This is a genomic window from Kribbella antiqua, assembly GCF_004345665.1.
Classification (GTDB): Bacteria; Actinomycetota; Actinomycetes; order Propionibacteriales; family Kribbellaceae; genus Kribbella; species Kribbella antiqua.
In genome coordinates, this window is sequence record NZ_SLWR01000008.1 from 280,770 (window position 1) to 336,509 (window position 55,740).

The 55,740-nt window shown below is 68.1% G+C and carries 57 protein-coding genes (2 of these 57 running past the window's edge); 31 read left to right on the forward strand and 26 right to left on the reverse strand.

The features are described 5' to 3' along the window. Positions 1-249, forward strand: the 3' portion of a protein-coding gene (gene rsrA, locus EV646_RS23665) for a mycothiol system anti-sigma-R factor (protein ID WP_132152101.1). The gene continues 27 nt to the left of window position 1, outside the view; only the last 249 of its 276 coding nucleotides appear in the window; its start codon lies beyond the left edge, outside the window; the stop codon is at positions 247-249. Between the two features lie 17 nt (positions 250-266). Here rsrA and EV646_RS23670 read toward each other — a convergent pair whose 3' ends face one another. Continuing rightward, complete coding sequence (locus tag EV646_RS23670; RefSeq protein ID WP_132152103.1) at positions 267-2,726, reverse strand: ATP-binding protein; 2,460 nt, start codon at positions 2,724-2,726, stop codon at positions 267-269. A gap of 318 nt (positions 2,727-3,044) precedes the next feature. Then, positions 3,045-3,119 (reverse strand): 50S ribosomal protein bL37, encoded by a 75-nt coding sequence (locus EV646_RS41025; protein ID WP_369759046.1) that lies wholly within the window; start codon positions 3,117-3,119, stop codon positions 3,045-3,047. A 275-nt stretch (positions 3,120-3,394) separates the two neighbouring features. Between EV646_RS41025 and EV646_RS23675 the strand changes: the two genes are divergently transcribed. Continuing rightward, positions 3,395-4,744, forward strand: coding sequence for an HD-GYP domain-containing protein (locus EV646_RS23675; RefSeq protein WP_241996276.1), 1,350 nt, complete (start codon positions 3,395-3,397; stop codon positions 4,742-4,744). Positions 4,745-4,755: 11 nt separating this feature from the next. Continuing rightward, complete coding sequence (locus tag EV646_RS23680; RefSeq protein WP_241996277.1) at positions 4,756-6,024, forward strand: HD-GYP domain-containing protein; 1,269 nt, start codon at positions 4,756-4,758, stop codon at positions 6,022-6,024. On the opposite strand, the gene EV646_RS23685 is transcribed toward EV646_RS23680, so the two are convergent. The 3 genes from EV646_RS23685 to EV646_RS23695 all read right to left on the reverse strand — a co-directional run bounded on the left by EV646_RS23685 (position 5,986) and on the right by EV646_RS23695 (position 8,746). Further along, entirely contained in the window at positions 5,986-6,615 is a 630-nt protein-coding gene (locus EV646_RS23685) for a DUF5317 domain-containing protein (protein WP_241996278.1), read from the reverse strand. The two genes, EV646_RS23680 and EV646_RS23685, sit on opposite strands and share 39 nt — an antisense overlap. A gap of 120 nt (positions 6,616-6,735) precedes the next feature. Next, a complete protein-coding gene (gene mctP, locus EV646_RS23690; RefSeq protein WP_132152105.1) occupies positions 6,736-8,388 on the reverse strand; it encodes a monocarboxylate uptake permease MctP in 1,653 nt (550 codons plus the stop codon). A gap of 76 nt (positions 8,389-8,464) precedes the next feature. Then, a complete protein-coding gene (locus EV646_RS23695) occupies positions 8,465-8,746 on the reverse strand; it encodes a DUF3311 domain-containing protein (RefSeq protein ID WP_132152107.1) in 282 nt (93 codons plus the stop codon). A gap of 268 nt (positions 8,747-9,014) precedes the next feature. On the opposite strand from EV646_RS23695, the gene EV646_RS23700 reads away from it, so the two are divergent. Beyond that, positions 9,015-9,992 carry an endonuclease/exonuclease/phosphatase family protein gene (locus EV646_RS23700; protein WP_132152109.1) on the forward strand — a complete coding sequence of 326 codons (978 nt, stop codon included), beginning with the start codon at positions 9,015-9,017 and terminating at the stop codon, positions 9,990-9,992. On the opposite strand, the gene EV646_RS23705 is transcribed toward EV646_RS23700, so the two are convergent. After that, a complete protein-coding gene (locus EV646_RS23705; protein ID WP_132152111.1) occupies positions 9,979-10,884 on the reverse strand; it encodes a DUF2785 domain-containing protein in 906 nt (301 codons plus the stop codon). The genes EV646_RS23700 and EV646_RS23705 overlap by 14 nt on opposite strands. 91 nt (positions 10,885-10,975) lie before the next feature. Between EV646_RS23705 and EV646_RS23710 the strand changes: the two genes are divergently transcribed. Next, complete coding sequence (locus EV646_RS23710) at positions 10,976-12,454, forward strand: sensor histidine kinase (RefSeq protein ID WP_132152113.1); 1,479 nt, start codon at positions 10,976-10,978, stop codon at positions 12,452-12,454. Between the two features lie 166 nt (positions 12,455-12,620). Here EV646_RS23710 and EV646_RS23715 read toward each other — a convergent pair whose 3' ends face one another. Beyond that, a complete protein-coding gene (locus EV646_RS23715) occupies positions 12,621-12,872 on the reverse strand; it encodes a WhiB family transcriptional regulator (protein WP_012922773.1) in 252 nt (83 codons plus the stop codon). A gap of 455 nt (positions 12,873-13,327) precedes the next feature. Here EV646_RS23715 and EV646_RS23720 point away from each other — a divergent pair, with 455 nt between their 5' ends. Further along, entirely contained in the window at positions 13,328-13,738 is a 411-nt protein-coding gene (locus EV646_RS23720; RefSeq protein ID WP_132152115.1) for a hypothetical protein, read from the forward strand. Positions 13,739-13,801: 63 nt separating this feature from the next. Here the strand turns inward: EV646_RS23720 and EV646_RS23725 are convergent, their stop codons facing one another. The 5 genes from EV646_RS23725 to EV646_RS23745 all read right to left on the reverse strand — a co-directional run bounded on the left by EV646_RS23725 (position 13,802) and on the right by EV646_RS23745 (position 17,548). Beyond that, positions 13,802-14,593, reverse strand: a complete 792-nt coding sequence (locus EV646_RS23725; protein ID WP_132152117.1) for an RNA polymerase sigma factor SigF — start codon at positions 14,591-14,593, stop codon at positions 13,802-13,804. Next, positions 14,590-14,982 (reverse strand): ATP-binding protein, encoded by a 393-nt coding sequence (locus EV646_RS23730; protein WP_132152119.1) that lies wholly within the window; start codon positions 14,980-14,982, stop codon positions 14,590-14,592. Before EV646_RS23730 ends, EV646_RS23725 begins: the two co-directional genes overlap by 4 nt. A gap of 114 nt (positions 14,983-15,096) precedes the next feature. Then, a complete protein-coding gene (locus tag EV646_RS23735; protein WP_132152121.1) occupies positions 15,097-15,879 on the reverse strand; it encodes an amino acid ABC transporter ATP-binding protein in 783 nt (260 codons plus the stop codon). Beyond that, the gene (locus EV646_RS23740; protein WP_132152123.1) at positions 15,876-16,697 is read right to left on the reverse strand and encodes an amino acid ABC transporter permease; all 822 of its coding nucleotides are present in this window, start codon (positions 16,695-16,697) and stop codon (positions 15,876-15,878) included. The genes EV646_RS23735 and EV646_RS23740 overlap by 4 nt, the downstream gene beginning before the upstream one ends. Positions 16,698-16,699: 2 nt before the next feature. Continuing rightward, the gene (locus EV646_RS23745; protein WP_132152125.1) at positions 16,700-17,548 is read right to left on the reverse strand and encodes an ABC transporter substrate-binding protein; all 849 of its coding nucleotides are present in this window, start codon (positions 17,546-17,548) and stop codon (positions 16,700-16,702) included. Positions 17,549-17,866: 318 nt separating this feature from the next. Between EV646_RS23745 and EV646_RS23750 the strand changes: the two genes are divergently transcribed. Further along, positions 17,867-19,066, forward strand: coding sequence for an NAD(P)-dependent malic enzyme (locus tag EV646_RS23750; RefSeq protein WP_132152127.1), 1,200 nt, complete (start codon positions 17,867-17,869; stop codon positions 19,064-19,066). On the opposite strand, the gene EV646_RS23755 is transcribed toward EV646_RS23750, so the two are convergent. Continuing rightward, entirely contained in the window at positions 18,970-19,773 is an 804-nt protein-coding gene (locus EV646_RS23755; RefSeq protein WP_132152129.1) for an alpha/beta fold hydrolase, read from the reverse strand. The genes EV646_RS23750 and EV646_RS23755 overlap by 97 nt on opposite strands. A gap of 64 nt (positions 19,774-19,837) precedes the next feature. Between EV646_RS23755 and EV646_RS23760 the strand changes: the two genes are divergently transcribed. Together EV646_RS23760 and EV646_RS23765 are read left to right on the forward strand one after the other, a co-directional pair. Continuing rightward, complete coding sequence (locus tag EV646_RS23760; RefSeq protein ID WP_241996279.1) at positions 19,838-20,197, forward strand: MerR family transcriptional regulator; 360 nt, start codon at positions 19,838-19,840, stop codon at positions 20,195-20,197. 22 nt (positions 20,198-20,219) lie between these two features. Beyond that, the gene (locus EV646_RS23765) at positions 20,220-21,188 is read left to right on the forward strand and encodes a zinc-binding dehydrogenase (RefSeq protein ID WP_132152133.1); all 969 of its coding nucleotides are present in this window, start codon (positions 20,220-20,222) and stop codon (positions 21,186-21,188) included. 23 nt (positions 21,189-21,211) lie between these two features. Here the strand turns inward: EV646_RS23765 and EV646_RS23770 are convergent, their stop codons facing one another. After that, positions 21,212-21,463 (reverse strand): hypothetical protein, encoded by a 252-nt coding sequence (locus EV646_RS23770; protein WP_132152135.1) that lies wholly within the window; start codon positions 21,461-21,463, stop codon positions 21,212-21,214. A 65-nt stretch (positions 21,464-21,528) separates the two neighbouring features. On the opposite strand from EV646_RS23770, the gene EV646_RS23775 reads away from it, so the two are divergent. Beyond that, a complete protein-coding gene (locus tag EV646_RS23775; protein WP_132152137.1) occupies positions 21,529-22,032 on the forward strand; it encodes a GNAT family N-acetyltransferase in 504 nt (167 codons plus the stop codon). Positions 22,033-22,271: 239 nt separating this feature from the next. After that, positions 22,272-22,574, forward strand: coding sequence for a WhiB family transcriptional regulator (locus EV646_RS23780; protein WP_132152139.1), 303 nt, complete (start codon positions 22,272-22,274; stop codon positions 22,572-22,574). Between the two features lie 102 nt (positions 22,575-22,676). Here EV646_RS23780 and EV646_RS23785 read toward each other — a convergent pair whose 3' ends face one another. Beyond that, positions 22,677-23,912 carry a sodium:proton exchanger gene (locus EV646_RS23785; RefSeq protein WP_132152141.1) on the reverse strand — a complete coding sequence of 412 codons (1,236 nt, stop codon included), beginning with the start codon at positions 23,910-23,912 and terminating at the stop codon, positions 22,677-22,679. A gap of 114 nt (positions 23,913-24,026) precedes the next feature. Between EV646_RS23785 and EV646_RS23790 the strand changes: the two genes are divergently transcribed. Further along, positions 24,027-24,383 (forward strand): ArsR/SmtB family transcription factor, encoded by a 357-nt coding sequence (locus tag EV646_RS23790; protein WP_132152143.1) that lies wholly within the window; start codon positions 24,027-24,029, stop codon positions 24,381-24,383. A gap of 96 nt (positions 24,384-24,479) precedes the next feature. On the opposite strand, the gene EV646_RS23795 is transcribed toward EV646_RS23790, so the two are convergent. The 4 genes from EV646_RS23795 to EV646_RS23805 all read right to left on the reverse strand — a co-directional run bounded on the left by EV646_RS23795 (position 24,480) and on the right by EV646_RS23805 (position 30,237). Next, entirely contained in the window at positions 24,480-25,205 is a 726-nt protein-coding gene (locus EV646_RS23795) for an AAA family ATPase (RefSeq protein ID WP_132152145.1), read from the reverse strand. A gap of 17 nt (positions 25,206-25,222) precedes the next feature. Next, positions 25,223-25,399, reverse strand: a complete 177-nt coding sequence (locus tag EV646_RS39455) for a DUF6104 family protein (RefSeq protein ID WP_199237144.1) — start codon at positions 25,397-25,399, stop codon at positions 25,223-25,225. Position 25,400: 1 nt separating this feature from the next. After that, a complete protein-coding gene (locus EV646_RS23800; protein ID WP_132152147.1) occupies positions 25,401-29,249 on the reverse strand; it encodes a multifunctional oxoglutarate decarboxylase/oxoglutarate dehydrogenase thiamine pyrophosphate-binding subunit/dihydrolipoyllysine-residue succinyltransferase subunit in 3,849 nt (1,282 codons plus the stop codon). Between the two features lie 580 nt (positions 29,250-29,829). Continuing rightward, positions 29,830-30,237 carry a DUF3052 family protein gene (locus EV646_RS23805; RefSeq protein WP_132152149.1) on the reverse strand — a complete coding sequence of 136 codons (408 nt, stop codon included), beginning with the start codon at positions 30,235-30,237 and terminating at the stop codon, positions 29,830-29,832. Between the two features lie 30 nt (positions 30,238-30,267). On the opposite strand from EV646_RS23805, the gene EV646_RS23810 reads away from it, so the two are divergent. The 6 genes from EV646_RS23810 to EV646_RS23835 all read left to right on the forward strand — a co-directional run bounded on the left by EV646_RS23810 (position 30,268) and on the right by EV646_RS23835 (position 36,833). Then, a complete protein-coding gene (locus EV646_RS23810; RefSeq protein ID WP_132152151.1) occupies positions 30,268-30,939 on the forward strand; it encodes a FadR/GntR family transcriptional regulator in 672 nt (223 codons plus the stop codon). Between the two features lie 359 nt (positions 30,940-31,298). Beyond that, the gene (locus EV646_RS23815) at positions 31,299-31,508 is read left to right on the forward strand and encodes a DUF6343 family protein (protein ID WP_132152153.1); all 210 of its coding nucleotides are present in this window, start codon (positions 31,299-31,301) and stop codon (positions 31,506-31,508) included. Between the two features lie 151 nt (positions 31,509-31,659). Next, positions 31,660-33,255, forward strand: coding sequence for an ABC-F family ATP-binding cassette domain-containing protein (locus tag EV646_RS23820; RefSeq protein WP_132152155.1), 1,596 nt, complete (start codon positions 31,660-31,662; stop codon positions 33,253-33,255). Between the two features lie 41 nt (positions 33,256-33,296). Then, complete coding sequence (locus EV646_RS23825) at positions 33,297-34,205, forward strand: VOC family protein (protein WP_132152157.1); 909 nt, start codon at positions 33,297-33,299, stop codon at positions 34,203-34,205. 152 nt (positions 34,206-34,357) lie between these two features. Continuing rightward, a complete protein-coding gene (locus EV646_RS23830; protein ID WP_132152159.1) occupies positions 34,358-36,517 on the forward strand; it encodes a heavy metal translocating P-type ATPase in 2,160 nt (719 codons plus the stop codon). 16 nt (positions 36,518-36,533) lie between these two features. Next, positions 36,534-36,833 carry a DUF2218 domain-containing protein gene (locus EV646_RS23835; protein ID WP_158291008.1) on the forward strand — a complete coding sequence of 100 codons (300 nt, stop codon included), beginning with the start codon at positions 36,534-36,536 and terminating at the stop codon, positions 36,831-36,833. Positions 36,834-36,884: 51 nt separating this feature from the next. Here EV646_RS23835 and EV646_RS23840 read toward each other — a convergent pair whose 3' ends face one another. Together EV646_RS23840 and EV646_RS23845 are read right to left on the reverse strand one after the other, a co-directional pair. Then, positions 36,885-37,487, reverse strand: coding sequence for a DUF305 domain-containing protein (locus tag EV646_RS23840; protein WP_132152163.1), 603 nt, complete (start codon positions 37,485-37,487; stop codon positions 36,885-36,887). Positions 37,488-37,536: 49 nt separating this feature from the next. Continuing rightward, positions 37,537-37,983 (reverse strand): DUF6153 family protein, encoded by a 447-nt coding sequence (locus EV646_RS23845; RefSeq protein ID WP_132152165.1) that lies wholly within the window; start codon positions 37,981-37,983, stop codon positions 37,537-37,539. 123 nt (positions 37,984-38,106) lie between these two features. Between EV646_RS23845 and EV646_RS23850 the strand changes: the two genes are divergently transcribed. The 7 genes from EV646_RS23850 to EV646_RS23875 all read left to right on the forward strand — a co-directional run bounded on the left by EV646_RS23850 (position 38,107) and on the right by EV646_RS23875 (position 45,972). Then, entirely contained in the window at positions 38,107-39,453 is a 1,347-nt protein-coding gene (locus EV646_RS23850) for a purine-cytosine permease family protein (protein WP_132152167.1), read from the forward strand. 55 nt (positions 39,454-39,508) lie between these two features. Then, positions 39,509-41,065, forward strand: coding sequence for a hydantoinase/oxoprolinase N-terminal domain-containing protein (locus EV646_RS23855; protein WP_132152169.1), 1,557 nt, complete (start codon positions 39,509-39,511; stop codon positions 41,063-41,065). Continuing rightward, positions 41,062-42,138, forward strand: coding sequence for a DUF917 domain-containing protein (locus EV646_RS23860; protein ID WP_132152171.1), 1,077 nt, complete (start codon positions 41,062-41,064; stop codon positions 42,136-42,138). Before EV646_RS23855 ends, EV646_RS23860 begins: the two co-directional genes overlap by 4 nt. Beyond that, entirely contained in the window at positions 42,135-43,241 is a 1,107-nt protein-coding gene (locus EV646_RS23865; protein ID WP_132152173.1) for a DUF917 domain-containing protein, read from the forward strand. Before EV646_RS23860 ends, EV646_RS23865 begins: the two co-directional genes overlap by 4 nt. 141 nt (positions 43,242-43,382) lie before the next feature. Continuing rightward, positions 43,383-43,982, forward strand: coding sequence for an S-methyl thiohydantoin desulfurase domain-containing protein (locus EV646_RS40680; protein WP_199237145.1), 600 nt, complete (start codon positions 43,383-43,385; stop codon positions 43,980-43,982). Further along, a complete protein-coding gene (locus EV646_RS40685) occupies positions 43,979-44,440 on the forward strand; it encodes an S-methyl thiohydantoin desulfurase domain-containing protein (RefSeq protein ID WP_199237146.1) in 462 nt (153 codons plus the stop codon). The genes EV646_RS40680 and EV646_RS40685 overlap by 4 nt, the downstream gene beginning before the upstream one ends. Then, positions 44,437-45,972, forward strand: coding sequence for a PucR family transcriptional regulator (locus tag EV646_RS23875; protein ID WP_199237147.1), 1,536 nt, complete (start codon positions 44,437-44,439; stop codon positions 45,970-45,972). The genes EV646_RS40685 and EV646_RS23875 overlap by 4 nt, the downstream gene beginning before the upstream one ends. A gap of 52 nt (positions 45,973-46,024) precedes the next feature. On the opposite strand, the gene EV646_RS23880 is transcribed toward EV646_RS23875, so the two are convergent. From EV646_RS23880 to EV646_RS23890, 3 genes are read right to left on the reverse strand one after another with little or no spacing between them, the layout of a single operon-like run. After that, on the reverse strand, positions 46,025-46,990 hold the full coding sequence (locus tag EV646_RS23880; RefSeq protein WP_132152175.1) for an aldo/keto reductase: 966 nt from the start codon (positions 46,988-46,990) through the stop codon (positions 46,025-46,027). Continuing rightward, positions 46,987-47,739 (reverse strand): SDR family NAD(P)-dependent oxidoreductase, encoded by a 753-nt coding sequence (locus tag EV646_RS23885; protein WP_132152177.1) that lies wholly within the window; start codon positions 47,737-47,739, stop codon positions 46,987-46,989. The genes EV646_RS23880 and EV646_RS23885 overlap by 4 nt, the downstream gene beginning before the upstream one ends. Next, positions 47,736-49,055: an L-fuconate dehydratase gene (locus tag EV646_RS23890; RefSeq protein WP_132152179.1), complete on the reverse strand. Its 1,320-nt coding sequence runs from the start codon at positions 49,053-49,055 to the stop codon at positions 47,736-47,738. The genes EV646_RS23885 and EV646_RS23890 overlap by 4 nt, the downstream gene beginning before the upstream one ends. Before the next feature lie 247 nt (positions 49,056-49,302). On the opposite strand from EV646_RS23890, the gene folP reads away from it, so the two are divergent. The 4 genes from folP to EV646_RS23910 all read left to right on the forward strand — a co-directional run bounded on the left by folP (position 49,303) and on the right by EV646_RS23910 (position 52,119). Then, the gene (gene folP, locus EV646_RS23895) at positions 49,303-50,115 is read left to right on the forward strand and encodes a dihydropteroate synthase (RefSeq protein ID WP_132152415.1); all 813 of its coding nucleotides are present in this window, start codon (positions 49,303-49,305) and stop codon (positions 50,113-50,115) included. Then, positions 50,115-50,840, forward strand: a complete 726-nt coding sequence (locus EV646_RS23900) for a pyrimidine reductase family protein (protein WP_132152181.1) — start codon at positions 50,115-50,117, stop codon at positions 50,838-50,840. The genes folP and EV646_RS23900 overlap by 1 nt, the downstream gene beginning before the upstream one ends. A 2-nt stretch (positions 50,841-50,842) precedes the next feature. Then, a complete protein-coding gene (locus EV646_RS23905; RefSeq protein ID WP_132152183.1) occupies positions 50,843-51,514 on the forward strand; it encodes a class III extradiol dioxygenase subunit B-like domain-containing protein in 672 nt (223 codons plus the stop codon). A gap of 83 nt (positions 51,515-51,597) precedes the next feature. Then, positions 51,598-52,119 carry a nuclear transport factor 2 family protein gene (locus tag EV646_RS23910; protein ID WP_132152185.1) on the forward strand — a complete coding sequence of 174 codons (522 nt, stop codon included), beginning with the start codon at positions 51,598-51,600 and terminating at the stop codon, positions 52,117-52,119. A 281-nt stretch (positions 52,120-52,400) separates the two neighbouring features. Here EV646_RS23910 and EV646_RS23915 read toward each other — a convergent pair whose 3' ends face one another. Together EV646_RS23915 and EV646_RS23920 are read right to left on the reverse strand one after the other, a co-directional pair. Then, positions 52,401-53,039 (reverse strand): hypothetical protein, encoded by a 639-nt coding sequence (locus tag EV646_RS23915; RefSeq protein ID WP_132152186.1) that lies wholly within the window; start codon positions 53,037-53,039, stop codon positions 52,401-52,403. A 14-nt stretch (positions 53,040-53,053) separates the two neighbouring features. Continuing rightward, complete coding sequence (locus EV646_RS23920; protein ID WP_132152188.1) at positions 53,054-54,025, reverse strand: ABC transporter substrate-binding protein; 972 nt, start codon at positions 54,023-54,025, stop codon at positions 53,054-53,056. Positions 54,026-54,100: 75 nt separating this feature from the next. Between EV646_RS23920 and EV646_RS23925 the strand changes: the two genes are divergently transcribed. After that, positions 54,101-55,144: a FecCD family ABC transporter permease gene (locus tag EV646_RS23925; RefSeq protein WP_132152190.1), complete on the forward strand. Its 1,044-nt coding sequence runs from the start codon at positions 54,101-54,103 to the stop codon at positions 55,142-55,144. Further along, on the forward strand, positions 55,141-55,740 hold the 5' portion of the coding sequence (locus EV646_RS23930) for a FecCD family ABC transporter permease (RefSeq protein ID WP_132152192.1). It continues 429 nt past the right edge of the window; the window shows 600 of its 1,029 coding nt (coding positions 1-600); it begins with the start codon at positions 55,141-55,143; its stop codon lies off the right edge, out of view. Before EV646_RS23925 ends, EV646_RS23930 begins: the two co-directional genes overlap by 4 nt.

A 55,740-nucleotide genomic window follows, 5' to 3' on the forward strand; every position in this document is an offset into this window, starting at 1 on the left:
GACTGCAGCGAGATCCTGCAGCGTGTGTACGTCTTCATCGACAACGAACTCGAGGACGCCAGCACCGAGGAGATCCGCCAGCACCTCGAAGAGTGCGCCCCCTGCCTGGACGAGTACGACCTGGAGCGCTGCGTGAAGAAACTGGTCCACCGCTCCTGCGGCTCCGACCAGGCCCCCGACGCCCTCCGCCAGAAAATCCTCCTCCGCCTCACCCAAATCCAGGTAGAAACCACCATCACCACCGACTGATCGGTCCGCGATGGCATTCATCTGACCTGGGAGTCGTCGAAGGTATAGGAATAAGAATCGCCGCGCCGGACCAGCGCCAGCAGGTCCTTCGCCGCCGCCTCGAAGTGGGGCGAGATGTCATGCAGTACGGCGACTGCGGCGGTGAGGTGCTCGATCGCAGCCGCCGAATCGCCCGCGGCCGCGCGAACCTTGCCCAATTCCAGGATGAGGCAGCCTTCCCGCACCCTGTTTCCGAGGTGCCTGACCAGGATCATGGCGCGCTCGATGTATCGCCGCGCTTCGTCATACTCTGCCTGGCTTGCGTAGACGGCCGCGAGACATTGCAATGCCTGCGACTGGAGATCCTCATTACCGGCACGCCTCGCGGTCTCGAGGCTCAGGAACAGTGGCTCGAGCGCATCCTGTAGCCGGCCGACCAGCAGATTCGAGAAGCCGGCGTTGAGATATCTCTTAACCAGCGATCGAAGGTCCCCCGATTCCCGGGCGAGGGCGATTCCGCGCTGAAACGCCTGGTCGGCGAGCTCGTAGTCTCCCTTGCGGTCGTACAAGCCGCCCAGGGCGATATGGGACACGCCCTCGATGGTCCGGTCGCCGAGCTGCTGGCTGAGAACGAGCGCTTCGGCTCCGAGTTCGAGGGCCTCGTCGATGCGGTCGAGCCGGCCGAGCACATGCGTCAGGGAGGTGCAGCACCGGGCCTGTCCCTGACCGTCCGAGAGCTCACGAAACATCGCCAGGGCCCTGAAGAGATGTGTCGTGGCGGCTTCGAGAGTCCCGTTCTCCACTTCTGGGATGGCGCTGTCGTGCTCGAGCCAGGCCGCGGCCATCGGCAGGTCGAGCTTCAGGGCCAGATCAACTGCGCCGAGGCACAGTTCGCGCATCTCCACCCAGCGCGATCGAGATTCGTGGTACCCGAACAGCGCGAGCGTCAGCTCAGGAAACAGAGCGGATCCTGCCAGCGAGGACGCAGCTGCCTGGTGATACCTCTCCATCACGTTGCGTTGCTCGACGTCGAGCCACTGGAGCGCCGACATCGCATCAGCGAGCGCAGGGACCGGCTCGATGAGGGTCGTCGCCAGCGCGAGTCGGGGACTGGCCGGGTGGGTGAGGAACTGACAGGCCCAGGCGAAGCCGGTGTAGAAGCGCAGGATTCGTTCCAGGCCGGCGTCGCGTTCGGCGGTGGTGAGGGAATCTTCGGCGAGTTCGCGGGCGTAGGCGCGGATGAGGTCGTGGAAGCGGTAGCGGTCGGGGGCGATGGACTCGAGCAGGTTGAGGTCGACGAGGCGTTCGAGGATGGCGTCGGCCTGGCGGACACCGATATCGAGCAGGTGAGCAGCGACGATGGTCAGCAGGTCCGAACCGTCGGGAACACTGAGCAGGGGCAGGGCCCGCGCCGCTTCACGGTCGAGGTCGCGGTCGCTCGTCTCCAGGAACCGGATGGAGCTGGCGATGCTCGCGCGTACGCCGGTTTCGTCGGAACCGAGGGTGTCGAGCCGCCGTTCCTCGTCCTGCAAGAGATCCACGAGGTGCTGGATCGGCCAGTTGGGCCGGGCGGCCAGGCGGGCACCGATCAGGCGGACCGCCAATGGCAGCCGTCCGGTGAAGAGGGCCAGGGTCTCGGCAGCGTCCGGCTCGGCGGCAACGCGGGCCTGGCCGATCACACCGGACAGCAGCTCGACCGACTCCGTCTCGGACAGCGCGTCGAGCAGGATCTGGCGCGCACCGTGCAACGTCGCCATCGAACCACGGCTGGTGATGATCGCCGCCGACCCAGGGCTGCCGGGTAGCAACGGCATCACCGTGCGTACGTCGGTCGCGTTGTCGAGCAGCATGAGCACCCGGCGACCGGCGAGCTGGGATCGCAACAGCCCGGCCGCTTCCTCGACGCCTTCCGGAATCAGCTGAAGGTCGAGGCCCAGCGACCGCAGCAACTGCCGCAGCGCATCGCCGGTCGTCATCGGATTGCCCGGACCATAGCCGCGAAGGTTGAGGTAGAGATGGCCGTCAGGGTAGGAATCGACCAATTTGTGGGCGGCCTGGACGGCCAGCGCGGTCTTGCCGATGCCGCCCATCCCGGTCACCGCGACCAGACCGACGGCGCCGTTGGGCAGCCCGTCCGGAGCACGCAGCGCCGACAGGATCGCGTCGATCTGGGCGGTGCGCCCGGTGAAGTCGCGGATCGCCGGCGGGAGCTGCCAGGGCGTCGGCAAGGTGTCGACCGGCGCTGGGGCCTCCGGCTCGGGGGCGCGGGGCTTGCGGCCTTTGCCGCGGGCAACGGCGGTGAACTCCTCGGCATCCTTGGTGTCGAGGCCGAGGGCCGCGGTGAGGGCACGGATGGTGTCGATGCGGGGCCGGCTGCGGATGCCGCGTTCGAGGACGCTGATGGCCTGCTCGCTGAGGCCGGCCTTCTCGGCGAGGGCGGCCTGGGTCAGACCGGCGGCGCTGCGGTGCCGGCGGAGCAACTCGCTCAGGCTCGCCATCCTCACCCCACCTCCCTCACTCGTACGACGTCATCCGGCACGGACGGTGCCGGACGTCGCAGCTAACTCTAGGAGGATCCGCCGACTGCCCGCCGTCGTTATCCACAGCGGTGGCTGGACCGGTTTGGCAGGTGCTTGTGAGCCGGCGGCGGCGGGGCTTCAACGAAAGCCCAACGCTTGTTTGAAAATAGCATTCTGTATTCAGCTGCGGACGCTCCGAATACAAGACCTCTGTTATTGGTGGTCTTCTATGACCTGTGACCAAATTGCAAAGACCCCGGTTTTGGCCGGGGTCCTCGCTGTCTGTAGCCGCCGCAGTCAGGCGTTCGGGCGCTTACCGTGGTTAGCGCCCTTCTTCTTGCGTGCGCGGCGCTTGCGGCCGGTCTTGCCCATTCCTAAGCCTCCTTGAAACAACTGCAAAGAGTCACAGTCTCTCATACCATGCCCGATCGCTCATATCGTGCGGCGGGTCACGGTCTGGCCTTACAGTGTTTCGGCGTCAGCGATATGAGCAAAATCTTGAGCAGTCAGCGACTGCTGTCTGCCCCCCTGTGCCCTGCTCATCTCGGCAGGGCGCAAGACTGCGACGCTGAAACGGAGGTGCCGACATGCTCGACAGCGGCTGGGACTGGTAGTCCACTGACGTCTCTCCAGGTAGCGTTGCGCGCGTGAACCGGCGGGTGCTGCTTCGGTTGGTGGTGGTCGTGACGACCGCCCTGGCCGTTGTGGTTCTCGGGTTCGCCGCAGCACACGCGACGATTGACGCGCCCACCGTCTTCCTGGGGCTCTTGATGCTGGCCGGGACAGTGCTCCGGCCCAGAGTGGGACAGGTCTACCGGACCTCTCTCGACTACGTTCTTGTCATCGCGCTGTACCTGCTGTCCGGAGTCGGCTCGGCGATCCTCGTCGGTGCGGTCGGCGCCCTGGGGCAGGACCGCCGCCATCCGTTGGTGAAGAAGGTTTTCAACGGCGCCCAGTCGGTCATCTGTGCCGCGGCCGGCGGGATGGTCTTCCACTACGCAGGCGGCCCGCGTGGCGACGATGTGCTGTCGCATCCGTGGGATGCGATTTGGACCACTACGGCGGCGAATGCGACCTGGCTGGTGGTCAACGCACTGCTGCTGTGCGTGGTCCTGTCGCTCGAGCCTGGCGATCCGTCGCCGTCCACCTTCCTGCGCAAGGTCGCGTTGCCGACCTCGCCGTCACTGCTCGGATACGGGCTGCTCGGATTGCTGCTCGCGGTCGCCTGGCTGTCCGGCCTGGGCTTCCTGTCGATCCTCCTCATCTTCGTCCCGTTGTACGTCAGTCGCTGGGCGCTCTCGCAGTACGAAGTGGAGCGGCGGGCGCAAGCCGCGACCATGCGTGCCTTCATCCAGGTGATCGAGACCAAGGACCTCTACACCCGCGGTCACTCCGAACGCGTCAGCGAGGGCGTCGGGATGCTCGGCCGGCAGCTGGGGCTTCCGGCCGATCGGCAGACCGCGCTCGAACACGCCGGCCTGCTGCACGACGTCGGGAAGGTCGGTGTGCCGACGAGCATCATCCAGAAGCCGGGGCGCCTCGACGATACGGAGATGGACGCGATCAGGCTCCATCCGGCCCGCGGAGTGGAGCTGATCGGCAACATTCCGTTTCTCGAAGAGGTCAAGTCCGCTGTCCTGCACCACCACGAGAAGTACGACGGCACCGGCTATCCCGCCGGGCTGAGCGGCGAGAACATCCCGTACTTCGCCCGCATCATCGGCATCGTGGACGCCTTCGACTCGCTCACCTCCACGCGTTCCTATCGGCCGGCCCGGGGCGTCGAGGAGACGCTGGCGATCCTGACCCAGGATCGCCACACCCACTTCGATCCCGGGTTGGTGGACGCGTTCGTCGAGGTCATCCGGCGCCACGGCTGGAAGACCGCGGTGAACCAGCCGGCGCCGGACGGCTCGGTCGTGGCGGCGATCGACCACGACGACCTCAGCCTCGGCAGCGGCGGGGGAGCAACCGGAACAGCGGCAGGGCCGGACTGATGGCGACCGGGATGACAGAGGGACTCGAACTGCGCCGAATGGGCAGCGGCGTCGTGATCGTGGTGGCAGGCGCCGCGCTGGCGTTCGTCGCGATCATCATGACGGCCAGGCGGGGGATGACCGAGTGGTCCTTCGCCCTCACCTTCGGAGCGTTGATCGCGATCGGCGAGATGGTGCAGTTCAGGGTCGACCGAAGCCGCAACAGGGCGCCGATCGCAACCAGTGCTGCGCTCGGATACGCAATGCTGCGTGGGCCTTCGGTTGCGATACCCCCGGACGTCGCGCAGATCGTGGCGGTCACCGCGGTCGCGACCGTGGCCGGGATCTTGCCCAGGGCAATCGCAGGGCTCTGGTGGGATGTCGTCGTCTCGTGCCGCCGAGGTGTCTCGGTGGCCTGCGCTGCGGCGGTGTTCGCGGCACTGGCGCCCAGGGATCTCGCCTGGACCGGTCGCTGGCAGGATGCGCTCTGGCTCGCCGGCGCCATGATGGCCGCGGTGTTGAGCGCCGGAATCAGCGATGCGCTCATCGGTGCGGGGCAGGCGACCGAGCGCTACAACAGGCCGTTCCCAGCCGCATTACGCGACGAGCTCGCGGTGATGGGCAGGATCGGGATCGCGATGGGCATCAGCGGCATCCTGCTTGCCAGCGGTACGGCGTTGCTCGGCTTGTGGGCACCGCCTTTGGTCGTGGTGCCGTTGTTCCTGACGCAGTTTGCGTTTCGGCGGTTTGCTTCGGCGCAGCGGACTTATCGGACGACAGTTCGGTCGATGGCGCGCAGTACCGAGATCGCGGGGTTCAGTAGTCCTGGACAGAACGCGCGTACGGCGCAGTTGGCGGTGGCGCTGGGGCATGACCTCGGCCTGACGCCGCCGCGGATGGAGGCGCTGGAGTATGCGGCCTTGCTGTCGGGGGTGGGGCAGTTGGCGCTGGCGGATCCGAGTCCCGGTGGGGCGTCGTTGCTGCGGACCCGCGCGGAGCGGCAGCGGGCGGCGGAGATCGGGGCTTCGGTGATCGAGCGGTCGGGCGTGCTGGATCACGTGGCCGAGATCGTGCGGCACTCGAACGATCCTTACCGGCAGGGGCGCGCCAACAATGCCTCGATCCCGTTGGAGAGCGGAATCGTCAACGTCGCACTGGCCTACGAGCAGCTGGTCGGCGAGGGCACTGGGCAGTCGCCGGGCAAGGCGATGGAGTCCATCGGGCTGGGCATCGGCGCGGAGTACGACCCTGTTGTGGTCGAGTCACTCAGAAGGGTCATCGGCCGCGGGTTCCGGTTCTAGCGATCGGGGGAGCACCCGCAGCGCCGGAAAGGCGTCGTACGGCTCGAGGTCGTCCCAGACGGGGGCGGAGTCGGTGGGGATGCGTCCAGAGCCGCCCATGCCGGAGTAGAGCAGCAGACCGGCGCCGGCGGCGATCAGGACGTCACCAGGGCTGACGGCCTGGCCGAGTCCGGGAAGCGCCACTGGTACGACGTCGCCCAGCCACGGCAACGTGGTCGACGCGTCCAGCAACTCATGGCGTGGGTCGCTGACGAACGAACCAATGCCGACGCGGACCAGTGCCTCGGATGAGACCGGCATGGCGCCGTTCAGCGCGACCACCAGGGCGTTGCAGAAGAAGCCGATGGCAAGCAAGGCAACACCGGGGTGGCGCAGGTTGAGGCGGAGGAACACGGCGATGCAGACTGCGGAGCCGACCAGTCCGAGCGGGTACGCCGTACCTCCGGAGAGCGAGCCGAGGAGCTGGCCGAGTGCGGCCGCGGCCAGCCAACGCACGCCGGACAAGGAGTTGCCGGCCAGCCGGGTGAAGCGTCCACCGGTCAGCAGCGCGACGACCGCGGCGAGCAGTATGACGAGGAGGACCAGCAACACCCTCGCGATTCTGCCGCGCCCGCGCCGGAATCCGGGGCAATCTGACCCCGCAGCGTGTCGACATAGCAGCAATACGTGACGATGGCCCCCTCGGAAGGGGGCCATCGGCAACTGAACTGACTACGGCTTCGCGGTAGCGGGGCCGCCCTCGTCGAGGATCTCCGGGAGGTCCCTCACACCCGGGTCGCCCTGGTCGGCGGTGTAGTCCGTGCTGTGGGTGGTGTCCTGGCCGTCCGGCACCTTGAGGGCCCGGAACACCAGCGTCAGCACGATCACGATGATCAGGTTGAGGCAGAACGCCGTCAGCGCGATGTAGGCCTGCTTGTCGGTGAACGGGATGTTCGCCAGCGAACCACCGAAGTGCTTCTTCGTCGCCGGGTTGATCACGTTGTAGGCCTCGATCGTGCCGAACACCATCGCGACCGCCCAGCCGGCCAGCAGCGCCCAGCGGTGGAACCACCGGGTGTACAGGCCGACCACGATGGCCGGGAAGGTCTGCAGGATCCAGATCCCGCCCAGCAGCTGGAAGTTCAGCGCCAGCGTCTTGTCCAGGGTGAGGACGAAGACCAGGGCGCCCAGCTTCACCAGCAGCGACGCCAGTTTGGAGACCTTGGCCTCCTGCGCCGGCGTGGCCGACGGCCTGATGAAGTCGCGGTAGATGTTGCGGGTGAACAGGTTCGCCGCCGCGATCGACATGATCGCCGCCGGCACCAGCGCGCCGACCGCGATCGCCGCGAACGCGATCCCGGCGAACCAGGACGGGAACTCCTGGTCGAACAGCCGCGGGATCGCCAGCTGCGGGTTCGCGATGCCGTCCAGGCCCTTCACGTTCACTTGAGCCTTGATCGCCATGAACCCGAGCAGCGCGAGCAACCCGAGCAGCAGCGAATACGCCGGCAGGATGGCCGCGTTCCGCCGTACGACGTTGCGGTTCTTCGTCGACAGGACGGCGGTGATCGAGTGCGGGTACATGAACAGCGCCATCGCCGACCCCAGGGCCAGGGTCCAGTACGCCGAATAGCCCTGCTCACCGGGGATGAACGCGCCGACCGGCTTGCCGGTGGCCGGGTTGGTCGCGGTGAGCTTGGTCTCCGCGGCGTCGAAGATCGAGCCCCAGCCGCCCAGCACGTGCGGCAGGTAGAAGATCGCGACCGCGATCACCAGGTAGATCAGGCCGTCCTTGACGAACGCGATCATCGCCGGCGCCCGCAGACCCGAGGAGTACGTGTATGCCGCGAGTACGGCGAACGCGATCAGCAGCGGGATGTCCTTGGCCCACACGTTGTGGCCGCCGAGGCCCATCGTCTCGAAGACGGCCTGCATACCGACCAGCTGCAAGGCGATGTACGGCATCGTCGCCAGGATGCCGGTCAGTGCGACCGCCAAGGACAAGGCCTTGCTGCCGTACCGCCCGCCGACGAAGTCCGCCGGGGTGACGTAGCCGTTGCGGTGCGAGACCGACCACAGCCGGGACATGAAGATGAAGATGATCGGGTAGACCACGATCGTGTACGGCACCGCGAAGAACCCGCTGATCGCGCCGGTGGCGTACATCGCGGCCGGTACGGCGATGAACGTGTACGCCGTGTAGAGGTCGCCGCCGAGCAGGAACCAGGTGATGAAGGTTCCGAAGCCACGGCCGCCGAGACCCCATTCGTCCAGGCTCTCCAGGGGGCCGCCTCTGCGCCACCGGGCCGCCATGAAGCCCATCGCGGTGACGGCACCGAAGATCACGATGACGATGGACAGCTGCACCCAGTTGACCCCGCTCATCGGCGTCCTCGCTTCGCTCCGGGCGCCGATGAGACACGAGGCGCGCTGTACTTGATGGTGACCTCGCTTCGCTCGCTCACTGGTCCGCCTCCTTGGCCTGAGCCGGACGATCAGGGTCACCAAGCCCCTGAGCGGCCCGCCGCTTGCGCTCCTCGGCACTCACCAGCCGGTAGCAGATGCTGATCAGCACCGCGGAGATGAAGACCCACATGAGCTGATACCAGTAGAAGAACGGGAATCCCCACAGCCGGGGCCCATCTTTGGCGTAGGTGGACACGAGCAGCGGGACGACGATCGAGATCGCCAGCAGGACGCCGGAGATCCAGTACGCGGGTTTGACCGCGGACAATCGGGACACTGCAAACCTCCTCGGGACACAGCAGGCGCAACGGAGCACGCTACCGTCCGTCCGCAGACCGGACTAGATCTTCAGCGTGGTTCATGGATAACGAACGCGCATGGTTCGTCCGGCGGGTCGTGTCTTTCCGTTGATCGTTGCCATCTCGCCGTATCCGCCTACCCGGGCGCGGCGCCGTCGACCTCGCCCGCCGAGGCCACCGTGCGCAGGAGTCCCTGGATGATCAGGCTACCGTTCAGGTCCGTCACAATGGACTCGAGGGTGGTTCATGGATAGCGAGCGCGCGTGGCTGATCCGGCGGATCGTACTGTCCGTGCTGTTCCTGCTTGTCGTCGCCGTCCCGCTGTATCCCGAGCTGGTCGGGCTGGACGAGGTCACCCCTTTCGCTCAGCTGGTCGCCTTCCGTCCACAGGGCCTGGTCGTCGTACTCGCGTTGGCGCTCGTCATGCTGGTACGGCGGGGATGGCGGATCGCGGCGGCGCTGGTCGGGCTGCTGGCGCTGACCGGGGCGGCGTTGACGGCGCCGCGGGAGTTGTCCGACGCGGATCCGCCACCGGCTGGCTCACGGGTGCTGACGATCATGGTCGCGAACGTACTCGGCGGCGGTGCCGACGCGGGTGAGGTGGCCAAGATGATCCGGGAGCAGAAGCCCGATCTGGTTTCGCTGCCGGAGGCACAGGCCGACGTACGGGAGGACATCCGGGCGCACCTGCAAGGCCTTGATTACCACGGCTACACGCAGCAGCCGAGTGCGGCGCCGGAGAGTGCGACGAGTGTGCTGGTCTCGTCGTCACTCGGCGCGGTGCGGTTCGCGACGGACGATGAGGCGACGACCTTCGGCCATATCGTCATCACTGGGGGGAATCTGGGCGAGGTGCGGCTGATCGCGTACCACGGGTTCCCGCCGCTGCCGGCCGAGGTGACCACCTGGAAACGGGATCTCGGGGTGTTGCGGCAGTGGTGTGCGCAGGATCCGCCGACGATCGTCGCGGGTGACTTCAACTCGACCACGGACCATGCGGACTTCCGGCATGCGCTCGGCATGAACTGCCGCAGTGTCGCGTCGACGGTCGGCGCCGGGCTGGAGGGCACGTGGCCGTCGGACCGGCCGGCGCTCGCGCGTACTCAGATCGATCATGTGCTGTTCACCCGGCAGCTCGAGCCGGGCAGCTTCAAGACCTACGGGATCGAAGGCAGCGATCACCGGGCGGTTGTGGCGACAGTCGTCGTACCTAAGACTGAGTAGCGGCGGGACGGTAGATGTAGGGCTGCGAAGCCTGGACTGCCTCGGTGAGCATCAGCAGCATGTCTGCGCGAGCCTCGATCGGCCGGCCGAACAGCTCGTCGTCGCCCGGGATCGGAAAGCCCTTCACACCGATCGCCAGCTGGCTCAACAGCACATGAAGTACGCCGCGAGCATTGAACACCGAAGGAGTCGGCCACTCCGGCAGCGTCTCGTGCATCAACGGCTGCTGCGCCGCGGTCGCCGCGATCGGCTTCAGCCAGCGCTCCAGCTCGTCGCTGGTCAGCATGTTCCGGTGCAGGATCGTCATCACCGCATGGGCGACCCGGTCGTGCTCCTCGTGCACCCAGCGGTACTGCGTGTCTTTGACGATCCGGTCCGCCAGTACGTCGAGCAGCGCGCGCAGCACTCCGGCGTCGCAGTGCCGGGACCGTGCCAGAGCGCCGATCGCGTCCGCGCCGTGAGCAACGGCGTGCGCCCAGCCGCAGTCGGGGACATAGCCGCGCAGGTCGCGCTCCCGCAGCAGCCAGGTGGCCAGCCGGTCGCCCCAGCGCATCACCACCTCGTCATGCACCAGGAACTCGGCGTTGTCGCGGTGGATCACCTCAGCCAGCGTCAGCGCGGTGAACGACCTGCGGAAGACGGTATCCGTGCCGTCCTCACCCAGACCGTAGGCCAGACCGGCGCAGAGACCGTCCCCGAAACCCGGCAGCAGGTCGTCGTACACCCCGCGCTCAAGCCAGGTCGCGAGCGTCGGATAGGCGAGCGCGTCCCGGACCTGCGGGTTCGTACTGGCGAGGCCGCGGACGAGCTCCTCGGTGAGGTCGGTCAGCGCACGGTCGCCCGGTACCGCGTAATCCGCGGCCATCACGTCCTGCCAGTACGTCGACTCCACCCGAGCATCCTTTCATCCGGCCCTGATCAATCAACACCCATCTACACCTACTTGTCGAGCCCGCCAAACGGTGTCTCGATAGCATCGGTCTGTGCCGTCCTTGACCGATGTGGCGCGGAACCACACGACGCTGGACCAGGCCGACCTGGATCGCCTGCAGTTGCTGGTCTCCGACTGGCAGATGCTGGCCGACCTGTCGTTCGCCGACCTGGTGCTCTGGCTGCCCGATACCGAAGGGCTCGGGTTCTGGGCCGGGGCGCAGATGCGGCCGACCACCGGCCCGACGGCGTACCTGGACGACATCGTCGGCAGCTTCATCCCGCGCGGCCGCCGGCACCTGCTGGACCAGGCGTACGACGGGGGCCGGATCTGCCGCGAGGGTGACCCGGAGTGGCGCGACGACGTCCCGGTCCGGGTCGAAACGATCCCGGTACGGCGGGGCACCCGGGTGATCGCGGTGATCGCGCGGAACACCAACCTGCTCGGCGTCCGTACCCCGTCCCGGCTGGAGATCGCCTACCTGCAGAGCGCGACCGACCTGGCCCGGATGATCACCGACGGCGTCTTTCCGTACGGCGGAGAGCGGTTGCTGTCCACCACGCCCAGGGTCGGCGACGGCTGTATCCGGGTCGATCGGCACGGCATGGTGACGTTCGCGAGCCCGAACGCGTTGTCGGCGTACCGGCGGATGGGCCTGGTCACGGACCTGGTCGGGAGCCGGCTGAAGGACATCACCGGCGAGCTGCTGCACACCGGGCACAAGGTGGACGACGTGCTGGCGTCGGTGCTGACCGGCCGGGCCGCCAAGGAGCTCGAGATCGAGAACGCCGACGCGACTCTGTTCCTGCGCGCGATCCCGCTGCGCGCCGACGGGCAGCACGTGGGGGCGCTGATCCTGCTCCGGGACGTGACGGAGCTGCGCAGCCGGGAGCGGGAGCTGGTCACCAAGGAAGCGACCATCCGGGAAATTCATCATCGCGTCAAGAACAACTTGCAGACCGTCGCCGCGTTACTGCGGATGCAGGGACGGCGGATCACCGTACCCGAGGCGCAGGCCGCGCTGGCCGAGGCGGTCCGGAGGGTGGGGTCGATCGCGATCGTGCACGAGACGCTGTCGGAATCCTTCGACGAGCATGTGGATTTCGACGACGTCTCGGACCGGGTCGCGGCGATGGTGGCGGATGTGTCGACGGTCGCCACCTCCGTGGAGACCAAGCGGTCGGGGAATTTCGGCGTACTGGACTCGGAGATCGCGACGCCCTTGGCGATGGTGCTGACCGAACTGATGCAGAACTCGGTCGAGCACGCGTTCCTGTCCCGGGACGGCGGCGTGGCCAGCGGCACGATCGAGCTGACCGCCGGGCGGTCGGTCGGCCGCCTGCACGTCACGGTCCTCGACGACGGCCAGGGCCTGCCGGCGAACTTCGACTCGGAGTTGTCCGGCAACCTCGGCCTGTCCATCGTCCGTACGCTCGTCATCGGCGAACTCGACGGCACCCTGGAGTTCGGCCCTCGCCACGACGGCAAGCCCGGCACCCAGGTCACCCTCGACATCCCGGTCAAGGACTAGCCCCATTTGATGGGTTCACCTACCAACTTGTGGTCCCCCCGCCGTATTCAGGGGGGAGATCCACCATTTGGTAGGTGAACCCATCAAATGGCGGCGGTGGGGCCGGCGTGGGCTGGGGGAAGCGAAAGGCCCCGCGGGATGGTCCGCGGGGCCTCGAAAGGACTGCTCAGGCGGTGCGGATGCGGGCGCGAGCGTTGCGGCGCTTCAGCGCGCGGCGCTCGTCCTCACTCAGGCCGCCCCAGACTCCGTGATCCTGGCCGGCTTCCAGCGCCCAAGCGAGGCACTGCTCACGCACGTCGCAGCGACGGCACACCTGCTTGGCCTCCTCGATCTGCATGATCGCGGGCCCGGTGTTGCCGATGGGGAAGAACAGTTCCGGGTCCTCATCGAGGCAAACGGCCCGGTGGCGCCAATCCATGGCGGATCCCATCTCTCTCAGTAGTCGTAATACGCTGTTGGCCTGGTGTGTGCCCAATCAGCGCGGCTGTACTCGTGGTTCGTCTCGCACGAGGGGTTCAGCGGTGCGAGGTGTTCGATCCAGAACGCGTTGTGAACGTTTTCACGAACGAGACCATGTTCCCAATCCCGAGGGGTCGAAACAAGGGTTCTGGAGTTGTCGATCCGATCACAACACTTCCTTAACACTACGAACCGGTGCGCGACCGTACACCCCATCCGGTTATCGGACAGAGGCGCTGTTCCGCGATCACCCGTTCACTGCAAGTAACCGATCCAACGGCCCTGGGGTTACGCACAACCTCAAATCCCTGTGGGGCTGGGGTTCCTGCGACCCAAAGACGGGCCCGCAGGAAGAAAGGGTGGTCATCCCTTGTGCCCAAAACCGCCAACGGCATGGGGCACTAAGCTGGCGAAGTGCCGACCGACTCCCCAGCTGCCGCCGTACCGAGACCGCTCAAGCTAGCCGCGGCTGTGGTCGCAGCGGAAGGGCTTACGCTCGCGATCCTCGGAATTGCCGAAGCATTTACGATCCAAAGCGCCCGGCTGGTGCTCGGGCTGACCACGACCGCCTTCTTCATCCTGTACGGCGGGGGCCTGGTATTGGTGGCTCGCGGACTCTCGCGCGCATCGACGTGGAGCCGGGGACCGGCCGTGTTCGCGCAGCTGATCCAGCTCCTGGTCGCCTACAGCTTCTGGGGCAGCGCCACCAAGCCGGTCGCGGTCGCGCTGGGCGTGGCGGCGGTCGGCGTACTCATCGGGGTCTTCCAGAAAGCGTCCATGGAGGCGCTCACGGACGACCCCACCAAGGACCATCCGGTCCTGTAGGTGCTCGTCGAGCCGGTCGGCTCGGAGACTGTTTTCAGGAGCAGGGAGTGTGGAGGGCTGTAGCTACTCCTTGAGGAGGCCCGCGCGGAGTTCGGTCAGGGTGCGGGCCAGCAGGCGGGAAACGTGCATCTGGGAGATGCCGATCTCCTCGGCGATCTGGGACTGGGTCATGCCGCGGAAGAAGCGCAGGGTGAGGATGCGCTTCTCGCGGGTGTCGAGCTGGGCCAGCAGCGGCTTCAGGGACTCCCGGTACTCGACGCTCTCCAGCGCCTCGTCCTCGCCGCCCAGCCCGTCCAGCACTGTGGTGGCGTCGGCCTCGTTCTGATCAGGAGCGTCCAAAGAGAGGGTGTTGTAGGCGTTCGCGGACTCCAGGCCCTCGATCACCAGGTCCGGTGACAGCCCCAGCCGGTCCGACAGCTCCGCCACCGTCGGCGCCCGCCCGAGCTCCTGCGTCAGCTCGGCCGTCGCCGAGGTCAGCGAGAGCCGGAGTTCCTGCAGCCGGCGCGGGACCCGGATCGCCCAGCCCTTGTCCCGGAAGTACCGCTTGATCTCGCCCAGGATGGTCGGTGTCGCGTACGTCGAGAACTCCACGCCCCGATCCGAGTCGAACCGGTCGATCGCCTTGATCAGGCCGATGGTCGCCACCTGGACGAGGTCGTCGTACGGCTCGCCACGGTTGCGGAACCGGCGGGCCAGGTGCTCGACCAGCGGCATGTGCAGCGAGACCAGCCCGTCCCGGGCCAGGACGTACGACGGATCGTCGCGGCCGGCCGCCATCGCCCGGAACAGCTCAGCCGTCCGGGTGCGCAGGTCTGGGGATTCCTGGGCTTCTCCCAGGGCGCTGTCGTCAGTCACGCGTTCTCCGTGGCGGTGGCGGTTGCCGTCACGGTGATGGTGAGCCGGCCGTCGATGGTCTCCGCGGCCGCGGACTCGACCAGCGCGGTCAGCACGGTCCAGCCGAACGAGCTGGTGTCCGGGCGCCACCCGTTCGGTACGACGGCGCTCGTCCGCACGGTCAGCTGCGGCGGATCGATCTCGAAGACACACTCCAGCACGCCGTCCGAGGATTGTGGCAGCAGCAGCGCGCAGGCTTCGTCGACGGCGATGCGCAGGTCGTCGATCGCGTCCACGGTGAAGTCGTTGCGAGCGGCCAGGTTGCCGACGACCGATCGCGGTACGGCGATGTACGCGCTGTCCGCCGGGATACTCAGGCGGACCTCGGCTGATCGTCCGGTGCTGCTCACAATGTCTCTCCCTCGTATTGGCCCGCCACGCCGTACATCTTCCACTCTGAAAGCCGCGAATGCACGGCGAGAGGGCCGACCCTGTGGATAAGGACCGGCCCTCTCGACCAGAAGTCAGGCCGTCGGCTCCACATGGGTGGGGTCGAGGACCCGGCGCAGGAACGTACGGGTGCGCTCGTGCGAAGGGTTGCCGATCACGTCGGCCGGCGGGCCCTGCTCGACGATGACGCCGCCGTCCATGAAAACGACCCGGTCCGCGACCTCGCGGGCGAAGGCCATCTCGTGTGTGACGACGAGCATCGTCATCCCGTCCAGCGCCAGCTTGCGCATCACCGTGAGTACGTCGCCGACGAGCTCAGGGTCGAGCGCCGACGTCGGCTCGTCGAACAGCATCAGCGCCGGATCCATCGACAGCGCCCGGGCGATCGCCACCCTTTGCTGCTGACCGCCCGACAATTGTGCCGGGAACGCCGTGATCTTCTCGCTCAGGCCGACCCGCTCGAGGTTGGCCCGCGCGATCCGGTCAGCCTCGGCCGGCTTGCGCTTCAGCACCGTCGTCTGGGCGACTGTGCAGTTGACCAGCGCGGTCAGGTGCGGGAACAGGTTGAACTGCTGGAACACCATCCCGATCTGCTGCCGGGCCGCGTCCAGGTGGCAGTCCGGATCCGTGATGTCCTCGCCGCGGACCAGCACCTGGCCCTGCTGCGGGACCTCCAGCAGATTGACGCAGCGAAGCAGGGTGGATTTGCCCGAGCCGGACGGTCCGATCACGCAAACGACCTCGCCTTGCCGGACAGTGAAGTCGATACCCCGCAGCACGTGGTTGTCGCCGAACGACTTGTGCAGGTTCTTGATCTCCACCACCGGGCGGACAGCGGTCTCTGATTCGGTCGTCATCGGGCCTTCGCCGCCTTCGCCTCGAGTCGCCGGACCAGGATACCGAGCGGCAGGGTGATCAGCAGATAGCAGAAGCCGGCCGTCACCAGCGGGGTCAGGTTCGACACGCTGTTGGCCATGTCCCGGCCGAAGCCGGTGAGCTCGAACGCCGTGGCCGAGGTGCCGATGATGAACACCAGCGACGAATCCTTGACCAGCAGGATCAGGTCGTTGGTCAGCGGCGGCAGCACGATCCGGAAGGCCTGCGGCAGCAGGATCTTGCGCATCGCGGTGCCCGGCGGCATGCCGAGCGACCTGGCCGCCTCCACCTGGCCCTTGGGCACCGCCTGGATACCGGCGCGGATCACCTCGGCCATGTACGCGGCCGCGACGATGCCGAGCGCGAGCCAGACCGTGCCGTAGGGGTCGAACGGTATCCGCAGCCCCTCGAAGGCCAGCGGCAGCAGGCTGAACGCGATGAACACGACGATCGCGGGGAGGCCCCGGAAGAACTCGATGTACGCCATCGAGAACCACCGGTACGGCGCGACCTGGCTGAGCCGCATCAGCGCGAGCACCGTGCCGGCCACCAGACCGAGCACAAACGCACCGGCGGTGTACACCAGCGTCCGGACCAGGGCGGACAGGAGGCCCTCCTCGAAGGCCTCCTTCATCAGGTCCGGCTTGAAGAACACGTCGACGATCTGGCGCCAGTCCGCCGTGAACGCGGCGACGACGACGATGACGACGAGGATCGTGTACTGGATCGCGCGAGAGCGCCGAGCCCGCTGCCGCGGGCTCAGCCCTGGTCGCACGACCGGTTCGGAGGCGGCGGTCACGGTCACTTCTTCGGCTCGACGCCGAACCACTTCTTGTAGATCTCGTTGTACGTGCCGTCGGACTTCGCCTTGGCCAGCAGTTCGTTGAACTTGGCCACCAGTTTGTCGCCGCTCGGGTCGTTCTTGCGGGCGCAGAAGCCGTACTGCTCACCGGTGTTGAACTCGGCCACCACGGCCGTGTCCGGGTTGGCCTTGACGAAGTCGTACAGCACGCCGTTGTCGTTGATCGCGGCATCGACCCGGCCGGACTTCACGTTGTTGGTCTGCAGCGCGAGGTCGTTGAAGACGACGACCTGGAAGCCCTTCGTCTTGGCCTGCTCGTCGGCGTAGTCCTTACCGGTGGTGTCGGCCTGCACGCCGACCTTCTTGCCCTTCAGGTCGTCGAGCGTCTTGTACGGCGAGTCCTTCTTGACCAGCAGCACCTGGGTTGCGTCCATGTACGGATCGGTGATGTTGATGGCCTTCTGGCGCTCGGGGGTGATGGTCATCGCGCCCATGCCCATGTCGCACTTCTTGGCCGCGAAGCCGGCGCCGGACGTCACCTGCGACCACTCGATGTTGACGACCTCCTGCTCGACACCGAGATCCTTGGCGACCAGGTCGAGCATGTCCACGTCGAAGCCGACCACCTTGGTGCCTTCCTTGTACTGGAACGGCTTGTACGGCAGGTGGGTGCAGACCGTCAGCTTGCCCGGCTTCACCAGCGTGATCCCCGCGGCCGCGGCCTTGTCCTCACTGCCACCGCTGCCGGGTTCATCACTGCCGCAGGCGGAAAGCGCGAGCCCGAGCACGGCGGCCGTGGCGACGACGACCGTTGCGCGGCTCTGACGGAGGGTGGAGACGATGTTCATCGCTGATACTCCTCGACACTGGAACTGGTACGCCGAACCGGTCGGTACCGGTCCGGATTCCGCATCCTGACACAGCAAGTAGCCACCTGTCGGCTGCTGACTCTGCCCGAGACCTCATCGTCACTCTCTTGCCGCTCCAACGCAGCCCTTCAGGCCGCAATGAGGGCCCTGTGGGGACCCTCACACACCAGACCAGTGCGGTGTGTGGTTTACTCGGTGCGACGGGTGACCCCCTGGCCACGGCGTTGTTCGGCGCACCCATTGACCGAACCGCCCACTCACTGTAACCAACCGCCTGCTCTCCGAAGGGGTCCCCTTATGGTCGCCCAGCCGCTTCCGTCTTCCGTCGTTCCCGAGACCGATCAGTACGCCGGCGACGCCGTCTTCGAGCTCCACCGCGGCGGCAAGATCGAGGTCACGTCGTCGATCCACGTCCGCGACGCCTCCGACCTCTCCAAGGCCTACACGCCCGGGGTCGCCCGGGTCTGTACGGCGATCGCCGAAGAGCCGTCGCTGGTACGGCGCTACACGTGGAAGTCGAACGTCGTTGCCGTCGTCACCGACGGGACCGCCGTACTCGGACTCGGGGACATCGGGCCGGCCGCGTCGCTGCCGGTGATGGAGGGCAAGGCCCTGCTGTTCAAGGAGTTCGGCGGGGTCGACTCGGTGCCGATCGCGCTGGACTGCACCGATGTGGACGAGTTCGTCGAGACCGTCGTACGGATGGCTCCGAGCTTCGGCGGGATCAACCTGGAGGACATCTCCGCGCCGCGCTGCTTCGAGATCGAGCGGCGGCTGAAGGAGCGGCTGGACATCCCGGTGTTCCACGACGACCAGCACGGTACGGCGGTCGTCGTACTGGCGGCGCTTCGGAACGCACTTCGGGTGACGGGGAAGTCGATCGAGGACACCCGGGTGGTGATCTCCGGAGCGGGTGCGGCCGGGGTCGCGTGTGCGCGGATCCTTCTGCAGGCAGGCGTTGGGGACTTGGCCGTTGTCGACAGCAAGGGTGTGCTGTCGGAGGACCGGGCCGACCTGAACCCGGTGAAGCTGTCGCTCGCGCGTGACACGGGTGGTCTTTCGGGTCGGCTGGTGGATGCGCTGGACGGCGCCGATGTGTTCATCGGCGTGTCGGGCGGGACCGTGCCTGAGGAAGCGATCGCGCGGATGGCCGACGGCTCGATGATCTTCGCGCTGGCCAACCCGAACCCGGAGGTGCACCCGGACATCGCGCACCGGCACGCCGCCGTGGTCGCGACCGGCCGCTCGGACTTCCCGAACCAGATCAACAACGTACTCGCGTTCCCCGGCATCTTCCGTGGCGCCTTCGACGCCAACGCCTCCCGCATCACCGAGGGCATGAAGTTGGCTGCCGCAGATGCGCTGGCTGGGCTGATCTCTTCGGACGACCTGCGACCCGACTACATCATCCCGTCGCCCTTCGACGAGCGCGTCGCCCCGGCGGTAGCAGCCGCGGTCACCGCAGCCGCCGAAGCCGACGGCGTCGCCCGCGCCTGATCCTCGAGGAAGCTCCGGATCAACCCGATCCACTCCTGCGGTGTCTCGACGAACGGGAGGTGCCCAGCGGCGAGTTCGGCGTACTGCGCCTGCTTGATGCCCTGGGCAACCTCCCGGTGGTGGTACGGCGTGACCAGGTTGTCCTGCGTGGTCGAGATGACCAACGTGGGTACGGCGATCCTGGCAAGATCCGCGCGTACGTCGATGGTGTCGATGAGATCGAGGTGGTCCGGCGTACCGGGCGGCGGGATCGACGCGGCGAGAGACTCGGTCAGCTCGGCTTCGCCGATGCGATCGAGGCTGTCCGCGCCGAGGCCGATCAGGTGGACGAAGGCAGCTATCTGGTCAGTGCCGAGCAGCTCGCGCCACAGCTTGACCAGGAGGGTGAATCGCGGATTGGGCTTGGCGAACGGGGCCGTCAGGACGAGGGCGTCGACCCGGTCGGGGTGCCGGGTCGCGGCACGGATCGCGAGCGCCGTACCGAGTGAATAGCCGACGATGGTGAAGCGGTCATGGCCGTCCGCGGCTGCGACGAGCTCGTCGGCCAGTCCGTCGAGGGTAAGCGGGTCGGGCCGGCGTGGGGCGCCGCCGGTGCCCGGGAGGTCCAGCCCGAGAATTGTGTAGTCGGGGGAGAGAGCCTCGATGAGCCCGGCGTAGTTGGCCTGGATGCCGCCGCCGGCGCCATGGGCAAGCAGAACTGTGGTCATGTGCCGACGCTAAACTCCGACATTGGTGTCAGAGTCAAGTCGCTGGGGTGATGGCTGAGTGCGGATGCGGGAGATGGTGGCCCGGACCGGGGTGAGTGAGCGGCTGCTGCGGTATTACGAGGAGCAGGGGCTGTTGAGGCCGGTGCGGCTGCCAAGCGGGTATCGCGAGTACGCCGAGAGTGACATCGACCTGGTCGGGCGGATCCGGACCCTGCTGGCGGCTGGGTTGTCGACCTCGACGATCGCTCAGGTGCTGCCCTGCGTGACGGAGAACCTGGAGCCGACCTGCCCGGTGCTCATCGACCAGCTTCAGCAGGAGCGCGATCGCATCACCGCGTCGATCAAGGCACTCGAGGAGTCGCGGCAACTGCTCGACGGTGTGCTGTCGAAGCCCGTGGTGAATTCGGTAACTGACTCCGCGTAGGCCAGCGCCTAGGGTGGTTTGCATGCTTGCTGCTTACGCCGCCAGGTTCGACGCCGAGGATCCGATCGCCGCGCTGGAGGTGGGCGAGCGGCCTGAGCCGACGGTGCCCGAGGGCTGGGTGACGATCGACGTACGGGCGACGGCGCTCAATCACCATGACCTCTGGTCGCTCAAGGGTGTCGGGCTGGCTGAGCAGAATCTGCCGATGATCCTCGGATGCGACGCCGCGGGCGTGGATCAGGACGGGAACGAGGTCGTCGTTCATGCGGTGATCTCGGACCCGGCCTGGAAGGCTGACGAGACGCTGGACCCGAAGCGGTCGCTGCTGAGTGAGCGGTATCAGGGCACGCTGGCGGAGAAGGTCGCCGTACCTGCGCGGAACGTCGTACCGAAGCCGGCTGGGTTGAGTTTCGAGCAGGCGGCGTGTCTGCCGACCGCGTGGCTGACGGCGTACCGGATGCTCTTCACCCAGTCGGGGCTGAAGCCTGGGGACACCGTGCTCGTGCAGGGCGCGGGTGGTGGGGTGGCGACCGCGCTGATCACGTTGGCGCGAGCCGCGGGGATCCGGGTGTGGGCGACGAGCCGGGACGACGCGAAGCGGGCCAAGGCGCTGGAGATCGGGGCGCATGAAGTGTTCGAGTCCGGGGCGCGGTTGCCGGAGCGGGTGGACGCGGTGATGGAGACGGTCGGGCAGGCGACGTGGTCGCACTCGCTGAAGTCGCTCAAGCAGGGCGGCACCCTGGTGATCTCCGGCGCGACCAGCGGGCAGGCGCCGAAGTCGGCCGAGCTGAACCGGATCTTCTTCCTGCAGTTGCGGGTGCAGGGCTCGACGATGGGGACGCGGGCGGAGCTGGCCGAGCTGGTGCAGTTCATGGCGAACGCCGGCATCTCACCGCACATCGACTCGGTGCTGTCCCTCGGCGACGCCCGCAAGGGATTCGCAAAAATGAACGAGGGCGACGTCTTCGGAAAGATCGTCTTTACTGTCTGAGGGGGACGCGTGCCCCGCCCTGCCTACCACTGAGCGCGCTGGAGGATGGCCCGGACGGCGCTGTCGAACGTGGGGAACGCGACCGTGGGGCCGAGTTTCTGGTGGTTGGCGTAGACAAGCCAGCCCATCTCTCCGCGATCGAATGCGTGACCGATTGGGAGACCGTCTATGCGGACATAGATGGGGTCCTCGCGGCCGTTGCCTTCCCGCATGAGTTCCAGTCCCAGCCGGTCGAGTTCCCTCCGTACCTCACCGCTCACCCTGGGTATGCGCATCACGCAAGAATTCCGAACTGCCAAGGACCCGTCAAGCGACCCCTGAGATCGTCTTTACTGTCTGAGTGGAACCGGAGATCCGCCGCGCTGTCGTCGCTGACGCGGAGGCGAGCGCGTGGTGCCACCTGTTGTGCTGGCGGGAGGCGTACGACGGCTTGGTCGAACCCGGGGTGCTGGCCGAGCGCACCAGCGATATCGATCGGCGGATCGAGCGCTGGGCGAGCGCCCTGGCCGACGGGTGGGTCCGGTGGATCGCGGTGAACCCTGATCCGGAGGCCGGCGTGCAGGACCGGGTGATCGGCTTCTCGGCGCCGGGCCCGTCCCGGGACGACGATGCGCCGACCACGCTCGAGCTGTTCGCGATCTACGCCCGGAAGGCCTGGTGGGGGACCGGGCTGGGGACGCGGCTGCTGGAGGTTGCCGTCGGCAAGGAACCCGCCAGCCTGTGGGTGCTGGAGGGCAATCACCGCGCCCGCGCCTTCTACCGCCGCCACGGCTTCCTCGAGGACGGCACCCGCGTCGACGAGCCGTTCTTCGGCGTCCCCGAGATCCGCATGGTCCGCCGCTGATCCGTCTGTGGAGGGTTTCAACTGCTCAGTGGAGGGTTTCTTGCTCTAGTTCACAAAACCCTCCACCGAGCTGGGTTGCTGGTGTCAGCGGCACTTCTGTGACAGTGGGTGCCGGTGATGTTTCACGGCTGAAACATTGGCGTCGTACTTGGGCAACGAGGTTGGCCCAGTCTGTTCCTACCGCGAGACACGCCCGCGGGTTCGATCCGCCCGATCGACGATGAGGAGCAGGAGTGCCCATGAGGCCGACCTTGACGGTGATCGCCGACCCCGCCGACCGCTGGATGATGCGGGCCGCCTGCGTCGGCCAGGCGCCGGCGTACGACGAGACTGCCAGCCAGTGGGAGCAGCGCAAGGCTCAGGCCGTGTGCCTGACGTCCTGCCCGGTGATCGACGAATGCCGTGAGTGGGCCCGCCGGACCAAGTTCACCGGCACCGCCGCCGGCGAGAAGTTCCTCTACGGCCGTCGCCGCGGCCGCCCGGGCCCGCAGGAGCGCCGCCGCCCCGCCATCGTCGAGGTCGGCGAACAGCAGGCCAGCTGACCGCCCGCGTTTGATGGGTTCACCCACCAGCTGGTGGGTTCCCCCACCGCATCCGGGGGGCGAACCCACAATTTGACGGGTGAACCCATCAAACGCGGCGGGTCAGACTCCGATGAGCTCGTCGGCGCGTTCTGCGTCGGCGGGCTTTTCGGTTCGGCGGAACGGTGAGGTGAGGGTCGGCAGGATGTGCTCACGGTTGCGGACGAGCGCGACGACCGCGAGCGCCAGATAGATCCCGCTCAGCACATACCGCCCGGTCTGACCCGGTACGGCGAACTGAACCGCGAACAGCCCCAGCAACGTCCAGGCGGCCCACCGCGGGAAGCGCAGACTCAGCAGCACGGCGATCCCGAGCAGCGTCTGCGTCGCGGTGAGCAGGAACTCCTCGATCTGACGCCCGTCCAGCGACAGCGCGACCGGGCCACCGCCCAACAGGTACGCGACCGGCAGGCTGCCGATCAGCAGGGTCCACTGGTTCACCTTGGCCGAGATGAGCAGGCCGAGCGCGGCGCCGCCCTTACCCCGCCACGCGAACAGCAGCGCCACGATGAACTCCGGCGCCTCCGAGGCCAGCGGCGCCAGCCACTGCACCAGCAGGAACTGGTCGATCCCCAGCGCCCGGCCACCCTCGACGAGCGAGTCCGCGAACGGCTCCGCCGACACCAGGATGACCGCCGCCGCCACCACGAACATCGCGACCACCGACGTACGCCGCTGCGCCTTGGGCAGTGCACCGATCCGCGCGGCCGGTCCGACCAGCTCCGGCTCGTCCTCATGGTCCGAGGAGGCCGCACGCCACAGGTAGTACCCGAAGAAGGCCAGCAGCCCGATCCCCAGCAGCAGATGGATCTGCCCGGTGAGTGGGATGACGAACGCCACGACACTCGCCACACCGAGGAAGCCCAGCTCCCGCTTGTACCCGGAGTCGAGGACCAGAGCTTTCACTGTGCGCCCGCTCCGCCGCGAGGCGACGTACAGGCTGATGAGTACGACGCTCGACCAGCCCAGGCCGAGCAAGAGGCGGTTCGAGCCGGTCATGTTGGCTGCTGCGTATTGCACGTACGCCGGGTCGCTGCCGGCCGTGTGCGCGAAGTAGAGGTCGACGGCGTATTCCGGCAGTACGGCGATGACTGCCAGCAGCGCGATCGCCAGGCCGCCGGAGATGTCGACCTCAGCGGCCTCGGCGGCCCACGCGAGTACGAACGATGCGGCGACGACGCCGAGCCCGAACACCACGATCGCGAGCGGCGCCGACGGATGCACCCCGGAGAACCGGAGGGCAACGGCCGGAAGCGCCGCGAGGAGGCAGAACAGTGCAGGGCGGAGGGCTCTGAACATGTCATCCAGGCTGCCATCGTTTTGATATTTTCGCAATTGCGAAAGTATGAGAGCGTCGTCACCCCGGCCTGCCGCGTGCCGACTGACCGCTCAAGCAGTCACAATGACTCCGCAATGACGACACCGATCCCCGAACCGACGAAGGCGCAGCTCGAATCCGCCGCCGGCACCTTCGCGATGCTCTCCGCCCCGGTCCGGCTCCACCTGGTCTCCCTGGCGGCGCAGGGCGAGTACGACGTCGGCACGCTGGCGGAACGGGTGGGAGTCAGCATCGCCACCGCCAGCCAGCACCTGGGCAAGCTCCGGCTGGCCGGCATCATCACCGCCCGCCGCGAGGGCCGCCGGCACATCTACACCGTCGACGACCCCCACGTGCTCAACCTCGTCGACCAGATCTTCGAACACATCGCCCCCGACGGCTCCCTGGCCCCCGACCCACCACGCCGGCCGCGGCCGCCCCACACCAACTGAACGCGGATCTGCAGGCCATCACAATCGGCGGCGTCGGGAGAGCGGCGCGCTTGAGCGACTGGGCGAGCCGCAATTGTGATGGCCTGGCGGTCCGGGTCAGAGGACGTGCCGGAGGTAGCGGGCTGGGGCGTCGAGGTAGGCACGCCAGTTCTGCACGAGCTCCAGGTCCTCCCAGGTCGTACGACGAATGCCCCAGTCGCCGACCTCGAGGATGGTCGCGCCGGGAAGGGCTGCGATGACGGGGGAGTGGGTCGCGCACAGAACCTGGGAGCCTGACTCGGCCAGCTCATTCAGTACGCCGACGACCGCGAGGCTGCTGGCGAAGGAAAGAGCCGATTCGGGCTCGTCCAGGCAGTAGACGCCGGGCCGGGTGAAACGGTCGCGGATGAGGTTCAGGAAGCTCTCGCCGTGGCTCATCTCATGAAAGGTCAGGTCCGGCGGCCCCGAGGTCCGCGGGTTCTGCTCGAGGTAGGTGTAGAACCCGTGCATCGTCTCGGCGCGCAGGAAGAACCCGGCCCGCTTGGCGCCGACGCCGCGCGTCAGCAGGAGGTCGCCGGCCAGCGGTGACTCGCTTGCCCGCGTGGTCAGCCGTGCGCCGGTGGAGCCGCCTTCAGGTGACATGCCGAAGGCGACCGCGATCGCCTCGACCAGCGTAGATTTCCCGGTGCCGTTTTCGCCGACCAGGAAGGTGACGCCGGGGTTCAGGTCGAGGCCGTCGGTGAGGAGTTGGCGGATGGCTGGGATGGTGTGTGGCCAGTGCCCGGACGGACGAATGCCCTCCGCTGCGGCAACCCGGCGTACGGGATGTGCGGCGAAGGGCATGGCGTCAGGCTAAAGGATCAGTCGTCCTCGTCGTCGAGCCGAGCGAGCCAGGTGGCGAAGCGTTCGATCGGGGTTTCGAACTCGGGGTTCAGGTCGACGAACTCGCGCAGGCGTTCGCCGAGCCAGGCCAGCGTGACCTCCTCCTCGCCACGCCGGCCCTCGAGTTCCTCGATCCCGCGGTCGGTGAAGTACACGTCAGCTGAACGCCTGCTTCAGCAGCGTCGCCTGCTCCGCGACGTGAACGCCGTGCGCGCCGACCGACGGGGCCGACATGGCCGGCCGGGACACCCGGTAGAACGGCTTGCCGCCCAGGTGCTCGGTCAGGTTCAGCGCCATGAACGGCCACGGGCCTTGGTTGGCGGGCTCGTCCTGGACCCAGCGGATCTCGGTCGCGTTCGGGTACTTCGCCAGTTCCGCCTTGATCTCCTCGGCGGCCAGCGGGTACAGCTGCTCGACCCGCAGGACCGCGGTGGTGATCTTGTCCGGCTCCGCCTTCTTCCGCTCCGCGAGCAGGTCGTAGACGATCCGGCCGGAGGCCAGGATGATGCGCTCGACCGCGCCCGTGTTCGCTTCCGCCTCGGCGTCGCCGAGCACCGGCCGGAAGGTGCCGTGGGTCAGCTCCTCCGGCTGCGACACGGCCTCCTTGCGCCGCAGCAGCTGCTTCGGCGTGAAGACGATCATCGGGTTGTGCTCCTCCTGCAGCGTGTGCCGCCGGAGCAGGTGGAAGTACGACGCCGGCGTCGACGGCTGTGCCACCGTCATCGCGTTCTCGGCGCACAGCTGGAGGAACCGCTCGATCCGGGCGGAGGAGTGGTCCGGGCCCTGGCCCTCGTAGCCGTGCGGCAGCAGCAGCACGACGCCGGACTTCTGACCCCACTTCGCCTCACCGGACGAGACGTACTCGTCGATGATCGACTGGGCGCCGTTGACGAAGTCGCCGAACTGCGCCTCCCACAGCACCAGCGCGTCCGGCCGGGCGACGGAGTACCCGTACTCGAAGCCGAGAGCGGCGTACTCGCTCAGGAGTGAGTCGTAGACGTGGAAGTTCGCCTGGTTCTCGTCCAGGTGCTGCAGCGGGACGTAGTCCTGGCCGTTGACCCGGTCGATGATCGCGGCGAACCGCTGCACGAAGGTGCCGCGGCGGCTGTCCTGGCCGGCCAGCCGGACCGGACGCCCGGCGAGCAGCAGCGAACCGAACGCGGTGATCTCCGCGCTGGCCCAGTCGATCGGGCCCTGGGTGATCGCGGTCGCCCGGCGCTGCAGCTGCGGCAGCACCTTCGGGTGCACGGTGAAGCCTTCCGGCAGCGTGGTGTGCGCGTCGGCGATCTTCTTCAGGATCTCCGGCGTCGTCGCGGTCGCGTCCGGGCCTTCCGGCTTGTCCGGGTAGACCGGCACGGTGACGTACGGCGCCGGGGTGTCCGGCTGGCTCTTCGCCTCGCGGACCTCGGTGAACACCCGCTCCAGCCGCTGCTGGAAGTCGCGCATCGCCTGCTCGGCCTCTTCGACCGTGATGTCGCCACGGCCGATCAGGGCCTCGGTGTAGAGCTTGCGGACCGACCGCTTCTGCTCGATCAGGTCGTACATCAGCGGCTGGGTGAAGCTCGGGTCGTCACCCTCGTTGTGACCGCGGCGGCGGTAGCAGACCAGGTCGATGACGACGTCCTTGTTGAACGCCTGGCGGTACTCGAAGGCGAGGTCCGCGACCCGGACACACGCCTCCGGATCGTCGCCGTTCACGTGGAAGATCGGCGCCTGCACCATCCGGGCCACGTCGGTGGAGTACATCGAGGACCGGGACGACGCCGGTGAGGTGGTGAAGCCGACCTGGTTGTTCACGATCACGTGGATGGTGCCGCCGGTGCGGTAGCCGCGCAGCTGGGACAGGTTCAGCGTCTCCGCCACCACGCCCTGGCCGGCGAAGGCCGCGTCGCCGTGCACCAGGACCGGCAGTACCGGGAAGACGGCGCCGCGGTCGAGGATGTCCTGCTTGGCCCGGACGATGCCCTCGAGCACCGGGTCGACCGTCTCCAGGTGGGACGGGTTCGCCGCCACCGAGACCTTGATCTTGTCGCCGAACTCGGAGACGAACTCGCCCTCGGCGCCCAGGTGGTACTTGACGTCACCGGAGCCCTGCACGGTCCGCGGGTCGATGTTGCCGTCGAACTCGCGGAAGATCTGGCCGTAGGACTTGCCGACGATGTTCGCCAGCACGTTCAGCCGGCCGCGGTGCGCCATCCCGATGACGACCTCGTCCAGCCCGGCGCCGGCCGCCTCCTCGCACAGCTCGTCGAGCAGCGGGATGGTGGTCTCGCCACCCTCCAGCGAGAAGCGCTTCTGGCCGACGTACTTGGTCTGCAGGAAGGTCTCGAACGCCTCGGCCTCGTTCAGCTTGGCCAGGATCCGCAACTGCTCCTCGCGCGGCGGCTTGGTGTGCGGCCGCTCGACCCGCTCCTGGATCCACTTGCGCTGTTCGGGGTCCTGGATGTGCATGTACTCGATACCGGTGGTCCGGCAGTACGAGTCGCGCAGGATGCCGAGGATCTCGCGCAGCTTCATGAACCGCCGGTCGCCGCCGCCGAACGAGCCGGTGGCGAACTCGCGGTCCAGGTCCCACAGGGTCAGGCCGTGGGTGGCCACGTCCAGGTCCGGGTGGCTGCGCTGCTTGTACTCCAGCGGGTCGGTGTCGGCCATGATGTGACCGCGCACCCGGAAGGCGTGGATCAGCTCCAGGATCCGGGCCTGCTTGCTGATGTCCTCCTCGTGGCTGTGCGGGAGGTCGGCGGCCCAGCGGATCGGCTCGTACGGGATCCGCAGCGACTGGAAGATCTCGTCGTAGAAGCCCTCCTGGCCGAGCAGCAGCTGGTGCAGCCGGCGCAGGAACTCACCCGACTGGGCGCCCTGGATGATCCGGTGGTCGTACGTCGAGGTCAGCGTCATCACCTTGCTGACCGCGAGCTTGGCCATCGTCTCCTCGGCCGCGCCCTGGTACTCCGGCGGGTACTCCATCGCGCCGACTCCGATGATGCAGCCCTGGCCGGTCATCAGCCGCGGCACCGAGTGCTGGGTGCCGATGGTGCCGGGGTTGGTCAGGCTGATCGTGGTTCCCTGGAAGTCGGGCAGCGCCAGCTTGTTGTCCCGGGCCCGCCGGACGATGTCCTCGTAGGCCATCCAGAACTCGGCGAACGTCATGTCCTCGGCAGCCTTGATCGACGGCACCAGCAGCTGCCGGGTGCCGTCCGGCTTCTGCATGTCGATGGCCAGGCCGAGGTTGATGTGGGCCGGCTGCACATGGGTCGGCTTGCCGTCGGTCTCGGCGTACGACGCGTTCATCTCCGGCAGCGTCTTCAGCGCCTTCACCAGCGCCCAGCCGATCAAGTGGGTGAAGGAGATCTTGCCGCCGCGGGCGCGCTTGAGGTGGTTGTTGATGACGATGCGGTTGTCGATCAGCAGCTTGACCGGGACCTGCCGCACGCTGGTCGCGGTCGGCACCGAGAGGCTGGTCTCCATGTTCTGCGCCGTCCGCGCGGGCGCGCCGCGCAGGATCTGCCGCTCGGCGTCCTGGCTGGTCGCTGGAGCGGGCTTGGGTTGGGCGCTGGGCGGCTGGTTCACCGTGCCTCCGGTCGGGGCGCCGCTCTCGGCGGTCGTCTTGGCTGCTGGCTGGGTCTGCGCCGCAGGCTGGGTCTTCGGTACGGCGGGCTGCGCGGGGGCAGCCGCAGTTGTCGCTGTGGTCGCGACCGGGGCAGCAGCGGGAGCAGCGGCGGCTGCCGCGGCGGCCGGCTTGCTCGAGGCGGGCGCGGACGGCGTCGTACCGCGACTCGGCGCCTCTGGGGTCTTGTTGTCCGACACGGCGTCGGGGCGGGGAGCGTCGGCCGGGTTTTTCGTCACCGGCTTCGCATCACCAGGAGTGTAAGTCTTGAAGAAGTCGAGCCACGCCGGATCCACCGATTTCGGGTCCTGCAGGTACTTCTCGTACAGCTCGTCGACCAGCCATTCGTTCGCACCGAAGGCTGCTAGGGGATTGGTGTCTGATGGCTCGGTGGCCACTTGGCAGTTCGCCTCTTCCGATCGGGTCCGGTACCACGGGTGGTTAATGCTGATGTTATGGGGGCAAGGCTAATAGCAGCGGGACCACTTCCACAGCCCGGGGGGACCGGACCAGTGTGGCAAGTGGTCGGGCGTTCGCGACCCGGGTGATCGAGGCCTGAAACACCGCGCAGGAAGGTGTTTCAGCTCACTGGCACGATCGGTGGGTGTGAGCAACCGGCCGAGGGGTCCGGTGAGCTGCCGGACCCGTTGCAGAGGTGGGAATTCAGGCTCGCGAGCGGTGACAGTGAGTGAAGCGTTTGAGCGCGCCTGGCCACTGTATGCAGTTGCGCACTCGCTGCGGGTGGTGATCAGGCCCGCGCAGAAATGTGGCGAAGCTCACGCTCTGGATCAGTCCAGTTCGTGTCGACCGGCCTTAGAGGGCGTCTGGAAACTCTGCGCCTGCTGCGCGGCACTCGGCGGGCACATCGCCGCGTTGGAGGACAAGGCACGGAGAACCCCACTCCGAGCCTCGCCCTCCGCCTTGCGCTGCACTCCGCCGAGCACCTGCTCGCGACGGCGCAGAGTTCCCAGACGCCCTCTACCGGTTGGCCAGCCGCCGGACCAGCTTGAGGCCGGACCAGGTCGCGTCGATCGCGCAGACCTTCACGTCGACCACGCCGAGCGGGAGGGCCAGCTCCCGGATCCCGTTCTCGTCCAGGTCGGTCGGTACGCCGGACGATCGCTTCGGCCAGGCGATCCAGACCATCCCCGCGGTCGCCGCCTTCTGCAGCAACGCCGGCAGCCGCTTCTCCAGCCGGTCCCGGTCCGGGCAGAACGCCAGCACCACCTCGTACGTCGTACGCCCGGCCCGCCGCACGATCGTCGTACCGTCCGGAAGCCCGTCGATCTCGAACCCCTCCGGCGCGTTGTCCAGCCACACCACCTGCCCGGCCTTGATGCCGAGCTTGGCCGCCAATGGCTTGCCCGAATAACCGGGAGTCGACATGAAGGGATCGTACGGCGGCATACTGACGAAATGGCGCTGACGGACGAGGCGATCGTCAAGATCAAGGGGATGATCACCTCCGGGGAACTGGGGCCGGGGGATCGGCTGCCCAAAGAGGCGGATCTCGCGGCGCGGCTCGGGCTGTCCCGGAACTCGCTGCGGGAGGCAGTCAAGGCGCTCACGCTGGTGAACGTGCTGGATGTCCGGCATGGCGACGGCACATATGTCACCAGCCTGGACTCGGCGCATCTGCTGGACGCGCTGAACTTCATGGTCGACCTGCATCAGGACGACTCGGTGCTGCAGTTCTTCGAGGTACGGCGGCTGCTCGAGCCGGGGGTTGCCGCGCTGGCCGCCGTACGGATCACGGCCGAACAGGTCGCTGAGCTGCGGCTGCTGACGAGTGATCTGGCGCCGGACGCGCCGGTCGAGGAGCTGGTCGCGAACGATCTCAAGTTCCATCGCGGGATCGCCGAGGCGACCGGGAACCAGGTCGTCTGCTCGCTCCTCGACGGCATCTCCGGCGCAACGCAGCGAGCCAGGATCTGGCGCGGCGTCACCCAGGCCGGCGCGGTCGAACGCACCCTGTCCGAGCACGCCGCCATCCTGGACGCCATCGAAATCGGCGACGCCGAGGCAGCTCGCGCCTGGATGACCGCCCACATCGCCGGCGTAGAAACCTGGCTCCGCAAAGCACCCTGACCAGCACCCCGGCTCTGCCTGCCCCCTGCCCGCCCCGCCCGGCTCTGCCCGGCTCAGCTCTGCCCTCGCCCGGCTCTGCCCCGCTCAGCCCTGCCCCCGCCCGGCTCAGCTCTGCCCTCGCCCGGGTTTCGCCATTTGATGGGTTCACCCACCAGATTGTGGGTTTCCCCCCGGAATGAGGGCGGTGAACCCAGCATTTGATGGGTGGACCCACCAAATGCTGGCGGGGCCGGGCGGGGCGGCGCGAGGCGGGGCGGGGCGCGGTGGAAGGGGCAGGGGGCAGGGGGCTGGGGTGACGGGGGTGCCGCGGTCGTCGGCGCGGTTGTGGGTGGGCGGGCGTTTCGGGGTACCAGGCTGGTATGGCGTATGAACCGCCGCCACCCCGGAGTGCGTTGACGCTTCGGCTGGTGCTGGCGTGCTTTGGTGTGGCGCTGTGGATCACCGCCGCGGTTCTGTTCGCCGTGTACGACGTGCCGGGCGGCTGGGTGGTCGCGTGCGTCGTACTCGCGGTTGTCGCCTTCGTGGATCTGGTGATCGTTGCCTGGCGCAAGCGTCGGGAAAATGGTTGAACGTGGCTCGGCGGACCCCGTAGGCTTGCTGACGTCACATTCCCGACGTCAGGGGTCCGCGTTGTAACTCCGAGGTCTTTTCTTCAGCCGCTGATCGCCGCCGCCTGAGGTGTGCGGTCTCGTCCGAGACCTCGTTCTGGAGTGCACGCAGATGAGTAATTCCCTGACCTGTACGGACCTCTACTTCGCCTGGCCGGACGGCGACGTCCTGTTCGACGGGCTCAGCTTCGTCGCCGGCCCGGTGCGGTCCGGTCTCGTCGGCCGCAACGGCGCCGGCAAGTCGACCCTGCTCCGGCTGATCGCCGGCCGGCTGAAGCCGCAGCGCGGCACGATCCGGGTGGCCGGCGAGCTCGGGTATCTCCCGCAGGACCTGACCCTCGACACGACGCTGCGCGTCGACGAGGCGCTCGGCATCGACCGCATCCGGCAGGCGATCACTGCGATCGAGTCCGGCGACGCCTCGGAGGAGAACTTCGCGATCGTCGGCGACGAGTGGGACGTCGACGAACGCGCCGAGGCGTTGCTCGGCAAGCTCGGGCTGGGTTCGAACGGTGTGGGCGCGATCGGCCTGGATCGCAACGTCGGCGAGCTGTCCGGCGGCGAGACGATCCTGCTCGGCTTGGCCGCCGAGTTGCTGCGGCGTCCCGACGTACTGCTGCTCGACGAGCCGACCAACAACCTCGACCTGCGGGCGCGGCGGCATCTGTACGACGCCGTCGACCAGTTCCGCGGGGCGTTGCTGATCGTCAGCCACGACCGGGAGTTGCTGGACCGGGTCGACCAGATCGGCGATCTGCGCAAGGGCGACATCACCTGGTACGGCGGCAACCTGACGGCGTACGAGGAAGCGGTCGCGATCGAGCAGGAGGCGGCTGAGCGGATGATGCGGGCGGCGGAGGCCGACGTACGCAAGCAGAAGCGCGATCTGGTCGAGGCGCGGATGAAGATGGACCAGCGCCGGGCCCGGGGCCAGCGGGCGTTCGAGCAAGGCGGGATCCCGAAGATCATCGCGGGTGGGCTGAAACGGTCCGCTCAGGTGTCGGCGGGTAAGCACATCGGCATGCAGACTGAGCGGCTCGAGTCGGCGCAGGAGGCGCTGGCCGATGCTGAGGCGAAGGTCCACGACGACGACACGATCCGGGTCGACCTGCCGAAGACCGCCGTACCGCCGGGACGGATCGTGCTGCGACTCGAGGATGACGTACTGCGGACCGGTGCGCACGTGGATCTGGAGATCCGCGGGCCGGAGCGGATTGCGTTGACCGGGCCGAACGGCGCGGGCAAGACGACGCTGCTGCAGTCGGTGGTGGCGGGGGAGTTGCCAGTGGTGCCCTTCCGGTATCTGCCGCAGCGGCTCGATCTGCTGCAGGACGACCTGTCGATTGTCGACAACCTCGCGCTCCTCGCGCCGAGCACGGAGAACCAGGAGCGGCGGTCGCGGCTGGCTCGCTTCCTCTTCCGTGGACGGTCCGCGGATCAGCTGGTCAGCACGTTGTCGGGTGGTGAACGCTTCCGGGCGACGTTGGCTGCCCTGCTGCTGGCGGAGCCGCCGCCGCAACTGCTCATGCTCGACGAGCCGACCAACAACCTCGACCTGGCCAGCGTTGCCCAGCTCCGCGACGCCTTGGCGTCGTACAACGGTGCACTGATCGTCGCCAGCCACGATGTCCCGTTCCTTCGGGACATCGGCATCACGCGCTGGCTCGAGCTGACCCCGGAAACACTGACCGACATCGAGCCTTTGTAGGGGCGTAGGCTGCGTACCATCGCCTTGAAGGGAGCGCACCGATGCCCCAGCGCGACGGGTACATCCCCGGTGTCCCCTGCTGGGTGGATGTGAGCCAGCCCGATCCGGAGGCGGCGCTCGCTTTCTACGGTGGTCTGTTCGGGTGGGAGTTCGAGGACGTGATGCCACCGGACTCGGCGGGCAGGTACTTCATTGCGCGGGGCGAGGCGGCAAGTTCGTCGATCTTCGACACCTCGGGCGAACTGCGCAGCGGCGACGTCGCCGCCATCCGATCGATTCCCGAGGCAGCGCCGTCGACGGCGCTGTGGACGACGTACTTCTGGGTCGACAGTGCCGACGCGGCCGTGGCCAAGGTTCGCGCGGCCGGCGGACGCGTGGTGTCCGAGCCCTCCGACTTCCTGAACGTCTGCCGGACGGCTGTCTGCGCTGATCCCGAGGGAGCGGCGTTCTCCGTCTGGGAGGCACGGGAGCACAAGGGTGCGCGGCTGATCAACGACCCGGGCGCGGTGGTCTTCAACAACCTGAACACCCGTGGCGCCGACAGGGCGCGACTGTTCTACGGATCAGTGTTCGGGTGGCGGACTGCCGGAATCGGGGGCAGGGCCGAGGGGTGGACACTGCCTGGGTACGGCGACTGGCTCGAGCGCGAGCACCACCCAGGGTTGCGGCGGCAGATGGCGGCGGCCGGAGCCCCTGAGGGGTTTGAGGATGTGGTCGGGAGCATCGTTCCGATCGCGGATGGCACAGCCCCGCACTGGAGCGTGACCTTCGCAACCGCCGACGCCGATGCCACGGCCGCGACGGCCACCGAGCTCGGCGGGACGGTCATTGTCCCGCCGTTCGACGCACCCTGGTCCACCGAGACGTACACCATCCGGATCGCCGTCATCGCCGACCCGCAGGGCGCGACGTTCACCGCCAGCCAGTTCGTGCCGAAGCAACGCGGCTGATCGCCGTACTGCTTGCTCGTCCCGCAACCCGCCGCCGACCCGGTGGCGGGGTTCTGCTGTGACGCCCGGGAATAGATCACCTGGTGTCAGGGTTGGCCGTCGATACCCCTTGGGGGTATGTTGAGCACTGAGTCGAGAATGGAGGCCGGACGATGGACGGGCATCACGACCACAGCGGGCACGCTGAGCACGGCGGGCACACTGCGCAAAGCGAGCACGCCGGGCATGGTGAGCAGGCCGGGCACGGTGAGCACGGGGCGCACGCTGGGCACGGGGCGCATGGCGGGCATGGGGATCATGCGGCGCAGTTCAAGGACCGGTTCTGGATCAGCTTGGGGCTGGCGGTGCCGGTGGTGTTCTTCAGCGAGATGTTCGCCGACCTGCTCGGCTACCTGCCGCCGGAGTTCCCCGGCTCGAACCTGATCGCGCCCCTACTCGGCACGATCGTCTTCGTGTACGGCGGTCAGCCGTTCCTCACCGGCGGCTGGAGCGAACTGAAGTCGCGCCGTCCCGGGATGATGCTGCTGATCTCGATGGCGATCACGGTCGCGTTCGTCGCGTCCTGGGTGACCACGCTCGAGATCGGCGGCTTCGACCTGGACTTCTGGTGGGAGCTCGCGCTGCTGATCGTCATCATGCTGCTCGGGCATTGGCTGGAGATGCGCGCGCTCGGCGCCGCATCGGGTGCGCTCGACGCGTTGGCCGCGCTGCTGCCGGACTCGGCCGATAAGGTGACCGACGACGGTGTGGTCGAGGTGTCGCTGAGCGAGTTGCAGGAGGGCAACGTCGTACTGGTTCGGTCTGGTGGGCGGGTGCCTGCCGACGGAACCGTGGTCGACGGGCAGGCTGAGGTCGACGAGTCGATGATCACGGGGGAGTCGCGGCCGGTTGCGCGTGGCGTCGGTGACTCGGTCGTCGCCGGAACCGTTGCCACCGACAACGCTCTGCGGGTCGAGATCACCGCCGTCGGCGAGAACACCGCGCTGGCTGGGATTCAGCGGCTCGTCGCTGAGGCCCAGGCGTCCTCATCGAGAGCGCAGGCGCTGGCCGACCGCGCGGCGGCTTTCCTGTTCTACTTCGCCTCCATCGCCGGACTGATCACCTTCCTGGTGTGGACCTTGCTCGGCGAGATCAACGAGGCCGTCACGCGGACGGTGACCGTGCTGGTGATCGCCTGCCCGCACGCGCTCGGGCTCGCCATTCCCCTGGTGATCGCGATCTCCACCGAACGCGCTGCGAAGGCCGGCGTACTGGTGAAGAACCGGTTGGCGCTCGAGCGGATGCGGACGATCGACGTCGTACTGTTCGACAAGACCGGCACGCTGACGAAGGGTCAGCCGGTTGTCACCGGCGTCGCGAGTGTCGGGTCGGTGAGTGAGGATGAGCTGCTCGAGCTGGCGGCCGCGGTCGAGGCGGACAGTGAACATCCGCTGGCGAAGGCGATCGTACGGGCGCACAACGAGCGCGCTACCGCGGCGGTCGGCGGCGCGGGCTCCAGTGCCGTTGCCAGCGGCAACGGACGGGTCGTCGCCACCGAGTTCCGGTCGCTGACCGGGCGGGGTGTTCAGGCTGTGGTCGATGGCGCCGAGGTTGCGATTGGCGGGCCCGCGTTGCTGCGGGAGAACGGCGTACAGGAACCTGCAGAGCTGCAGGCCTATGTCGACTCGTGGAAGGTGCGGGGTGCGGCTGTGCTGCACGTCGTACGGGATGGTGAGGTGCTCGGGGCGGTTGCCTTGGAGGACGAGGTGCGGGAGGAGTCGAAGCAGGCTGTCGACGCGCTGCACAAGCGGGGTGTGAAGGTCGCGATGATCACCGGCGACGCGCATCAGGTGGCCGAGGCGGTCGCGCGGGAGCTCGGGATCGACGAGGTCTTCGCCGAGGTGCTGCCGAAGGACAAGGACGCGAAGGTCGCCGAGTTGCAGGCGCGCGGCCTGAAGGTCGCGATGGTCGGCGACGGCGTGAACGACGCACCGGCCCTGGCTCGCGCCGAGGTCGGCATCGCGATCGGCGCCGGTACGGACGTCGCGATCGAATCCGCCGGCGTCGTCCTGGCCGCCGACGACCCGCGGGCGGTGCTGTCGGTGATCGAACTCTCCCGCGCCAGCTACCGCAAGATGTGGCAGAACCTGGCCTGGGCAACCGGCTACAACATCATCACCGTCCCCCTCGCCGCCGGCGTCCTGGCCTTCGCCGGCGTGGTCGTCTCCCCAGCGGTAGGCGCGATCCTGATGTCCATCTCCACCATCGTCGTAGCCCTGAACGCCCAACTGCTCAGGCGGCTCGAGCTCTCACCTGACCGGCTCGCCTCGTAATCAAAGGATGTGTGGAATGGCTGTTGTCGAAGCGTTGGTCGAAACCGATCGGGCGGCGCGGTACGTGGAGCAGTTGAGTCGGCACTTCGGGCATATGCCGGGTGGGATGCGGTTGCTGGCCGAAACTCCGGAGGAGCTGGTGATCGACCTGGGTGGGGCGACTTGGCGGATCCGCGCGGAGGATGGCGGTCTGGCGCTGCGGGTCGAGGCTGATGCCGAGCGGCTGGACGAGGTGAGCGCCCACGTCGCGGAGCGGATCGAACAGATCGGCCGCCGCGACGGGCTCGCCGTACGTTGGCAGCCGGCCACCGACTAGGGACCGAAGGACAGACACCCCAGGAGCTAGGGGTGTCTGTCCTTACGACCCTCAGCTGACGGGGAGTTGGCCGAGGAGGCGCTTCATGGTGGCGATCTCGGTGGTTTGGGCGGACTGGATCTTCTTGGCCAGGGCGATCGAGGCGGGGTTCTTGCCGTTGGTTTGTTCGGTTTTGGCCATGGTGATCGCGCCCTGGTGATGCTTGATCATCATCTGGGTCCACATCCGGTCGAACATTGCGCCCTTGGCGTTACCGAGTTCGGACATCTCCTCCTCGGTCATCATGCCGTCGCCGGACATGTTGTGACCGCCGTGCTCAGGGCTCGGCACCGGCTTGCCCCAGCTGGTCAGCCAGCCGGACATCAGCTTGATCTCCGGATCCTGCGCGGCCTCGATCGCGGCCGCGAGCTTCTTCACCGCGGGCGTGGTCGCCTGGTAGCCGGCCATGCCCGCCATCTGCACCGCCTGCTGGTGATGCGGAATCATCTGCGTCGTGAATGTGACATCCGCGTCGTTGTACGTCGCTGCCGGCGTACTGGAACTGCTGTGGTTCATCCCCGGCATCGAGCCCGCGTCGTCAGAGCCACATCCGGCCAGGGTCAGAGTGATCAGCGCGGCCGCACAGGCCGCGGTCGTACGGTAAACGTGCTTCATCGCAATCCTTACGAAGAGTGTGTGGGTACGGCGAAAGGCGCGGATCGGCCTAGGTCCGCAGCACACACAACTTCGACAACGATGGAGGCAGCCAAGGCGGCGACCGCTCACTCAACACGACTCGCTCGGGAGCCACCAAGAGCACCGCTCGCCAAGCCAGCAGACTCCGCAACCCCAGCACCAAAGTCAGCAACAGCAAGAGCCCGGTCAGCACAGCCAGACAGGCAGAAGGCATCCCATGCTGCTCACCCGCCGGTGCGATCACCACTCGGTCGAACGCATCGACGAGTGCGATGGGCAGGACAACCTGATGCATGAAGGTATCCGTCGAGTCGCTCGAGTGCTCAGCCGGCATCGCAGCCGACTGAGCGACGGCGGGTCCATGCATACTCGCCATGGCGACCTCGTGGTCGGCGGTGAGGCCGTGCATGACGAAGACGCCGGTGACCACACCGAGCGCGCCCAAGGCGCGGAGGAGCAGGGTCCAGGCGTTCATCGAGCACAAGAGTAGCGATACGTGCTAGGTGCACAGTGGGGGAGTGGTGGGTGTGCACAATGGACGGTGAACCCGCCCGGCTGGCGTCGTACGTTCGATGGAATCCCTGTAATGGAGGTTCCCATGGCCGGTTCTCAGGTCGGTACCGACGACTACGCGCTGGCCCGTGTGCCGGCGAGTGCCCGTTACTCGTGGTGGTCCGTCGCGACGCAGCGGTTCGGGCAGATCTCCGCGCTCAGCCAGTTCCTGCTCGGCGCCACGCTCGGCTTCGGCATGAGCTTCTGGTCCGCGTTCTGGGCGCTCACGCTCGGCGCGGTGATCCTCGAGCTGGTGGCGATCCTGATCGGCGTCATCGGCGCCAAGGAAGGTTTGCAGACCTCGGTGATCGCCCGCTGGACCGGGTTCGGCCAGGCCGGCTCGTCGCTGATCGGTCTCGCGATCGGGATCAGCCTGATCGGCTGGTTCGGCATCCAGTCCGCCGTTTCCGCGGCCGGCCTGCAGTCGCTGATCGGCGTACTCCCGACCTGGGGCTGGTCGCTGCTCTTCGGCCTCGCCGTGACGCTCGTCGTACTGCGCGGCTTCCACTCGATGGCGTGGGTCGCGTATGTGACCGTGCCGGCGTTCCTCATCCTGGTCGGCTGGTCGATCATCAGTGAGCTCTCCGACCACAGCCTCGGGTCGCTCGTCTCCGCCGCGCCGCCCGGCCCGCAGCTGAGCCTGCTCGAAGGTACGACGCTCGTCGCCGGCGGCTTCATCGTCGGAGCCGTCATCACCCCCGACATGACCCGCTACAACCGCACGGTCGGCGACGTGGTGAAGCAGACCGTCCTCGGCATCACCCTCGGCGAGTACGTCATCGGCCTCATCGGCGTCCTGCTCGCCCACGCCATCGGCTCGGCGAACGTGATCACCATCGTCACCTCGTCGGTCGGCTGGGTCGGCACGCTGGTGATCATCCTCGGCACGCTGAAGATCAACGACTGGAACCTCTACAGCTCCGGTCTCGGCGTGGTGAACTTCATCGGCAGCGTCTTCGGCCGGCACGTCAACCGCGCCGCGGTCACCCTCGTCGTCGGCGTCCTCGGCAGCGTGCTCGCGGCCGGCGGCATCCTGGACAAGTTCACCGACTTCCTGATCGTGCTCGGCGTCGCGTTCCCGCCGATCGCCGGGATCATGGTCGCCGAGTACTTCGTGGTGAAGCGCTGGCGGCCCGAACTCGACCAGACCCGCGAGCACGGCACGCTGCCCGCAACCGCACCGACCTGGGTGCCGGCCACCATCGTGATCTGGATCGGCGCCGCCCTGATCGGCAAGTACGTCGCCTGGGGCCTGCCGAGCATCAACTCGCTCGTGGTCGGATTCGCGGCGTACGTCGTGGCCGGCAAGCTCGGGCTGATCCGCGGTGTCGGCACGAGTAAGACCATGGACAGCGAGAAGACCGAGATCACCGCCGTACCGGCGACCAGCTAGCCATCTTCGGTACGGCGGTCAACCGGCCGCCGTACCCGCTATCGGGAGGAACTGCATGCGAATCGGCATCGATGTCGGTGGCACCAACACCGACGCCGTGCTGCTGGACGGAACCACTGTGCTGGCCGCCAACAAGTCGGCCACCAGTGAGGATGTCACGGCCGGGATCATCGACACGCTCGACCGGCTGCAGGCCGAGCGGGCGTTCGATCCGGCGCAGGTACAGGCGGTGATGATCGGCACCACCCACTTCATCAACGCGCTGGTCGAAGCACGGCGGCTCGCACCTACAGCGGCACTGCGGCTCGGACTGCCCGCGACGGCTTCGCTGCCGCCGCTGGTGGACTGGCCGTCGCGGCTCGTGGAGGCGGTCAAAGGCCGGAGCTATCTGGCGCACGGCGGGCACGAGTTCGACGGCCGCCACATTGCCGAGCTGGATGAGGACGAGTTGCGCCGGCACGCCGGGGACATGGTCGCGCACGGCGTACGGTCGGTCGCGATCTCGTCGGTGTTCTCGCCGGTCAGCAACGAGTTCGAGTTGCGTGCGGCGGAGATCCTGCGGTCCGAGCTGGGCGACGACGTGGCGATCTCGCTGTCCCACGAGATCGGCCGGATCGGCCTGCTCGAACGTGAGAACGCGACGATCATCAACGCGGCACTGCGTGAGTTGGCCGCGAGCATTGTGGACGGGCTCGCGGGCGCCGTTGCCGGTCACGGCATCGCAGCACCGCTGTACCTCAGCCAGAACGACGGCACCCTGATGGACGTCGACTTCGCCCGGCGCTACCCGGTCGCGACGTTCGCGTCCGGGCCGACGAACTCGATGCGCGGCGCGGCGTTGCTGTCCGGTCTCGACACCTGTGCGGTGGTCGACGTCGGCGGTACGACGAGCGACGTCGGCGTACTGACGCACGGCTTCCCGCGGGAGGCGACCACCGAGGTGGACGTGGCCGGCGTACGGACGAACTTCCGGATGCCCGATGTGCTCAGCATCGGCATCGGCGGCGGCTCACTTGTTGCTGAGGACAACGACCTGGTGACGGTTGGGCCTCGCTCGGTGGGCTACCGGTTGACCGAGGAGGCCCTGGTCTTCGGCGGTACGACGCTCACCGCGACGGACATCGCGGTCGCGGCCGGCTGGGCGTCGGTGGGCTCGGTTGATGCGGTGGCTGACCTCGATCCGACGCTGGTCAAGGCGGCTCTTGCCCGGGTCGCGGCCGACATCGCGGACGCGGTGGAACGGATGCGGACGTCGCCGGACCCGCTGCCGGTGGTGGCGGTTGGTGGTGGGTCGATCCTGCTTCCCGATGACTTGCCGGGGAGTCTGGCGGTGCATCGGCCGGATCACTTCGCGGTGGCCAACGCGATCGGCGCGGCGATCGCGCAGGTCGGCGGCGAGGTGGACCGCGTGTACGCGATCGATCCCGGTCGCCGCGACGCGGTGGTCGACGAGGCTCGGCAGGAGGCGATTGACCGCGCCATTGCCGCGGGCGCCGATCCGGCGCAGGTGCGGATCGTCGACTTCGACGAGGTGCCGATTCCTTATCTGCCGGGCAATGCCACCCGCATCCGCTGCAAGGCGGTCGGCGACCTCCGCTTGGGACAGTCATGACGACGTTGACTGCTGCGGAGCTGCCGGCGCTTGCGCGTGGGGCCGCCGTACTTGGGACTGGTGGTGGAGGAGACCCGCACATCGGGCGGTTGCTGGCTGAGCAGGCGTTGCGGGTGCATGGTGCGGTCGAGATCGTCAGTGTGGACGACCTGCCGGACGATGCGTGTGTGTTGCCGGTGGCAATGATGGGAGCGCCGACCGTGATGGTCGAGAAGCTGCCGTCGGCCGACCAGATCGCGATCGCGGTGCAGACGCTCGCGAAGTACGTCGGCAAGACGCCGACCCACATCGCCTGCATCGAAGCCGGCGGGGTCAACTCGACGGTGCCAGTGATCGCGGCCGCGCAACTCGGGCTGCCGCTGGTCGACGGCGACGGGATGGGCCGGGCGTTCCCCGAATTGCAGATGGTGCTGCCGACGCTGTCCGGCATCGAGGCGACGCCGATGTCGATTGTCGACGAAAAGGGCAATCGCGGCGTCTTCGACACCATCAGCAACCAGTGGGCCGAGCGGCTGGCCCGGTCCGCGACCGTGGACATGGGGTGCTCGGCGATCGTGTCGCTCTACGCGATGACCGGTGCAGAGGCCCGGGAGTCGTTCGTGCCTGGGACTCTCAGCCAGTGCGTCGCGCTTGGTCAGGCGATCGACGACGCGCGACGCTCGCTGGCGGATCCAGTAGCTGCCGTGGTCGATCGGCTCGGCGGGCGGTTGCTGCATGTGGGAAAGGTCGTCGACGTGCAACGCCGTACGACGACCGGCTTTGCCCGCGGCGACGCGACGGTCGATGGGCTCGACGAATCGCTCGGACGCTTGCTGGTACTGCGTTTCCAGAACGAGCATCTGGTCGCCGAGATCGACGGAGCCGCGGTCGCCACCACGCCTGACCTGATCATCGTTCTGGACTCCGAGTCCGGCGAACCGATCACCACGGAAGCCCTGCGCTACGGGCATCGCGTCAGCGTCCTGGCCGCACCGGCCGACGAACGCTGGCACTCACCAGCCGGCATCGACCTGGTCGGCCCGCGCTACTTCGGCTACGACCTCGACCCGATCCGCGCGCTGGAGGTCGTGTGACCTGGGAACTTGGAATTGAGCATCTGCGCGATCTTGCTCGTGGTGCGGCGATCCTTGGTACCGGCGGCGGTGGGGATCCGTTGATCGGGCGGTTGCTGGTGGAGCAGGCGATTCGTGAGCACGGGCCGGTGACCGTGCTCGACCCGGACGAGCTCGACGACGACGCGTTCGTCATCCCGACCGCGCAGATGGGCGCGCCGACGGTGATCGTGGAGAAGATCCCGCGCGGCAGCGAACCGGTCGCGGCCCTTCGCGCCCTCGAACGCCACCTCGGCCGCACCGCCGACGCGACCATGCCGATCGAGTGCGGCGGCATCAACTCGATGATCCCGCTCCTCGTCGCCGCCCGCACCGGCCTCCCGGTCGTCGACGCCGACGGCATGGGCCGCGCGTTCCCCGAGCTGCAGATGGAGACGTTCTCGGTGTACGGCGTACCGGGCTCGCCGATGGCGATCGCGGGGGAGCACGACGAGACGGTTGTCATCGATACAGGTGTCGACAATCGGCAGATGGAATGGCTGGCTCGCGGGATCACCATCCGGCTCGGCGGCGTCGCGCACATCGCGGAGTACTCGATGACCGGCGCCGAGGTGAAGCGCACCGCCGTACCGCGCACGCTCTCCCTCGGCCTGTCGATCGGCCGGGCTGTGCGTTTGGCGCGCTCGGAGCACCGCGATCCGATCGAAGCAGTTCGTGCTGCACTCGCCCCGACGCTCTACAACCACCTGCGCGTGCTCTTCCGCGGCAAGGTCGTCGACGTCGAACGCCGTACCGTCGAAGGCTTCGCCCGCGGCCGGGCCCGCTTCACGTCGTACGACGGGACGTCCTCGCTGGAGCTGCGGTTCCAGAACGAGAACCTGGTCGCGGAGGTCGACGGCGTCGTCGTCTGCACGGTGCCGGACCTGATCTGCGTGCTGGAGGGGGACACCGCGGAGCCGATCACCACCGAAGGGCTTCGCTACGGCCAGCGCGTCACCGTGGTCGGGATCTCGACACCTGAGCTGATGCGGACAGCGGAAGCGTTGGCGGTCTTCGGCCCGGCGTGCTTCGGACTGGACGTGGATTTTCACCCCGTGGAGCAGCGCGTCCTCACCACCCCCTGACCCCTGGCCCACCGCGCTGACCCCTCCGCGGTGGGCCGGGGTTCCACCTTGAGCACCAGCCAGCCATGAAATCGCTGACTTAATGGTCGAGCGGTGCTCAAGGTCGGAGAAATCGTGCGGTGCGAGTGACATCATCGGCGCATGGCGACGGTGATCCGGGGACAGGATCTGGGGGCGCTGGTTGTTGGTGTCACGCTGCTGGGGTCCGGTGGTGGCGGTGACAGCCGGGCCTTCGGGCGGATCCTGCAGCGGCGGCTCGGGTCGGGTGACCTGGAGTTGCTCGACGCGTCGGACGCTGCTGGCTACCTGAGCCCGGTCGGAGTGGTCGGTGCGACCAGTGTGCTCACCGAGAAGCTGCCGAGCGGCGCCGAGTTCTCCGCGGCCGTGCAGGCTGTCAGCCGGTGGACTGGCCACACAGTGGACGGATTGATGTCGCTGGAGGCCGGTGGCCTAAACGGCCTGAGCGCACTGGTCGCAGCGGTGGATCTGGAGTTGCCGTTCGTCGACGCTGACCTGATGGGCCGAGCGCTGCCGCGACTCGACCAGTTCTCGTGGGCGGTGGCTGGGTGTCCACTGACGCCGTGTGCGTTGAGTGAGCCTGGCGGTCAGGTCGTTGTCGTCGACAACATCGACCCGGCTGGGCTGGAGCGCGCTGTACGGGGTTTCGTCGTACACACGGGTGGTTGGGCCGTTCTCGCGCTCGCACCGACTCCGCACCGGCTGCGACCTCCAACGCGGTGAACGGCAGCCTGGCACGTGCCCTAGCCCTCGGCCGAGCGCACGCGAGTCTGTCGGTGACGGCATCGCCCGCCGACGTGGCTGAGGCTCTAGACGGGCGGCTGCTGGGTTGTGGTCGCGTCGAAGAGGTTGCCCGGTACGGCGTGCAGCAGGCGTTCGGTCGCGGCAACTTGTGTGTCGTCGACGCCGAGAGCCGTGCGGTGATCCGGATCGAGACGGAGAACGAGTACCTGATGGCCATGGTCGACGGCGAACCAGTCGTGAGTACGCCGGACCTGGTCTGCGTGCTGGACCGTCGCACTCTGCAGCCGATCGCCGTAGACACCATCCGCACCGGCGACGAGGTCCTAGTGCTCGCGCTACCAGGACCGGAGTGGTGGCGGCACGACGAGCGGCTGGGACATGTTGGTCCGCGGGCTTTTGGGCTTACCTGCGACCCGCTGTTGCTGGAGGCGTCGTGACTGGGTTGGCGCCGACGCTCGCGGCGATGCTTGCGTCGCCGGGGTGGCGGGACGTCGTCGTACTGGGCGGGGCGCAGGAGCCAGGGCCGGAGCTGGTGGGGTCGCGGGTGCTGATGGACGTTGCCGGGCATCCGTCGGCGATGGCTGGTGAGCTGCTCGTCGTACTGCTGGCTTCGGATCACACCGATTGGCGGATCGATGCGCTGATCAGTCGTGCCTCTGCGGCGGGTGCGGCCGCCGTACTGTTCGCGGGGGTGGAGCCGCTCGGGCGTGGGGCGCAGCTGCTGGCCGATCGGTTGCAGCTGCCGGTGCTGGGTAGCCCGGATCCGTTGGCGGCGCATGAGTACCTCAATAGCGTCACAGCCGAGCCTGACGTCGTCCGGGCGGCTTTGGTGTTGAAGGCTGTGACCGCGTTGCGGCGTACTGAGGCTGGGCTGGAGTCCGTGCTGAGTACGACGTCCGCCGTACTGGATCGGCCGGTGACTCTGGCGGGCTCTGACGGCGGCACGTTGGCGGGGGAGCCGCTGGAAGGTTCTGAGCGAGCTGACTTGGTTGCTGCGTTGCCAGCTGTGCCGGTGGCGTGGGCGGCGCCCTACAGGGTGGATCTGCCGAGTGGTGCGGTGCTGATTGCCGTGTCGGTGCTTGGGGCTGGGCCTGCTTGCTGGCTGGTGGCTCGGCTACCCGGTGTGGTGCCGGCTGAGGTTGCCGCCGTACCTGCTGTGCTGACCGTGGTTGCGCCTGCTGTGGGGCAGCGGTTGGCGCTGAGGCGGCTGGAGTTGGAGCGGGACGCTCGACAGCGTACGTCGCTACTCGGCGAACTGCTGCACGGTGAGCCGTCGGAGGCGACGCGGCGGCGGGCTGTCGACCTCGGCTGGCAGTTGGATGGCTGGCACACCGGCATCCGCATCGGCGCCGATGGGCAGGTGGACGTGGCCGGTCGTCGTACCGACGTGGTGGAGGCATTCGACGCCGAGGGCTTGCAGGCGGTCGTCGTAGAGCAGGGCGACGGCTGGTCGGCCTGGATCACTGCCTTCAGTGAACCGACCGCCAACGAGGTCCAGGAGCAGGCCGCCGCCATCCGCCGGGTACAGCGCCGGCTGGTCCAGACGGTCGACGCGTACGTCGGAGTCGGCCGCGTACAACCCGGTCCTAGCGGCATCGCCACCACGCTCGCCGAAGCAGGCGACGCAGCCGGCCTAGCCCGAGGCCGCCCCGAAACCGGCCGCTTTCTTCACGTAGACCGCCTAGGCCTGGCTCAGCTCCTCCTGGCCTGGACCCGCACCGACACCTTCCAGCCAGCCGCTCGAGCCCTCCTCGCCCCCATCGAAGGCCAACCCGGCGACCTGGTCACCACCCTCACCGTCTACCTCGACACCGAGTCGTCCCTCGCCGAAACCGCCGCCGTCCTGGGCATCCACCGCAACACCGTCTCCGCCCGCATCACCAAAATCCAGCAACTCCTGGCCGTAGACCTCACCAACCCCAACGAACGCCTGGCCCTCCACCTAGCCTGCCGAACCACCCGCGACTAGCTTTCCGGAAACAAATCTGCACCAGGCGCAAACTATGTTCCGGAAACCCGCTTCAAGCGGGAGTGGGGGCGTCTTCGCGGAGGAGGCCGGCGGACTTGAGGTCGGACCAGAGAGCTGGGGGTACGTCGGCGCGGGCGAGGGCTGCGTTGGTGTGCACCTCGTCGGCTGTTCGGCAACCGACCGCGATGCCGGCGACCGCGGGGTGGGCGAGCGGGAAGGCCAAAGCGGCAGCGGGGAGGGTGACGCCGTGGGACTCGCATACGTCGGCAAGCCGGTTTGCTTTGTCCACCAGGGCTTCGGCGGCTGGGGCGTAGTTGAAGGTGGCGCCGGGGGCTGGGCGGGGCTGGGAGAGGAGGCCGGAGTTGAAGATGCCTACGGCAACTACCTGGACGTTGTTCTCGAGGCAGGCCGGGAGTACGTCGTCCAGGCCGTCGGGGTCGATCAGGGAGTAGCGGCCGGCCAGCATGATGACGTCGATGTCGAGTTCGCGGACGAACCGGGTGAGCATCGCGGTCTGGTTCATGCCCGAGCCGATCGCGCCGATGACGCCCTGGTCGCGGAGCTCGATCAGCGTCGGGAACGCGGTCGCGACGGCTTCCTCGTAGTGGTCGTCCGGGTCGTGCACGAAGACGACGTCGAGGCGGTCGGTGCCGATCCGGCGGAGCGAGTCCTCGATGCTCTGCAGTACGCCGTCCCGGCTGAAGTCCCAGCGCCGGCGCCGCGTGGTGTTGACGGCGAATCCCTCGTCATCCACAGCCTCGGTGTCTGCCGAGTAGATGATCCGCCCGACCTTGCTGGACAGCACGAACTCGTCCCGCGGCCGCGACTTCAACGCAGCACCAAGACGTTCCTCCGCCAACCCGAGACCGTAATGCGGCGCAGTGTCGAAGTACCGCCACCCTTCCTCCCACGCGGCATCAATAGCTGCACCAGCGTCGGATGAAGGCACCTCGCCGAACAGGTTCCCCAGCGGCGCACTGCCGAGCCCGACCCGCTGACCCCCCGGAAAGAGCTTCATGACCGAGCCGCCGGAAGCCGCAGGTTCTGCATGCCGCCGTCGACGGCGAGCGCCGTACCGGTGGTTGATCCCGACAACGGACTCGCCAGGTAGGCGATCGCGTGCGCGACCTCGTCAGCCGACACCAGCCGGCCCATCGGCTGCCGAGCCTCCAAAGCAGCACGCTCCGCCGCCGGGTCGTCCGCGACGTCGAGCAACCGCCCGACCCACGGTGTGTCCGCCGTACCCGGGTTCACGCAGTTCACCCGGATGCCTTCGCGGACGTGATCGGCCGCCATCGCCATCGTCAGAGCCAGTACGGCGCCCTTGGTCGCCGAGTACAGCGCCCGATTCGGCAGACCAGCGGTCGCGGCGATCGAGCAGGTGTTGACGATCGCGGCGGCCGAGGACTGTCGCAGGTAAGGCAGCGCGGCTCGGGTCACCCGGGCGATTCCGACCACGTTGACGTCGAAGACCCGGTGCCATTCCTCGTCGTCGTTGGCCGCGACCGTGCCCTGCGCGCCGATGCCGGCGTTGTTCACCACGATGTCGATCCCGCCGAGCTGCTCGGCGGCCGCGGCGATCGCGTCCCGGACCGAGGTGTCGTCAGTGACGTCCGCAGCGATGCCGGTCAGCGGCGACGCGACGTCCGGCTTGAGGTCGAAGACGATCACCTGCGCACCCCGGGAAGCCAGCAGCGAGGCGGCGGCGAGCCCGATGCCCGATGCCCCTCCGGTCACCACGGCCCGCAGGCCGGCGAAGTCGGTCACTCGTTTTCCTCCTTGGTCAGATCCGTCCAGATCTTGCCGTTCGGGTACCGGTAGTCGTGCAGCGTCTCGGCGTCCATCTCGGCCCCGAACCCAGGCTTCAGCGGCGCGACGTAATGCCCGTCCTTGATCACCACCGGGTCCAGGAAGTGCTCGTGCAGGTGGTCGACGTACTCGATCACCCGGTTCTCCGACGTACCGCTCACCGCGACGAAGTCGAACATCGACAGATGCTGGACGAGCTCGCACAGCCCGACCCCGCCGGCATGCGGGCACACCGGTACGCCGAACTTCGCGGCCAGCAGCAGGATCGCGATGTTCTCGTTCACCCCGGCCACGCGAGCGGAGTCGAGTTGCAGCACCGACAGCGCCTCGGCTTGCAGCAGCTGCTTGAAGACGACCCGGTTCTGCACGTGTTCACCGGTCGCGACCCGGATCGGCGCGATCCCGCGCGCGATGGCCGCGTGTCCGAGGATGTCGTCCGGGCTCGTCGGCTCCTCCACCCACCAGACGTCGTACGGCGCCAGCGCCTTGACCCAGGTGATCGCGTCGGCGACGTCCCAGCGCTGGTTGGCGTCGATGGCGATCCGGATGTCCGGGCCGACCGCCTCCCGGGCGAGCCGCATCCGGCGGACGTCGTCGTCCAGGTTCGCGCCGACCTTCAGCTTGATCTGGGTGAAACCCTCGGCGACCGCCTCGTGGCAGAGCCGCACCAGCTTCGCGTCGTCGTACCCGAGCCAGCCGGGCGTCGTCGTGTACGCCGGGTAACCGCCCTCCCGCAGCACGGCCTCCCGATCAGCCCGGCCGTTCGAAGCCGCGCGGAGGATCTCCAAAGCTTCGTCAGGGGTGAGCGCATCCGTGAGGTAGCGGAAGTCGACCAGGGCGACGATCTGCTCCGGCGTCAGGTCGGACAGCAGCTTCCACAGCGGTACGCCGGCCCGCTTGGCGGCAAGGTCCCACACCGCGTTCACGACCGCGCCGATCGCCATGTGCATGACGCCCTTCTCCGGGCCCAGCCAGCGCAGCTGCGAGTCGTGCACGAGCGACTTCCAGAAGCCGCCCAGGTCGGCGAGCGTGGCGTCGACGTCGAGCCCGATGACGTGGTCGCGGACCGCCTCGATCGCCGCGGTCTGCACGTCGTTGCCGCGGCCGATGGTGAACGCGAACCCGTGGCCCTCCAGCCCGTCGCCCGCGTCGGTGCGCAGGATCAGGTACGCCGCGGAGTAGTCCGGGTCGGCGTTCATCGCGTCGGAGCCGTCGAGGTCCAGCGACGTGGGGAAGCGGACGTCGTACGTCTCTAACTCGGTGAAGCGCGGCATGAGGACCCGATCTGCAGCTGTGGGCGGTCTGACGACGGGAATCCTATAGGATATGTGCCGCCAGCGACACTGCTGGGCCGGATCTCCAGGCCATCACAACCTCGGCCGCCGGGGCCGGAGCGCGCTCGGGCCGCTCGCCGGGCGCCGATTGTGATGGCCTGGCGGTCCGCCCCGTACAGTCGGTGCCGTGGACGAGCACGTACTCCGCCTCGGCAGCCGGTCGTTCGGCGTGGACGAGTTCGCGCTGATGGCGATCGTCAACCGGACCCCGGACTCGTTCTTCGACCGGGGCGCCACCTACGCGACCGAGGCGGCGTACGACGCGATCGACAAGGCTGTCGCGGACGGTGCCGACCTGGTCGACATTGGCGGGGTCAAGGCCGGGTACGGCGAACCGGTCAGCGAGGAGGAGGAGCTCCGCCGCACGGTGGACTTCGTTGCCGGCATCCGCGCCCGCCACCCCGACCTGGTGATCAGCGTCGACACCTACCGCAGCGGCGTCGCCAAGCGCGTCGCCGACGCCGGCGCCGACCTCATCAACGACACCTGGGCCGGCGCCGACCCCGATCTGGTCTACGCCGCCGCCGAAGCCGGCACTGGCCTCGTCTGCAGCCACGTAGGCGGGCTCTCGCCGCGCACCGACCCACACCGGATGGCGTACGACGACGTGGTCGCCGACGTCATCCGTACGACGACCGCCCTCGCAGACCGGGCAGTCGCAGCCGGGGTCCGGACGGACGGGATCCTGATCGACCCGACGCACGACTTCGGCAAGAACACGCTGCAGTCGCTGGAGCTCACCCGTCGGCTGGACGAGCTGGCCGCGACCGGCTGGCCAGTGCTGGTCGCTGTGTCGAACAAGGACTTCATCGGCGAGACGCTGGAGCTCCCGCCAGGGCAGCGCGGTGCCGGTACGTTGGCCGCGCTCAGCGTCTCTGCCTGGCTTGGTGCCCAGGTCTTCCGCGTCCACGACGTACCTGCGGCCCGCCAAGCGCTTGACCTGATCGCCGTACTGCGAGGGGCCGCCCAGCCCGCCGGAACCCGAAGGAGCCTGGCCTGATGCGACGCCTGGAAGACCTGTCCGACACCGACCTCGCGGCGGCCTACCAGCCGACGGACCGCTCGGTCCCGCACCTGCGAGCGAACTTCGTCGCCAGCCTGGACGGCGCGGTCGAGATCGACGGCCAGTCGAAGGCATTGTCGAGTGATACCGACAGCCGCCTGTTCAGCCGGATCCGGATGCTGGCCGACGTGGTGATGGTCGGTGCGGGCACGATCCGCGACGAGGGCTACAACCCACTCCGGCTCTCTGCTTCGAGTCGTGCGTGGCGCTCTGAGGCTGGGCTGGCGGAGAACCCGACGCTCGCGATCGTGTCCTCGCGGCTCGATCTGAGCCCGGTCAACCCGGTGTTCCAGTCCGCCGTACGGCCGGTCGTGATCACCCACGCCGCGTCGCCGCCCGACCGTCGCGAGGCTCTGGAAGAGGTGGCCGACGTACTGGTGCTCGGTGACGTTGAGGTCGATCTGCAGGCTGTGGTGAAGGCGCTGGCTGATCAGGGCAAGCCGCAGATCCTCTGTGAGGGCGGGCCGCATCTGCTCGGCTCGCTGACCGAGGCCGACCTGGTCGACGAGCTGTGCCTGTCGCTGGCGCCGCTGCTCGCCGGTCCGGGCGCGGGCCGCATCACCGCCGGCCCGCGTACGACCCTCACTCGGCGGATGAAGCTGGAGTCGGTGCTGTCCGGCGAGGACGGCTACCTGTTCATGCGCTATCTCCGGGAGGACTAGGCGTGCCCGTCATCGCCGCCGCGGTCTGCCCGCACCCGCCGCTCCTCGTCCCCGAGGTGGCCTCCGGCGCAGCTCCCGAGCTGGACGACCTCCGGGCAGCTTGCTTGGCGGCGATCGAGCACCTGTCCACAGCTGAGCTCCTGCTGGTTCTCGGTGCGGGACCGTCCCAGCGGTACGACGGCTCGGCAGGCTGGAGCTTCGCGCCGTACGGCGCTGCGGGAGTGCGAGCCGGTGAATCCGTGCTGCCGCTGTCGTTGGCGATCGGCGCCTGGTTGGTCGAGCAGTCGAAGGCGGCTGCTGTTCCGCGTGTGTATGTTGCGGTCGATGAGGCCTCGGCGAAGTGTCTGGAGCTGGGCCGGGAAATTGCTGCAGGCAACGAGCGGATCGGCCTGCTGGTGATGGGCGACGGCTCGGCCCGCCGCAGCGAGCACTCGCCTGTCCACCTCCACCCACGCGCCGAGATCTTCGACACCACGGTCGCAACCGCTCTCGCCGAGGCGGACCACGCCGTGCTCGCAGCCCTGGACCCCGACCTAGCCACCGAACTCCAAGCCGCCGGCCGCGCCCCCTGGCAGGTCCTGGCCGGCGTCCTTCAACAGACCCCCCTCACTGGAACCCTCAGCTACCACGCCGCGCCGTACGGCGTCGGCTACTTCGTCGCCACCTTCACTTAGATCAGCCCTCCGTCCAGCTCGCGCCGCAGGGGCATTGCCCTGCTCGCGTTTCTGGGCGACGCTCGACGGAGGGGGTGAGGGGGATGCGGAGGGGTTTGCCGCGCTGGGCCAAGGCGGTTGTGGTCGGTGTCGGCGTCGTGGTCGCCGCCCTCGTGCTGGCGCAGGCGACGGGCTACTCGGTGAGTCTGCGATCGTCGGTCGGGGATCGGGCGGCCGTGACGAGTCTGCAGGAGATCGAGCTGCAGCGGATGCAGGCGCTGGTCGCGGCCGACATGCGCTATCTGGAACATGTGTTCGCCCCGGACTACGAGTCGGTCCCGCCACCGGGGATTCGGCTCACGCGGCAAAGTCTTCTCGAGTCCGTCGCGGATGGCAGCCTCGACTTCATCGCCTTCGAGCCACTGACGGCGATCGAGGTACGTCTGCACGACGGATCCGCGGTGCTCTGGTACCGGTCCAGCATCGACATCTTGGCGGCCGAGGAAGGGCGGTTCACGCACGAGATGTGGCTCACCCTGCTCTACGAGAAACAGGACGGGCGCTGGCAACTCGTCCACGAACAGGCCACCGCGGTGGGCGGCTTCCCACCGCCGACCCAGTCGTGACCACGGCGTGCGGGCCGCGGACAACCTCGCGGTCACCGGGCTGCGTACCGAAGGACGGGTAGTAGTCGGCTCCGGCCCCGGCCCGACCTCATCTCCCGCCTGAACAGCCCGGCCGGGCCCACTCCCGGCCGACTACTACCCGTCCTTCGGTACAGCCTGGCCGGCGGAACTGCGGCTAGGTCATCCAGCTCGGGGCCCAGCATTCGCAGGTCGCCGCGGCGATCGCTCCGCCGCCACCTTCTCAGCCGGACCGTTCCGACCAGGTCGACCGGGACGACGCCCTAGGTGAAGTCGGCGGGGACGGTGGGCCAGCGGGGAGCTGTGGCGGCAAGGTCCTCGTGACCCGCGTCCCGTAGCTGCCTGACGAGCTCATCACGAGCGGCCTGTACGACGGCGACCGCCTCGCCAGCCGTGTCATGCGGCCCGGACCAGTTGCAGACTGCGTCTCCGGCAAACCAGTCGCCTGCGGCCGAGCGCCGTACGTGGGAAGCAGCAAGGCGGGCGGCCTTCAAAGCTGTACCAGCGGCCAGCTCGATCACGGCGTCGACGGCGACGACGTCTGCGGAGAGGTCGAGGATGGGCCGCAGTTCGACGGCGTCCGTGAGTACGAACTCGTAGCCGGCGGGAGCCCGCTCGGCCAGCCAGGTCAGAGCCTCCTCCGCGGTCTGGCGGAGGAGGTCAGGCTCGGCGAGGGTGTGGACTCCGCACAGTCGCGTGTGCGTCGGCCGGAGCTCGTTCTGCCAAAGGCGGACCTGCAGCTCCTCCCGGCCCGACAGTCGGCGCCCGAGGATCCGCGCCAGCCCGACGACGTCGAAGTACAGCTCGTCGGGGGTGCGCTTCCGCCCTGGCTCGAACGGTTCGCCGGGCAACGTCCCACGCGTGGTCCACGGGCCGACATGCCACCTCGCGAGCGCAGTCACGCCTCCGAGCCTACCTACGCCTTCACTGGCGCCGCGACCTCGAATGTTTTGGCGAGATCGGTGAGGATCACCCAGGCGCCCTGCAGGCCGACCGCGGTCATCCAGGTGAGGTCGGGGACCTCATGCACCTTCGGCGCCAGCGGCTTCCACAGCGGGTTGGCCTTGAACTGGGCAGCCGTCTTGGCGCTCACGCCCTTCTCGTCGGCGAACTCGGTGACGAAGATCGCATCCCCGTCGGCGTCCTTGATCCGCTCCGGGCTGATCTCGAGTGCGAAGTCCTCGACGTCCTGCGACTTCGGCCGGGCCAGGCCGGCGTCCTTCAGCACGATGCCGGAGAAGCTGGCCTTCTGGTACAGCCGGGTCGGGCCGTCGACGAACCGGACGATCGAGATGGTCGGGTTGCCGGCCTTGGCGTTGATCGCGTCCCCGACCAGCTTGGCCGCCTTCTCGTACGACGAGAGCTCCCGCTCGGCCTTGGCCTCTTCGCCGAGCGCCTTCGCCTCCAGCCGGATGTTGTCCTTCCAGGTTGGCCCGGTGGTCTCGGACATGATCGTCGGCGCGATCTTCGACAGCTGGTCGTAGAGCTTCTCGTGCCGGACCTTCGCGGTGATGATCAGGTCCGGGTTCAATGCGGCGATCTTCTCCAGGTTCGGCTCGGCCAGGGTGCCGACCGCCTGCGCTTCGCTGCCGTACGTCGTACGGTCGTCGCCGAGGTAGTCCGGCAGCTTCCCGTTGATGCTGCGGTAGTCGGTGTAGCCGACGACCGGGGTGTCCAGGATCAGCGTCGCGTCGACGAAGCTCGCGTCCAGCGCGACCACGCGCTTCGGCCTGGCCGGGACCTCGGTTTTGCCCATCGCGTGCTCGACGGTCCGCGGGAAGCCTTCGGACGAGGCGGCGGCCGGGTCCTCCTCCGATGGGGTGCCGCCGCACCCGGTCAAAGCGAGCGCGGCAACAGCGAGCAGGGCAGTGAAGCGGGGCAGACGCACAGGTATCTCCTGGTCAGGGCGGGGTCGCAGGTTAAGGTGGCTCACCACCTAGCAAAGTAAGGCAACCCTAACCATATGTCCTCCGCTGTTCCGACACGCCCAGCCCTGCCGCCGGTCCGCGCCGCCCGTCCCGCCGTACGACGTACTGCCGCGCTGCTCGCCTTGGTCGCCGTACTGGTGCTGGCGTTCGCGGCTAGCCTCGCGCTCGGGTCGCGGTGGCTCGGGCCGGGGGCGGTTTGGCATGCGCTGGTGTCCAGCGATGGGTCGGACGCGGATGTGATTGTGCGGGACCTGCGTCTGCCGCGGACTGTTGTCGCGGTGCTGATCGGGTTGTGCCTCGGGATCGCGGGCGCGCTGATGCAGGGCCATACCCGCAACGCGCTGGCCGAGCCGGGGATCTTCGGAGTGAGCTCCGGCGCGGCGTTTGCCGTCGTACTCGGCCTGCAGTTGGGAGTGGCGGACTCCGTCTCGTCGACGGTCTGGTTCGCGCTGGCGGGTGCGCTGGTGGCGACGTTCGGCGTGCAGAGGCTGGCGTCGCGGGGGAGTGGGGCAACGCCGGTCGGCCTGGCGCTCACGGGTGCCGCAGTCGCCGCCCTGCTCGGCGCGCTGACCTCGTCGATCGTGCTGCTCGACGCGGACACGTTGGACGCCTACCGCTTCTGGGCCGTCGGTTCGGTAGCCGGCCGGGGGCTCGACGTCGCCGGGCAGGTGCTGCCGTTCGCTCTGGTCGGTTTGGCGCTCGCAGCGATCAACGCACGGGATCTGGATCTGCTGACGCTTGGCGACGATGTCGCCGCGGGCCTCGGGCTGTCGATCCGGCGGGCGCGGCTGGTCGGTCTGGGCGCGATCGGACTGCTCACCGCTGCCGGAGTCGCGGCCTGCGGGCCGATCGGGTTCCTCGGCTTGCTGGCCGGGCATGTCGCGCGGCGGATGTTCGGTGCCCGCAACGTCTGGCTGATCCCGGCGGCCGGCCTGATCGGCGCGACCGCGCTCATCCTCGCGGACCTGGTCGGCCGACTGGTGGGCGGCGCCGGTGAGGTCCAGGCCGGCGTCGTGCTCGGCATCGTCGGAGCGCCGCTGTTCGTGATCGTCGTACGGCGCCGTGCGGTGGCGCTGTGAAGTCCCGAACCATTGCCCTCAGCATCCTCTTCGCAGTACTCGCGGTTGTCGTGGCGCTGCTCTCCCTCAGCATCGGTACGACGAAACTGCCCGTCTCCGAGGTGGTCGAGGTGCTGCTCGGTGGCGGCCGCCGCGGTACCCGGCTGGTTGTCCTCGACCTGCGGCTGCCTCGCGTCGCCACGGGCCTGCTGGTCGGCATCGCGTTTGCCGTCTCGGGCGCTCTGCTGCAGACGCTGGCCCGCAATGCCCTCGCAAGCCCCGACATCGTCGGCGTGAACTCCGGCGCGTCCGCGGGTGCGGTGGCCGTGATCGTCCTGGCCGGTACCGGTGGCGGCAACATCTCCGGTGTCGCGGCGAAGGTCGGCATCCCGCTGGCCGCCGTACTCGGTGGACTCCTCGCGACGCTGATCGTCGGTGCTCTCTCGATCCAGCGGGGGATGGTGGACGCCGGGCGTGTGGTCCTGATCGGCGTCGGTATCGCGGCCGCGGCGAACTCGCTGGTCGCCTGGCTGCTTGTGATCGGCGACGTCAATGACGCGGGTCGCGCGGCTGCTTGGCTGGCTGGTTCGCTCAACGCCAGGGCGTGGAGTGACGCC

Coding starts and splice junctions, on each gene's coding strand:
- EV646_RS23670 (WP_132152103.1), bottom strand. CDS start 2,726: ATGGCGAGCCTGAGCGAGTTGCTCCGCCGGCACCGCAGCGCCGCCGGT.
- EV646_RS23680 (WP_241996277.1), top strand. CDS start 4,756: ATGACAGAGGGACTCGAACTGCGCCGAATGGGCAGCGGCGTCGTGATC.
- mctP (WP_132152105.1), bottom strand. CDS start 8,388: ATGAGCGGGGTCAACTGGGTGCAGCTGTCCATCGTCATCGTGATCTTC.
- EV646_RS23700 (WP_132152109.1), top strand. CDS start 9,015: ATGGATAGCGAGCGCGCGTGGCTGATCCGGCGGATCGTACTGTCCGTG.
- EV646_RS23715 (WP_012922773.1), bottom strand. CDS start 12,872: ATGGATTGGCGCCACCGGGCCGTTTGCCTCGATGAGGACCCGGAACTG.
- EV646_RS23735 (WP_132152121.1), bottom strand. CDS start 15,879: ATGACGACCGAATCAGAGACCGCTGTCCGCCCGGTGGTGGAGATCAAG.
- EV646_RS23745 (WP_132152125.1), bottom strand. CDS start 17,548: ATGAACATCGTCTCCACCCTCCGTCAGAGCCGCGCAACGGTCGTCGTC.
- EV646_RS23750 (WP_132152127.1), top strand. CDS start 17,867: ATGGTCGCCCAGCCGCTTCCGTCTTCCGTCGTTCCCGAGACCGATCAG.
- EV646_RS23755 (WP_132152129.1), bottom strand. CDS start 19,773: ATGACCACAGTTCTGCTTGCCCATGGCGCCGGCGGCGGCATCCAGGCC.
- EV646_RS23760 (WP_241996279.1), top strand. CDS start 19,838: ATGCGGGAGATGGTGGCCCGGACCGGGGTGAGTGAGCGGCTGCTGCGG.
- EV646_RS23765 (WP_132152133.1), top strand. CDS start 20,220: ATGCTTGCTGCTTACGCCGCCAGGTTCGACGCCGAGGATCCGATCGCC.
- EV646_RS23770 (WP_132152135.1), bottom strand. CDS start 21,463: ATGCGCATACCCAGGGTGAGCGGTGAGGTACGGAGGGAACTCGACCGG.
- EV646_RS23780 (WP_132152139.1), top strand. CDS start 22,272: ATGAGGCCGACCTTGACGGTGATCGCCGACCCCGCCGACCGCTGGATG.
- EV646_RS23785 (WP_132152141.1), bottom strand. CDS start 23,912: ATGTTCAGAGCCCTCCGCCCTGCACTGTTCTGCCTCCTCGCGGCGCTT.
- EV646_RS23790 (WP_132152143.1), top strand. CDS start 24,027: ATGACGACACCGATCCCCGAACCGACGAAGGCGCAGCTCGAATCCGCC.
- EV646_RS23795 (WP_132152145.1), bottom strand. CDS start 25,205: ATGCCCTTCGCCGCACATCCCGTACGCCGGGTTGCCGCAGCGGAGGGC.
- EV646_RS23805 (WP_132152149.1), bottom strand. CDS start 30,237: ATGTCGACTCCCGGTTATTCGGGCAAGCCATTGGCGGCCAAGCTCGGC.
- EV646_RS23810 (WP_132152151.1), top strand. CDS start 30,268: ATGGCGCTGACGGACGAGGCGATCGTCAAGATCAAGGGGATGATCACC.
- EV646_RS23815 (WP_132152153.1), top strand. CDS start 31,299: ATGGCGTATGAACCGCCGCCACCCCGGAGTGCGTTGACGCTTCGGCTG.
- EV646_RS23820 (WP_132152155.1), top strand. CDS start 31,660: ATGAGTAATTCCCTGACCTGTACGGACCTCTACTTCGCCTGGCCGGAC.
- EV646_RS23825 (WP_132152157.1), top strand. CDS start 33,297: ATGCCCCAGCGCGACGGGTACATCCCCGGTGTCCCCTGCTGGGTGGAT.
- EV646_RS23830 (WP_132152159.1), top strand. CDS start 34,358: ATGGACGGGCATCACGACCACAGCGGGCACGCTGAGCACGGCGGGCAC.
- EV646_RS23835 (WP_158291008.1), top strand. CDS start 36,534: ATGGCTGTTGTCGAAGCGTTGGTCGAAACCGATCGGGCGGCGCGGTAC.
- EV646_RS23840 (WP_132152163.1), bottom strand. CDS start 37,487: ATGAAGCACGTTTACCGTACGACCGCGGCCTGTGCGGCCGCGCTGATC.
- EV646_RS23845 (WP_132152165.1), bottom strand. CDS start 37,983: ATGAACGCCTGGACCCTGCTCCTCCGCGCCTTGGGCGCGCTCGGTGTG.
- EV646_RS23850 (WP_132152167.1), top strand. CDS start 38,107: ATGGCCGGTTCTCAGGTCGGTACCGACGACTACGCGCTGGCCCGTGTG.
- EV646_RS23855 (WP_132152169.1), top strand. CDS start 39,509: ATGCGAATCGGCATCGATGTCGGTGGCACCAACACCGACGCCGTGCTG.
- EV646_RS23860 (WP_132152171.1), top strand. CDS start 41,062: ATGACGACGTTGACTGCTGCGGAGCTGCCGGCGCTTGCGCGTGGGGCC.
- EV646_RS40680 (WP_199237145.1), top strand. CDS start 43,383: ATGGCGACGGTGATCCGGGGACAGGATCTGGGGGCGCTGGTTGTTGGT.
- EV646_RS23880 (WP_132152175.1), bottom strand. CDS start 46,990: ATGAAGCTCTTTCCGGGGGGTCAGCGGGTCGGGCTCGGCAGTGCGCCG.
- EV646_RS23890 (WP_132152179.1), bottom strand. CDS start 49,055: ATGCCGCGCTTCACCGAGTTAGAGACGTACGACGTCCGCTTCCCCACG.
- folP (WP_132152415.1), top strand. CDS start 49,303: ATGGCGATCGTCAACCGGACCCCGGACTCGTTCTTCGACCGGGGCGCC.
- EV646_RS23900 (WP_132152181.1), top strand. CDS start 50,115: ATGCGACGCCTGGAAGACCTGTCCGACACCGACCTCGCGGCGGCCTAC.
- EV646_RS23910 (WP_132152185.1), top strand. CDS start 51,598: ATGCGGAGGGGTTTGCCGCGCTGGGCCAAGGCGGTTGTGGTCGGTGTC.
- EV646_RS23925 (WP_132152190.1), top strand. CDS start 54,101: ATGTCCTCCGCTGTTCCGACACGCCCAGCCCTGCCGCCGGTCCGCGCC.